This is a genomic window from Geminicoccus roseus DSM 18922 (assembly GCF_000427665.1).
Classification (GTDB): domain Bacteria; phylum Pseudomonadota; class Alphaproteobacteria; order Geminicoccales; family Geminicoccaceae; genus Geminicoccus; species Geminicoccus roseus.
Map to the genome: position 1 here is coordinate 1 of NZ_ATYL01000005.1, position 57,099 is coordinate 57,099.

Annotated in this window: 52 protein-coding genes and 3 pseudogenes; 35 read left to right on the plus strand and 20 right to left on the minus strand. The window is 61.7% G+C overall.

Features of this window, described 5'->3' with window-relative positions; translation table 11 throughout:
- The coding region (locus GEMRO_RS34545) for a hypothetical protein (RefSeq protein WP_035484511.1) at positions 1–330 on the plus strand (330 nt) is incomplete at its 5' end.
- An 18-nt stretch (positions 331–348) separates the two neighbouring features.
- Here the strand turns inward: GEMRO_RS34545 and GEMRO_RS0100935 are convergent.
- The 3 genes from GEMRO_RS0100935 to GEMRO_RS0100945 all read right to left on the minus strand — a co-directional run bounded on the left by GEMRO_RS0100935 (position 349) and on the right by GEMRO_RS0100945 (position 2,603).
- Positions 349–711 (minus strand): hypothetical protein, encoded by a 363-nt coding sequence (locus tag GEMRO_RS0100935; protein ID WP_157505388.1) that lies wholly within the window; start codon positions 709–711, stop codon positions 349–351.
- 262 nt (positions 712–973) lie between these two features.
- Positions 974–1,888: a hypothetical protein gene (locus GEMRO_RS0100940; protein ID WP_027132530.1), complete on the minus strand. Its 915-nt coding sequence runs from the start codon at positions 1,886–1,888 to the stop codon at positions 974–976.
- A gap of 487 nt (positions 1,889–2,375) precedes the next feature.
- The gene (locus GEMRO_RS0100945; protein WP_027132531.1) at positions 2,376–2,603 is read right to left on the minus strand and encodes a hypothetical protein; all 228 of its coding nucleotides are present in this window, start codon (positions 2,601–2,603) and stop codon (positions 2,376–2,378) included.
- Between the two features lie 395 nt (positions 2,604–2,998).
- Between GEMRO_RS0100945 and GEMRO_RS32215 the strand changes: the two genes are divergently transcribed.
- Complete coding sequence (locus GEMRO_RS32215; protein WP_157505389.1) at positions 2,999–3,379, plus strand: hypothetical protein; 381 nt, start codon at positions 2,999–3,001, stop codon at positions 3,377–3,379.
- 223 nt (positions 3,380–3,602) lie between these two features.
- Positions 3,603–3,968, plus strand: a complete 366-nt coding sequence (locus GEMRO_RS32220; RefSeq protein WP_027132532.1) for a PRC-barrel domain-containing protein — start codon at positions 3,603–3,605, stop codon at positions 3,966–3,968.
- A 255-nt stretch (positions 3,969–4,223) separates the two neighbouring features.
- On the opposite strand, the gene GEMRO_RS33175 is transcribed toward GEMRO_RS32220, so the two are convergent.
- Positions 4,224–4,975, minus strand: a protein-coding gene (locus GEMRO_RS33175; protein WP_240476564.1) for an IS5 family transposase whose coding sequence is annotated in 2 segments (ribosomal slippage) — positions 4,224–4,651 and positions 4,651–4,975 — 753 coding nt in all. Because the reading frame shifts where the segments join, the coding sequence is not laid out codon by codon here.
- A gap of 256 nt (positions 4,976–5,231) precedes the next feature.
- On the opposite strand from GEMRO_RS33175, the gene GEMRO_RS35585 reads away from it, so the two are divergent.
- Together GEMRO_RS35585 and GEMRO_RS26730 are read left to right on the plus strand one after the other, a co-directional pair.
- Positions 5,232–5,378, plus strand: a complete 147-nt coding sequence (locus GEMRO_RS35585; RefSeq protein WP_157505390.1) for a hypothetical protein — start codon at positions 5,232–5,234, stop codon at positions 5,376–5,378.
- Positions 5,379–5,710: 332 nt separating this feature from the next.
- Positions 5,711–6,521, plus strand: a pseudogene (locus GEMRO_RS26730) (IS5 family transposase); the annotation flags it as partial.
- Between the two features lie 116 nt (positions 6,522–6,637).
- Here GEMRO_RS26730 and GEMRO_RS26735 read toward each other — a convergent pair.
- The 3 genes from GEMRO_RS26735 to GEMRO_RS0100985 form a co-directional block, all read right to left on the minus strand.
- Complete coding sequence (locus tag GEMRO_RS26735; protein WP_205624867.1) at positions 6,638–6,949, minus strand: PAS domain-containing protein; 312 nt, start codon at positions 6,947–6,949, stop codon at positions 6,638–6,640.
- A complete protein-coding gene (locus GEMRO_RS35885) occupies positions 6,913–7,071 on the minus strand; it encodes a PAS domain-containing protein (protein WP_205624863.1) in 159 nt (52 codons plus the stop codon). Before GEMRO_RS35885 ends, GEMRO_RS26735 begins: the two co-directional genes overlap by 37 nt.
- A 374-nt stretch (positions 7,072–7,445) precedes the next feature.
- Positions 7,446–8,648: an IS256 family transposase gene (locus GEMRO_RS0100985; protein WP_027132535.1), complete on the minus strand. Its 1,203-nt coding sequence runs from the start codon at positions 8,646–8,648 to the stop codon at positions 7,446–7,448.
- Positions 8,649–9,135: 487 nt separating this feature from the next.
- Here GEMRO_RS0100985 and GEMRO_RS26740 point away from each other — a divergent pair, with 487 nt between their 5' ends.
- The 9 genes from GEMRO_RS26740 (at position 9,136) to GEMRO_RS35790 (ending at position 20,887) form a co-directional block, all read left to right on the plus strand.
- Positions 9,136–11,898, plus strand: coding sequence for a nitrate/nitrite transporter (locus tag GEMRO_RS26740; RefSeq protein ID WP_035484521.1), 2,763 nt, complete (start codon positions 9,136–9,138; stop codon positions 11,896–11,898).
- The gene (locus tag GEMRO_RS26745; RefSeq protein ID WP_051328545.1) at positions 11,895–15,680 is read left to right on the plus strand and encodes a nitrate reductase subunit alpha; all 3,786 of its coding nucleotides are present in this window, start codon (positions 11,895–11,897) and stop codon (positions 15,678–15,680) included. The genes GEMRO_RS26740 and GEMRO_RS26745 overlap by 4 nt, the downstream gene beginning before the upstream one ends.
- A complete protein-coding gene (gene narH / locus GEMRO_RS0101000) occupies positions 15,677–17,203 on the plus strand; it encodes a nitrate reductase subunit beta (RefSeq protein ID WP_027132536.1) in 1,527 nt (508 codons plus the stop codon). Before GEMRO_RS26745 ends, narH begins: the two co-directional genes overlap by 4 nt.
- A gap of 14 nt (positions 17,204–17,217) precedes the next feature.
- Positions 17,218–17,913, plus strand: a complete 696-nt coding sequence (narJ, locus tag GEMRO_RS0101005; protein WP_027132537.1) for a nitrate reductase molybdenum cofactor assembly chaperone — start codon at positions 17,218–17,220, stop codon at positions 17,911–17,913.
- 11 nt (positions 17,914–17,924) lie between these two features.
- A complete protein-coding gene (narI, locus tag GEMRO_RS0101010; protein ID WP_027132538.1) occupies positions 17,925–18,710 on the plus strand; it encodes a respiratory nitrate reductase subunit gamma in 786 nt (261 codons plus the stop codon).
- Positions 18,707–19,630 carry a peptidylprolyl isomerase gene (locus GEMRO_RS0101015; RefSeq protein ID WP_084506395.1) on the plus strand — a complete coding sequence of 308 codons (924 nt, stop codon included), beginning with the start codon at positions 18,707–18,709 and terminating at the stop codon, positions 19,628–19,630. The genes narI and GEMRO_RS0101015 overlap by 4 nt, the downstream gene beginning before the upstream one ends.
- A complete protein-coding gene (locus tag GEMRO_RS0101020) occupies positions 19,630–19,932 on the plus strand; it encodes a hypothetical protein (protein WP_027132540.1) in 303 nt (100 codons plus the stop codon). Before GEMRO_RS0101015 ends, GEMRO_RS0101020 begins: the two co-directional genes overlap by 1 nt.
- Before the next feature lie 39 nt (positions 19,933–19,971).
- The gene (locus GEMRO_RS33875; protein WP_157505392.1) at positions 19,972–20,196 is read left to right on the plus strand and encodes a hypothetical protein; all 225 of its coding nucleotides are present in this window, start codon (positions 19,972–19,974) and stop codon (positions 20,194–20,196) included.
- 466 nt (positions 20,197–20,662) lie between these two features.
- Positions 20,663–20,887 (plus strand): DUF1858 domain-containing protein, encoded by a 225-nt coding sequence (locus GEMRO_RS35790; protein ID WP_322100033.1) that lies wholly within the window; start codon positions 20,663–20,665, stop codon positions 20,885–20,887.
- Here the strand turns inward: GEMRO_RS35790 and GEMRO_RS0101035 are convergent.
- Together GEMRO_RS0101035 and GEMRO_RS0101040 are read right to left on the minus strand one after the other, a co-directional pair.
- A complete protein-coding gene (locus GEMRO_RS0101035) occupies positions 20,859–21,563 on the minus strand; it encodes a Crp/Fnr family transcriptional regulator (RefSeq protein ID WP_027132541.1) in 705 nt (234 codons plus the stop codon). The two genes, GEMRO_RS35790 and GEMRO_RS0101035, sit on opposite strands and share 29 nt — an antisense overlap.
- Before the next feature lie 271 nt (positions 21,564–21,834).
- A complete protein-coding gene (locus GEMRO_RS0101040) occupies positions 21,835–22,299 on the minus strand; it encodes an Rrf2 family transcriptional regulator (protein WP_240476561.1) in 465 nt (154 codons plus the stop codon).
- A gap of 438 nt (positions 22,300–22,737) precedes the next feature.
- On the opposite strand from GEMRO_RS0101040, the gene GEMRO_RS34805 reads away from it, so the two are divergent.
- From GEMRO_RS34805 to GEMRO_RS0101100, 12 genes are all read left to right on the plus strand, one after another.
- Positions 22,738–22,989, plus strand: coding sequence for a group III truncated hemoglobin (locus GEMRO_RS34805; RefSeq protein WP_205624864.1), 252 nt, complete (start codon positions 22,738–22,740; stop codon positions 22,987–22,989).
- 16 nt (positions 22,990–23,005) lie between these two features.
- Positions 23,006–23,335 (plus strand): ferredoxin FdxA, encoded by a 330-nt coding sequence (fdxA, locus tag GEMRO_RS0101050; RefSeq protein WP_027132543.1) that lies wholly within the window; start codon positions 23,006–23,008, stop codon positions 23,333–23,335.
- A gap of 90 nt (positions 23,336–23,425) precedes the next feature.
- Entirely contained in the window at positions 23,426–23,644 is a 219-nt protein-coding gene (locus GEMRO_RS33880) for a 5-formyltetrahydrofolate cyclo-ligase (RefSeq protein ID WP_169728291.1), read from the plus strand.
- Complete coding sequence (locus tag GEMRO_RS26760; protein WP_157505394.1) at positions 23,622–23,981, plus strand: hypothetical protein; 360 nt, start codon at positions 23,622–23,624, stop codon at positions 23,979–23,981. Before GEMRO_RS33880 ends, GEMRO_RS26760 begins: the two co-directional genes overlap by 23 nt.
- Before the next feature lie 335 nt (positions 23,982–24,316).
- Positions 24,317–24,457 (plus strand): hypothetical protein, encoded by a 141-nt coding sequence (locus GEMRO_RS33885; protein WP_157505395.1) that lies wholly within the window; start codon positions 24,317–24,319, stop codon positions 24,455–24,457.
- 249 nt (positions 24,458–24,706) lie between these two features.
- On the plus strand, positions 24,707–25,309 hold the full coding sequence (locus tag GEMRO_RS26765; RefSeq protein WP_035484514.1) for a restriction endonuclease subunit S domain-containing protein: 603 nt from the start codon (positions 24,707–24,709) through the stop codon (positions 25,307–25,309).
- Positions 25,306–26,823, plus strand: a complete 1,518-nt coding sequence (locus GEMRO_RS0101075; RefSeq protein WP_027132544.1) for a type I restriction-modification system subunit M — start codon at positions 25,306–25,308, stop codon at positions 26,821–26,823. Before GEMRO_RS26765 ends, GEMRO_RS0101075 begins: the two co-directional genes overlap by 4 nt.
- Entirely contained in the window at positions 26,816–27,838 is a 1,023-nt protein-coding gene (locus GEMRO_RS0101080; protein ID WP_027132545.1) for a virulence RhuM family protein, read from the plus strand. The genes GEMRO_RS0101075 and GEMRO_RS0101080 overlap by 8 nt, the downstream gene beginning before the upstream one ends.
- A complete protein-coding gene (locus GEMRO_RS0101085; RefSeq protein WP_084506399.1) occupies positions 27,835–29,040 on the plus strand; it encodes a restriction endonuclease subunit S in 1,206 nt (401 codons plus the stop codon). The genes GEMRO_RS0101080 and GEMRO_RS0101085 overlap by 4 nt, the downstream gene beginning before the upstream one ends.
- A gap of 11 nt (positions 29,041–29,051) precedes the next feature.
- Entirely contained in the window at positions 29,052–29,897 is an 846-nt protein-coding gene (locus GEMRO_RS0101090; RefSeq protein ID WP_027132547.1) for an HAD family hydrolase, read from the plus strand.
- Entirely contained in the window at positions 29,897–33,112 is a 3,216-nt protein-coding gene (locus GEMRO_RS0101095; RefSeq protein WP_027132548.1) for a type I restriction endonuclease subunit R, read from the plus strand. Before GEMRO_RS0101090 ends, GEMRO_RS0101095 begins: the two co-directional genes overlap by 1 nt.
- Positions 33,109–33,822, plus strand: a complete 714-nt coding sequence (locus GEMRO_RS0101100; protein ID WP_027132549.1) for a M48 family metallopeptidase — start codon at positions 33,109–33,111, stop codon at positions 33,820–33,822. Before GEMRO_RS0101095 ends, GEMRO_RS0101100 begins: the two co-directional genes overlap by 4 nt.
- Positions 33,823–33,957: 135 nt before the next feature.
- Here the strand turns inward: GEMRO_RS0101100 and GEMRO_RS35890 are convergent, their stop codons facing one another.
- On the minus strand, positions 33,958–34,299 hold the full coding sequence (locus GEMRO_RS35890) for a Tn3 family transposase (RefSeq protein ID WP_157505401.1): 342 nt from the start codon (positions 34,297–34,299) through the stop codon (positions 33,958–33,960).
- 91 nt (positions 34,300–34,390) lie between these two features.
- Between GEMRO_RS35890 and GEMRO_RS0101105 the strand changes: the two genes are divergently transcribed.
- The 5 genes from GEMRO_RS0101105 to GEMRO_RS33900 all read left to right on the plus strand — a co-directional run bounded on the left by GEMRO_RS0101105 (position 34,391) and on the right by GEMRO_RS33900 (position 38,691).
- The gene (locus GEMRO_RS0101105) at positions 34,391–35,365 is read left to right on the plus strand and encodes an IS481 family transposase (RefSeq protein WP_027132550.1); all 975 of its coding nucleotides are present in this window, start codon (positions 34,391–34,393) and stop codon (positions 35,363–35,365) included.
- Between the two features lie 67 nt (positions 35,366–35,432).
- Positions 35,433–36,409, plus strand: a protein-coding gene (locus GEMRO_RS26770; RefSeq protein ID WP_157505396.1) for an IS630 family transposase whose coding sequence is annotated in 2 segments (ribosomal slippage) — positions 35,433–35,771 and positions 35,774–36,409 — 975 coding nt in all. Because the reading frame shifts where the segments join, the coding sequence is not laid out codon by codon here.
- A 19-nt stretch (positions 36,410–36,428) separates the two neighbouring features.
- The gene (locus tag GEMRO_RS0101120; protein WP_157505397.1) at positions 36,429–37,385 is read left to right on the plus strand and encodes an IS5 family transposase; all 957 of its coding nucleotides are present in this window, start codon (positions 36,429–36,431) and stop codon (positions 37,383–37,385) included.
- 690 nt (positions 37,386–38,075) lie between these two features.
- Complete coding sequence (locus GEMRO_RS33895; protein WP_157505398.1) at positions 38,076–38,318, plus strand: hypothetical protein; 243 nt, start codon at positions 38,076–38,078, stop codon at positions 38,316–38,318.
- A 7-nt stretch (positions 38,319–38,325) separates the two neighbouring features.
- A complete protein-coding gene (locus GEMRO_RS33900; protein ID WP_157505399.1) occupies positions 38,326–38,691 on the plus strand; it encodes a hypothetical protein in 366 nt (121 codons plus the stop codon).
- Between the two features lie 1,506 nt (positions 38,692–40,197).
- Here GEMRO_RS33900 and GEMRO_RS0101135 read toward each other — a convergent pair.
- Positions 40,198–43,557 carry an AAA family ATPase gene (locus GEMRO_RS0101135; RefSeq protein ID WP_035484528.1) on the minus strand — a complete coding sequence of 1,120 codons (3,360 nt, stop codon included), beginning with the start codon at positions 43,555–43,557 and terminating at the stop codon, positions 40,198–40,200.
- A 19-nt stretch (positions 43,558–43,576) separates the two neighbouring features.
- Here GEMRO_RS0101135 and GEMRO_RS26775 point away from each other — a divergent pair, with 19 nt between their 5' ends.
- On the plus strand, positions 43,577–44,278 hold the full coding sequence (locus tag GEMRO_RS26775) for a transposase (RefSeq protein WP_084506400.1): 702 nt from the start codon (positions 43,577–43,579) through the stop codon (positions 44,276–44,278).
- Between the two features lie 493 nt (positions 44,279–44,771).
- On the opposite strand, the gene GEMRO_RS33905 is transcribed toward GEMRO_RS26775, so the two are convergent.
- A complete protein-coding gene (locus GEMRO_RS33905) occupies positions 44,772–45,467 on the minus strand; it encodes a hypothetical protein (RefSeq protein ID WP_157505400.1) in 696 nt (231 codons plus the stop codon).
- Positions 45,468–46,146: 679 nt separating this feature from the next.
- Between GEMRO_RS33905 and GEMRO_RS26785 the strand changes: the two are divergent.
- Positions 46,147–47,236: pseudogene (locus GEMRO_RS26785) on the plus strand (IS3 family transposase).
- A 1,524-nt stretch (positions 47,237–48,760) separates the two neighbouring features.
- Positions 48,761–49,192: a hypothetical protein gene (locus GEMRO_RS35040; RefSeq protein ID WP_240476562.1), complete on the plus strand. Its 432-nt coding sequence runs from the start codon at positions 48,761–48,763 to the stop codon at positions 49,190–49,192.
- Between the two features lie 303 nt (positions 49,193–49,495).
- On the opposite strand, the gene GEMRO_RS35590 is transcribed toward GEMRO_RS35040, so the two are convergent.
- Entirely contained in the window at positions 49,496–49,624 is a 129-nt protein-coding gene (locus GEMRO_RS35590) for a PIN domain-containing protein (protein WP_276202815.1), read from the minus strand.
- 180 nt (positions 49,625–49,804) lie between these two features.
- Positions 49,805–49,987 carry an AbrB/MazE/SpoVT family DNA-binding domain-containing protein gene (locus GEMRO_RS34810; protein WP_205624865.1) on the minus strand — a complete coding sequence of 61 codons (183 nt, stop codon included), beginning with the start codon at positions 49,985–49,987 and terminating at the stop codon, positions 49,805–49,807.
- Positions 49,988–50,314: 327 nt separating this feature from the next.
- Here GEMRO_RS34810 and GEMRO_RS0101185 point away from each other — a divergent pair, with 327 nt between their 5' ends.
- Positions 50,315–51,124 (plus strand): cyclase family protein, encoded by an 810-nt coding sequence (locus GEMRO_RS0101185; protein ID WP_027132556.1) that lies wholly within the window; start codon positions 50,315–50,317, stop codon positions 51,122–51,124.
- Positions 51,125–51,551: 427 nt separating this feature from the next.
- Here GEMRO_RS0101185 and GEMRO_RS33185 read toward each other — a convergent pair whose 3' ends face one another.
- The 6 genes and pseudogenes from GEMRO_RS33185 to GEMRO_RS0101215 form a co-directional block, all read right to left on the minus strand.
- A complete protein-coding gene (locus GEMRO_RS33185; protein ID WP_084506402.1) occupies positions 51,552–52,301 on the minus strand; it encodes a pentapeptide repeat-containing protein in 750 nt (249 codons plus the stop codon).
- Between the two features lie 368 nt (positions 52,302–52,669).
- A pseudogene (locus GEMRO_RS33190) lies at positions 52,670–52,861 on the minus strand (transposase); the annotation flags it as partial.
- An 84-nt stretch (positions 52,862–52,945) separates the two neighbouring features.
- On the minus strand, positions 52,946–53,188 hold the full coding sequence (locus GEMRO_RS0101195) for a plasmid partition protein ParG (protein ID WP_027132557.1): 243 nt from the start codon (positions 53,186–53,188) through the stop codon (positions 52,946–52,948).
- On the minus strand, positions 53,185–53,808 hold the full coding sequence (gene parA / locus GEMRO_RS0101200) for a ParA family partition ATPase (RefSeq protein ID WP_027132558.1): 624 nt from the start codon (positions 53,806–53,808) through the stop codon (positions 53,185–53,187). The genes GEMRO_RS0101195 and parA overlap by 4 nt, the downstream gene beginning before the upstream one ends.
- 793 nt (positions 53,809–54,601) lie before the next feature.
- Entirely contained in the window at positions 54,602–55,534 is a 933-nt protein-coding gene (locus tag GEMRO_RS0101210) for a replication protein RepA (protein WP_027132560.1), read from the minus strand.
- Positions 55,535–55,969: 435 nt separating this feature from the next.
- On the minus strand, positions 55,970–56,527 hold the full coding sequence (locus tag GEMRO_RS0101215) for a recombinase family protein (protein ID WP_027132561.1): 558 nt from the start codon (positions 56,525–56,527) through the stop codon (positions 55,970–55,972).
- Positions 56,528–57,099 lie beyond the last annotated feature (572 nt).

Genomic DNA, 57,099 nt, shown 5'->3' on the forward strand with positions numbered 1-57,099 from the left:
CTCGAGGCGGCGCTGGGGGGTGCTGCAACGATCGAGCTGCATGCCAAGGCGGATGTGCGCGAAGCGACGATCCGCCATGAACGTACGAGTTGGACAGGTCAGGGTGAGAACTTTCTGGACGCCCTGGAGGATGCGGTGCGGCAGGTGGCTCTATCGATGGGAAGCGCCTCGATACTCGATGGGCAGCAGGTGAGCGAGGAAGGCGCCAGCACGAGTGCCACCACATTGGCAGGGCAGATGCTCCCGAGGGGTGGCGGGATGCATCTTGGCGTCAGGCGTCCACCAACAGAGGTCGGCTATATCAGCGCCCGGATAGCTGACGAAACGTGATCAAGGAGTTGATCCCGATTATCGCCAAAAGGCCCTGGCTGCAGCCATCTCGTCCTCGGCAAAATTCTGCAGATGGAAGCGGTCATTCTCGTCAGGCGTGGCCTCGACGACGATCCGGGTTTCAGGTCGAAACCGCCACTCGGCGACGGCATCCCGGATCTTCCACTCGATGTCGGCCAGGAGATCGGCTTGCGCTGCGGCCAGGACATCACCCAGATCATTGATCCAGATCACCCGATACCTTGGCTGGCCGTTCGGCTTGTTGTTCATCGCATCATGCATCCAATCCTCTGCGCCGGGCTGTGAAGCGCAGTAAGCTATAAATCGATCGTCGTATAATCGACTGCAGGTGTTGCTGCTGACCAACGAAGAATTGGCCATCTCTTGTAACAATGCTCAAGAACATTGTTGCGTTGTCATCGGCTGATGCTGGTGGAGACTCTCAGAGCAGCTCGACGCAAGATGGTCCAATCCTATCCGGAACGGGTGTGGTGCGGCAGGCTGCGGTGCCTCCTCATCACGAAAGATCATCCAGCTTTATGGAACATGGACACAGTACAAAGGCGAACCCGTTCACGTAACTAGGATGTAGGGAACGAGTCCGGCGCTGGATCGACTTGCACTCAATCACGCAACGAAACCGTTAAAGCTTGCACTTGCTCATGTCAGCGCCCTGGCTGGCAAGGAACGCCTTGGTTTCCAGCCACCAGTCAGCGTTCCGATCCCAATCCAGACGCGCCTGGCTGTTGCCCAGCGTTCCCCAGATCACGGCTCCGTCCGCGCCAGCATCCTTGACCGCCTGCAACTGCATTCCAAACCCGCCCTTGGGCAGCAGTTCGACGTCGTAGCGGCCAGCAGCAGCATTCCAGGCCGTGCGGTACTGCATCCACAGGAACGGGAAAACGGGCTTCTTCGGCCAGTTGCTTCGCGCGGTGGCAACCGTTCCAGCCGCGTACCGCCTGAACATCGCTGCTTCGCCCCACGCATAGAGCTGCGGGAAAAGCACGTCCGATTGATCGCCTACCCGCTTCAGCGCAGCGACCGCTTCCTCGTATGGCTTCTTTGGCTGTCCCTGCGCGGATGGGCTCTGGTGGAACTCCGGGGGAGCCACTCGAAAATACCCAAGCTTTGCTGCGGAACGCCGGGCCTTGAGCTCGCCCTTCAGGAAATGGAGGAGATCGTAGTAGTCTGTTGCCTTGCTCTCCATCTCGGCACGCGAATCAGTCGGTAGCAAGGCCCAGCTGCCCTCGACATCCAGCACGACCATGTGATGGGTAGTACTCTGCGCCGCGGCGTCGACGAAAGGCGCCGCCTTGTTCTTCAGCCGCGCATAGTCAGGCACCGGACCAAGCTTTCCGCCAGAGAACAGGGTGCCATGATAGACGATCGGCATCGGCATCATGCCGCATTGGTCGAAGCCGGAGACAGTCTGGTTGAACTTCAGGGAATAGTAGAGCTTGAAGCTCTTGCTGGCAGCCTCAGCCGTGGGCGCAGCCGCCAGTATTCCGGCAAGGGTCGCGATCGCAATAAATAACGAGAGAAAACGGTGCTGTTTCATGGGATGCCTTCGTTCAACAGCAAAGCCCCGGCCAATGTGAACCATGCAGCTATCGCTGCAGGATGGTTGCCTAGGGAGTGATGCTTGCAAAGAACGGGATAGAACCAGACATCCAGTGCGTTATAATTGACCGCACATCTCAACTTGGAAGTGAGCAGCAGTAATATTTCGCGCCGACGATCTTGGGCGCGTGGCTACTAGTCGAAATTGAAGGCTGCGTCGAGCGACAACCTGGACATCTACGGCCAAAAAGCGAGGGGATGTGAGTGCCGCAGTGTTGCAACTAGTGGCCGTCTCGTGCGGAATCACTTCTGTGGAGCTGGCGCTATCGGAAGCCCCGCCTTACGCAGGCCGCCGGCCATGAGCTCGATTTGAGAATCCAGCAGGTTCCAGACGCGCTCAGGGTCGAGAAGCGTTCGCAGATATCAGGATTGAGGGCGAGCGCCACGTCAGTGCCTGGCAGGAATATTATGAAGATCAGGTGCGGCTACGAGTTGCCGCGGAGCTTCGCCATCTCGGCCTCGACGTAATCCAGCAACTCGGTCTGCTCGTCCTTCGGAGCATCAACCGTCACTGTCGTGCCGTACTTAAACTTCCGCTCAGAGATCATCTCGCCGGCAGCGCGCCTAGCCCCCTCAACTTGGTCTGCTTTGACACGGGCGATCCGTCCGGTGCCATTGGACCAATCGATCTGGTACTTTGCTTGTTTAGCCATACTTCTGATCCTCTTATCATGCCCACTCGTATGGAATCCCAAGCGTGGCAGGCTAGACTTGCCGTATTCCGGCAGGATGTTCAGAACCCTCGGCACATAGATCCAGCGCGATCCTATTGCCTCCCCATCTGCGCGCTTCCAACCTCGCTGATCTCGATCATCTTGTTCGCAGCCACACCTCACCCGGTTGCATAGAAAGCGCACTTCTACCCCATGTTTTCCGCATTTGGAGGGAAATGCGGTGGTGATGATAGAGCCCAACAGATTCGACCTTTTGTCGGTTCCAGATCCACGAGCAGTTCTGCGCCAGACTGGACAATCAGCAGTAGTGACAAGTCGTCTTAAGCATCCTACGCATCAAGACCTTAGGATCAGGGAAATTGAAAGGATCATCCATGCGTAGCCTCGTTATCGTCGCGGGTTTGTGGCTCACCGCCAGTGCCGGAGCGAGCGCTGCCGAGGTACCGGAACTGACAGGCACTTGGAGTGGGTCGGGACCTGCAGTGAGCGAGGGTGAAGGCTGGGAAACGGAGCGCTCCACCAACATGTCGATCGACGAGCAGCATGGGCGCGTCTTCCGGGGCGTGGTGAAGTACGAGGGTGGAGAAGAGGATTTTGTCGGGATCATTCAGGCCGACGGCAAGGGTATCCTGATCTCGAACGAAGACGGGCACGTTACCGGGATGTTGACTGCCGCCGACGAGATGGAGGTCTGCTACGTTGAGGGTGGCGATGATGCGATCGCTACCTGCTCAACGATGAAACGGGCGCAATAGCCCTCCTGTCCGTCAAGTCGGACGATCCCCGACGTCGTTGATTATGACGCTGCTGTTGGGTCGGCTTCGCGAGCAACGATACCAGCCAAGCCAGTCGCGGAGGACCGCTCAGATATCGTTGGCGATGCCAAATCAGGCAGAACCCAAAGCCTCATCACGAGGGCACCTCTCGAGCGCTGCAATGTTAGCTCTCACGACAGCAACTGCAGGACGAGACGGGCACATGATGCGGCAGTGGATTCTCGGGGCAGCCTTCGTGAGCATGGCCGGCGTGGCACAGGCGCAGACCACCCCGGCGCTTGTCGAAGCCGACGACGCGACCACCGTGGAGGCGTTCAACCTTACGGTCGACCAGGTGGAGGATCTTGATCTGATCGGCGCCGATGGCGAGCGCATCGGCGAGGTCGACGATGTTCTGATGACCCCGGAGGGGGAGATCACCGCAGTCTCTGCCGATGTGGGCGGGTTTCTTGGCTTGGGCGAGAAGGACGTCATGATCGAGATCGATCAACTGACGCCTGGCGAGAACGGTCTGGTGACCAACCTCACAAAGGAACAGCTTGAGCAACTGCCGGACTGGGACGACTGACGAGCGGACCAACGTCAAGTTCGTTGCAATCATCGCAGATGCAGAAATCCTCAGGAAGCTATCGAGTAGTCTGCTGGAGATAGCTGACATCCAGGTGACCGAGACTGGCCGATCCACTCAATTAGCCAGGTGTTCGGTGTCGATAGCAGGAGCGGGTCGCCTAGAAAGGCGGCCCGCTCCATTTCGGCTCAACGTCCACAGGCCGCCATCGTTTGACCCTATGGTCCACCCCCTGGGCCTAGGGCCGATCGACAATCATTGCATCCAGATCATGGCGGCGGCCAGCTGAACGAAGCCGATGAAGTGGAGGGTGCGTCGGTCATGGCGGGTGGCGAGGCGGCGGAAGTGCTTGAGCTTGCCAAAGCACCGCTCGATGCGGTTGCGCAGCTTGTAAGCGCTGGCGTCGTGCGGGATGGCGATCTTGCGGGTGCGGTTGGCAGGGATCACCGCTTGGGCACCCATGTCGGCGATGAGCACGCGTAAGGCATTGCTGTCGTAGGCCTTGTCGGCAAGCACGGCGGCGCCGGTCTGGCCGCCGAGCAGGGCGGGTGCCTGCGTGACATCGCCGATCTGGCCGGCAGTAACGATGAAGCGGAGCGGCCGGCCCAGAGCATCGGCGAGCATGTGAACCTTGCTCGTCAGTCCTCCTCTGGAACGCCCCAGCGCCTGGTTCTTGGCCCCCTTTTTCCAGTTGCCGCCTGCTGGTGCATGCGGACGATCGTGCTGTCGAGCATCAGGTACTGGTTGTCGCGATCGGTAGTCAGCGCCTGGAACACCTGCTCCCACACGCCGGCATGGCACCATCGGCTGAACCGTCGGTGCACCGTCTTCCACTTGCCATAGCGCTCGGGCAGGTCCCGCCAATGCGCGCCCGAGCGCAGCACCCACAGGCAGCCGTTCACAAACAACCGGTTGTCCGAACCCGTCCGACCCGGATCACCCGTCTTGCCCGGCAACATGGGCGCGATCCGCACCCACTGTGCCTCGCTCAGCTCGTAGCGCTTCACAGCCATCCAAAGGCTCCCAACCCAGCTTAGGACCCGGTGAAGCAGCATGCAGCATACCCGAAAACTCTGAATGTCGATCGGCCCTAGAGCGCGGCCTCGAACTGGCAGGTCTGGCCTGGGCACTGGCCTTTCTCATCTTCGCCCTGGGCTACGGGCGGATGCTGTTTGCGCGGTCGTCCAGATAGCGGCGGCTTGATCCTCACCCGCTTCGGTGGAGACCTCTAATACGCTCCTTGGGCGCGAGGAAGGTGATCTGATGGCGAAGAAGAGGTGGGAGTTCAAGCGGGCGGCTATCACGCTGATGGAGAACTGGCAGCCGCAAATGCAGTTTGCGGATGAGCTTGGCAGCAAACACCAAGCTGGGACCAGCGCGCTCTTCGAGTTCATCACCGAGTATTACTAGGGACACAGCCAGCTGGTCTTCGCCAACTAGCCCTTCTCAGCCTGGGACAGTGTCTTTTCAAGCTGGCCATGACCGTGGCGGCGATCGGCCGGCTCGTCCACCACGCCACCATCCTCGAGCTCAACGTCGAGAGATACCGCCGCCGTGCCGCTACCGGACCAGGGCAGGCCTCATCACCGACGACAGCCGTAACAACACCGGGAATCACAATGCCCAAAACCCAACGACAATCATCTCCCCGGCTGACCGTTTTAAGAGCGCGTCCCGAAAGGGGTTGAGTGGCCGGGATGGCGTAGTTCCGAGAGGTTGCTGAGGCCTTTTTGGAGCCGCTCATGTGGACCCCGACCATCCATCGGCAGCATAGCCGCGACGGATTGCGTCACGAAACCGATCTGACCGATCCCGAATGGGCTCTGATCCTTGCCCCTCATGCCCGAGCCGAACCAGCGTGGGCGACCCCGGGCGTGGTCGCTCCGCGAGATCATGAACGCGATTTTCCACGTGCTGCGGGGCGGGGTCGCATGGCGGCTTCTTCCAGACGACCTGCCGCCACGAACAACCGTTTACCGCTGGTTCGCCTCGTGGCGCGACACCGGCTTGTTCGAGACCGTGAACCACTTGCTCGTCATGGACGACCGGGAGCGCGTCGGACGTGAAGCATCGCCCAGTGCCGTCGTGATCGATAGCCGGTTGGTCAGGACGACCGAGAGCGGCGGCCCACGGGGTTACAATGCGGGCAAGAAGGTGCAGGGCCGCAAGCGGCAGGTCATGGTGGACACGGACGGGCGCAGTCTCATTCTGGAGGCCCAACCCGCCGACGTTCAGGATCGCGACAGCGCGCCTCTCGTGCTGCGCCTGTCCCGCCGGTCGTTCCTGTTCATCACGAAGGCGTTCGCGGATATGGGCTTTGCCGGAAGCGGGCCCGCGACGGCGACCTGCATCACCATCGAGATCGTCAAGAAGCCCGCCGATCAGGTCGGCTTCGCGGTTCACCCGCGCAGGTGGGTGGTGGAGAGGTTCTTCGCCTGGATCAGTCGCAACCGGCGGCTGTGGAAGGACCCTGAGGCCAAGCTCGCCTCGGCCAAAGCCTTCCTCTACGCCGCCTCCATTATGCTCCTCACCCGCCGATTGGCTCGGACCTCACGAATTCCGGGCCGGGCTCTTAGGACAACGATCTTCAGTCTCGGCTCGTCGAACCGCCGGAGCCGGGCCTTTGACAAGAGCGGCCTTGAGCAGTCGGCAGTATAGGGGAGGCATTTTTAGCTTGCTCGTTCCATGGCCGTAGCCAACTGCTGCTTGAGCCGCTTGATTTCCTCAAAGCGTGCAGCGATGTCGCGCATCACGGCTGCCATGCCGATGACCCGCCCCCGGCCATCCATGAACGGCACGATGGTGAATCCGAGGGATATGCGCTGCCGGTCCTTGCGGATGCCTGGAACGGATAGAAGGTCGCCCTGGCTATAGTGGCTCTTCCCTGTTCTCACGACCTCGTGGAAGCCCTGCCAGTGGCAAGCGCGCAGCCGCTCGGGAATAATCAGGTCCAGCGACTGTCCAAGGGCCCCCTCCCCCAATGCCCGAAGATGCGCTCAGCTCCAGGGTTCCACAGACGGATGACCCCCTGATCATCCGTGGCCACCATCGCATCGGCCGATGCCGCCAGAATGCCGTCAGCCACGATCCGCGCAAAATCCATTCCACTCTCCGCTTACCGATGCCCGAAGGTTCACCCGATGCCGATAGATTCTGGGCCGGTATGCGGCCCACTCTGATTACTGGGCCAAAGCCGATCCATATGCGCCATAGAAGCACCCTAAGCAGGATACGTGGCTAGAGCTTGTTAGCTCCTGATTGCTTCCTCCCTATCTGTTGGACGTGCAGCAGATGGGGGAGCTGATGAGGGGCGTTCTGACGGATGGGCAAGTGGGCGACACTGGAGCCGTGAATCGAGGCCTACCGTCCGCACCACCAGACGCAGCATTACAACCTGCGACGCACGATCGAGGGGATCATCTGGGGTCACGTCCGTCAACATGGTGGAAATTCGGTGGGCGTTGAGGTGGTCATCGCCTAGGCGGCCAGGGGTGGAAGTTTCAAGGTTCCAAGCTCGGGTGTGAGCAGCTCGGCCATCGCCTCGAGCTGCATGTAGCGGTGCTGGAGCTGCCACTCGTCGTTGGCTTCCAGCAGCACGGCTCCGATCAGCCGCAGGATCGAGGTCTCGTTGGGAAAGATGCCGACCACGTCGGCCCGGCGTTTGACCTCCTTGTTCAGGCGCTCCAGCGGGTTCGTGGAATGAAGCTTGGCCCGGTGCTGGACCGGGAATGCCAGGTAGGCCAGGACGTCGTGCTCGCTCGCGTCCATCAGGTCCGCGAGCTTGGGCCAGCGGGGGCGGAGCTGATCGGCGAGCTGGCGCCAGGCCTGCCGGGCCGCCTCCTGGTCCGGCTGCAGGAAGGCTTGGCGCAGCGCGGCGGCAACCATCGTCTGCTGGCCCTTCGGCACGTGCGCCAAGGCATTCCTTAGCCAGTGCACGCGACACCTTTGCCAGGTGGCACCAAGGACCTTGGCGATGGCGTGCTTGAGCCCTTCGTGCGCGTCCGAGACCACCAGCTTGACCCCACGCAGGCCGCGCTTGACCAGCCCTTTGAGAAAGCCCGACCAAAACGTCTCTGCCTCGGACGGGCCCAGGCCCAAGCCAACGATCTCGCGGCGGCCCTCGGCGTTCACCGCCACCGCGATTATCGCCGCGACCGAGACGATGCGGCCGCCCTCCCTGACCTTCAGGTAGGTCGCATCGAGCCACAAGTAGGGCCAATCGCCCTCCAGCGGTCGCTCGAGGAAGGCGTTCACCCGCTCGTCGATGTCCTTGCACAGCTTGGAGACCGTGCTCTTCGAGATGCCGCTCAGGCCCATGGCCTGCGCCAGCTCGTCGACCCGCCGGGTGGACACGCCTCCGATCCAGGCCTCCTGGATGACCGCCACCAGTGCCTTCTCGCTGACCTTGCGCGGCTCGAGGAAGGGCGGAAAGTAGCTGCCCTGGCGGAGCTTGGGCACGCGCAGCTGGAGCGTGCCCAGCCGGGTGTCGAGTGCGCGGTCGCGAAACCCGTTGCGGTAGTTGAGCCGCTCCGGCGAGCGCTCGTGCCGCCCGGCGCCGATCAGCCCTTCCACGTCCGCCTCCATCAACAGCTGCAGCACCGCCTCGGCCACGGCGCGCAGGAAGTCGCCATCGCCGGCCTTCTGCATCAGCTCGGCCAGTGGCAGTCTGTCCTCGGTCATCGGTCCTCCGTTCAGGTGAAGCGTCGCAACTCCACCCTACCCGGCTGGTCCGATGACCACCTCAGAAGCTCAGCAAATTTCCACCACGAGCGCGGACGCTACCTCATCTGGCGCTGTCTCACTCTTGAGGAGGAGGCAAGCTCGCGTTTCGGATACTGTATACTGCCAAATCTTTGGCCTCACAGATGAACGAGTATCATCCGCCTTCGCCGGCTGGGCTGGAGCTTCTTCTCGCTGGCATGAGAGCCGAGGGAGCCAGGGCAGACTTTCTGTCATTTGTTTGATCTAAATCAAAGACCGACCCCTGGCTTTGCGCCACCACCGCGAGTGCCGGAAGGTTTGCGGCCTGGAAAGCCAGCGGTGCTGCTCGGCCGATACGATGATCGGATCCTGCCGCTGGTGAGACGAGGGGAGGACAATGTACGGTGGCCGGTATGATGGGTGACGATGCCGCGCGATCCGGCTGCAGCCTCGCTGGGTTATGAACATGACCACCATCAAACCGGCCGAGGGCGCGTCGGGTGCGCTTTGGACAAGCACCGGGGCCTTCACCGCCTGTTTCGCGGTCTGGACGATCTTCTCGATCATCGGTCTGGGCATCAAGAATGAACTCGACCTCTCGGAGACCCAGTTCGGGCTGCTGGTAGGAACACCGATTCTGAGCGGCGCCCTGTCGCGGGTCTTCCTCGGCATCTGGGCTGATCAGTACGGCGGCCGACGGATCTTCGCGCTCGTCATGGTCCTGGCCGCCATCGCGACCTTCTTGACTTCCTGGGCCGACAGCTATCTCCTGCTGCTGCTGGCGGCCTTGGGCGTCGGCATCGCCGGCGGCTCGTTCGCGGTCGGTGTCACTTACGTCGCGGCGTTCTATCCACCGGGCCAGCAAGGCACCGCGCTTGGCCTGTTCGGCTCCGGCAATGTCGGCGCCGCGGTCACCAAGTTCCTCGCCCCCTTCGTGATGGTGGCGATGGGGTGGCAGGCGGTCGCCCAGATCTGGGCCGCGGCCTTGCTCGTGATCGGCGTCGCCTTCTTTTTCCTCACGCCAGAGGATCCCGCATTCCGCGCGCGCCGCGAGAGTGGCATTGCGGCGGCGTCGATGCAGGACCAGCTCGCCGTGCTGCGCAACCTCCAGGTCTGGCGCTTCTCGCTCTACTATTTCTTCGTTTTCGGCGGGTTCGTCGCCCTCGCCCTGTGGCTGCCGCGCTACCTGATTGGCGTCTACGGGCTCGGAATCGAGGCCGCGGGCGTGCTTGCAGCATTCTACTCAGTGCCGGCAAGCCTGTTCCGCATCTATGGAGGCCGCCTCTCGGATCGCTTCGGTGCGCGCTCGGTGCTCTACTGGACGTTCGGCGTCTCGGTGCTGTGTACCTTCATGCTGTCCTATCCGCCGACCGACTACGTGATCCACGGTATCCACGGGCCGATCGCGTTCTCAACCTCGATGGGCCTGGTGCCGTTCGTGGTGACGATCTTCGTCCTGGGCTTCTTCATGAGCCTGGGCAAGGCGGCGGTCTACAAGCACATCCCGGTCTACTACCCCCGTCACGTCGGTGCCGTGGGTGGGCTGGTCGGCATGATCGGCGGGCTGGGCGGCTTCATCCTGCCGCTGCTGTTCGGCGTGCTCAACGACCTGACAGGCGTCTGGACCAGCTGTTTCGTCCTGCTCCTGCTGCTGGTCACCGTGTCGCTGCTCTGGATGCATTTCGCGATCCGGCAGATGGAGGCCTCCGCCCTGCACGGGGAGCGGCCCGCTTCCTGGCCGGAACTCCCGGAGATGGAGCCGATCCACGACTCGGCGCTCCACGCCCCAGGGCCGACGCCGGTCGGCACTCCGGTAGTACAGCCACGCACGCTCGCCGACTGGCGGCCGGAGGATCCGGAATTCTGGGTGACCACCGGCAGGCCGATCGCGCGGCGGAACCTGTGGATCTCGACCTACTGCCTGCTGCTCGCGTTCGCGGTGTGGATGGTGTGGAGCGTGGTGGTGGCTAAGCTGCCGGCGATCGGCTTCGACTTCACGCCTGACCAACTCTTCTGGCTGGCAGCGCTGCCGGGATTGTCCGGAGCCACGCTGCGAATCTTCTACGCCTTTCTGGTCCCGATCTTCGGCGGCCGGCTCTGGACCACCGTCTCGACGGCGTCGCTCCTGATCCCCGCCTTCGGGATAGGCTATGTGGTGCAAGATCCCAACTCGCCGTACCTTATCTTCCTCGTGCTGGCGCTGCTCTGCGGCCTGGGCGGCGGCAACTTCGCTTCGTCCATGGCCAACATCAGCTTTTTCTTTCCCAAGTCCGAGAAGGGTAATGCGCTCGCGATCAACGCCGGCCTCGGCAACGTCGGCGTCAGCCTGATGCAGTTGATCGTCCCGATCGTCATCACGATGAACCTGACAGGCGGGCCGGGCCAGACCGCTGGGCCGGACGGCGCGATGCTATGGATGCAGAACGCCGGGTTCGTCTGGGTGCCGCTGGTCATCATCGGCACGTTCACAGCCTGGTTCGGCATGAACGACATCCTGAGCGCGCGGTCCTCGTTCGCCGACCAGGTATCCATCTTCCGGCGCATCCACACTTGGCTGATGTGCTGGCTTTACACGGGCACGTTCGGCACCTTCATCGGCATGTCGGCAGGCTTCCCGCTGCTGGCGGGCCTGGTGTTTCCCGAGGTAAACGCCCTACCCTTCGCCTTCGTCGGTCCGCTGGTGGGGGCGTTGTCGCGGGCCGGTACCGGCTGGATCGCCGACCGGCTGGGCGGCGCCCGAGTGACGTTCTGGGTGTTCGTGGCAATGATCGCGGCGGCCTTGGGAATGATCTGGTTCCTGGAGATGCGCAGCTTCTGGGGCTTCTTCCTGATGGTGCTGCTGCTGTTCTTCGTGAGCGGCGTCGGCAATGCCTCGACCTTCCAGATGGTTCCCGGGATCATGCGTCGGGAGATGGACCGCACCGCACCCAACCTTACCGAGCGCGAGCGCATCGCCAAAGCCGAGCGCGAGTCGGCGGCAGTCATCGGCTTCACCTCCGCCATCGCCGCATACGGCGCTTTCTATATTCCCAAGGCGTACGGGACCTCAATCTCGATGACCGGAGGGGCCGCCGCCGCGCTGTGGGGCTTCCTGATCTTCTACGTCGTCTGCGCCGTGATGACTTGGCTGGTCTACAGCGGTCCGCGCGGCACTCTGCGGAGCCTGCAACGGCCTCCGCTCCAACAAGCTGGCAAGCTCGCCCATGCAAGCGGAGGAAGCTCCCGATGAGCCATTTCCTGGATCGTCTCACCTATTTCAGGCGAGTGCGGGACAAGTTCGCGGATGGTCACGGGATCACCACCAACGAGAGCCGCGAGTGGGAGGACGCCTATCGCAAGCGTTGGGCGGCGGACAAGATCGTGCGCTCCACCCATGGCGTAAACTGCACCGGGTCCTGCTCCTGGAAAATCTACGTCAAGGGCGGCATCGTCACCTGGGAGACCCAGCAGACCGATTATCCCCGCACCCGCCCGGACCTTCCCAATCATGAGCCGCGCGGCTGCCCGCGCGGTGCCAGCTACAGCTGGTATCTCTATTCAGGTACCCGCATCAAATACCCGCTCGTCCGCGCCCGTCTCCTGGGTGCCTGGCGCGATGCCCGGCGCAACCTTTCGCCGGTCGCGGCATGGCGCTCGATCGTCCAGGACCAGCACAAGCGGGCGAGCTGGGTGACTCGCCGCGGCCGCGGCGGGTTTGCCCGCGCCGGCTGGGACGAGGTCGCCGAGCTGATCGCCGCCGCGAATGCCTACACCATCAAGGAATATGGCCCGGACCGGATCGCCGGCTTCTCGCCGATCCCGGCCATGTCGATGATCTCCTATGCCGCAGGCAGCCGCTACCTCTCGCTGATCGGCGGCACGCTGCTCAGCTTCTACGATTGGTACTGCGACCTGCCGCCCTCCTCGCCGCAGACCTGGGGCGAGCAGACCGATGTGCCGGAGAGTGCGGACTGGTACAACGCCGGTTTCCTGCTCGTCTGGGGATCGAACATCCCGCAGACCCGCTCGCCGGACGCGCATTTCTACACCGAGGCGCGCTACAAGGGCACCAAGAGCGTGGTCATCACGCCCGACTTCAGCGAGGCGTCCAAGTTCGCCGACCTGTGGCTGCATCCCAAGCAGGGCACCGACGCGGCACTGGCATTGGCGCTGGGGCACGTCGTCCTGCGCGAGTACCACGTTGACCGGACCGTTCCCTACTTCGCGGACTATGTCCGCCGCTTCAGCGACTTTCCCCTGCTGGTGAAGCTCGTGGAGCGGGACGGCCGGCTGGTGCCCGACCGGCTCTTGCGCGCTGCCGACTTCGAGGCTGCGCTGGGCGAGGCCAACCAGACCGACTGGAAGCCGGTCGCCATCGACGAGATCAGCGGGGAGGTCGTGTGTCCGGTGGGCTCGGCGGGCTTCCGCTGGGGCGACCCGGGCAAGTGGAACCTTGAGGAGAAGGACGGCAAAGGGCGGGAGGTCCGCCTGCGGGTCGGCCTTGAGGGCGACCACGACGAGGTCGTGCCGGTCGCCTTCCCCTATTTCGGCACGGTCGCACCCGAGGCCTTCGTCGCCACGGGCCATGACGAAGTACTGGTGCGCAACGTTCCGGCCAAGGCGATGACGCTCGTTGGCGGCCCGAGCTATGTCGCCTCGGTCTACGACCTCTTCCTCGCCAACTACGGGATCGACCGCGGGTTCGGCGGCGGCAATGTCGCAAAGAGCTACAATGAAGACGTGCCCTTCACCCCTGCCTGGGCGGAGAAGGTCTGCGGCGTCCCGCGCCAGGCGATCATCCAGGTCGCGCGCGAGTTCGCGACCAACGCGGAGATGACCGACGGCCGCTCCATGGTGATCCTGGGTGCCGGGCTCAACCACTGGTACCACATGGACATGAGCTACCGCGGCATCATCGCCCTGCTGGTGATGTGCGGCTGCGTGGGCAAGTCGGGCGGCGGCTGGGCCCACTATGTGGGGCAGGAAAAGCTCCGGCCGCAGACCGGCTGGCTGCCGCTCGCGTTCGCCGCCGACTGGGTGCGCCCGCCACGCCAGATGAACGGCACCTCGTTCTTCTACGCGCACAGCGACCAGTGGCGCTACGAGACGCTCAAGATCTCCGACATCATCTCGCCGACGGCCCCTCCGGGCGACTGGTCGGGTGCCATGATCGACTACAACGTCAAGGCGGAGCGGATGGGATGGCTTCCCTCGGCGCCGCAGCTCGACGTCAACCCGATCGAGCTCGGCAGCAGGCTCGTCACGAGCGGCGAGGATCCCGCGGCGGTCCTGCCGGCGAGGCTGCAGTCGGGCAAGGTGAAGCTTGCATGCCACGACCCGGACAATCCGAGGAACTGGCCGCGCAACATGTTCTTCTGGCGCTCCAACGTCCTAGGTGCGAGCGGCAAGGGGCACGAATACTTCCTCAAGCATCTCGTGGGCTCGCTGCACGGCGTCGTCGGCACGGACGACGTGCGTGCCGGCATCCAGAAGCCGCAGGAGGTCGTCTGGCACGAGGAGGCGCCGGCGGGAAAGCTCGACCTGATGGTCAACATCGATTTCCGCATGTCGACCACCAGCCTCTACTCGGACATCGTGCTGCCGACAGCGACCTGGTACGAGAAGCACGACCTCAACACCTCGGACATGCACCCGTTCATCCATCCGCTGACTGCGGCGGTGGATCCGGTCTGGGAGTGCAAGAGCGACTGGAACATCTTCCGCGCGATCGCGAAGAAGTTCTCCGAGGTGGCGCCCGAGGTGCTGGGGGTCGAGCACGACGTGGTCCTGTCGCCGATCCAGCACGATACCAAGGCCGAACTGGCCCAGCCCTACGAGCCGCTCGACTGGGCGAAGGGCGAGTGCGATCCGGTGCCCGGCAAGACGATGCCGGGCGTCACGGTGGTCCAGCGCGACTACCCTGCGACCTACGCCCGCTTCACCTCGCTGGGGCCGGCGCTTGAGAAGCTCGGCAACGGCGCCAAGGGGCTGAACTGGGACACCAAGCACGAGGTCGATCTGCTCGGCCGGCTCAACGGGCTCGTTCCCGAGGGCCCGACCGCCGGGCGCCCCAAGGTCGACACCGACATCGATGCCTGCGAAACAATCCTGATGCTGGCGCCGGAGACCAACGGGGAGGTCGCGGTCAAGGCGTGGGCCTCGCTGTCCAAAGCGACCGGGCGCGATCACGCCCACCTCGCCGAAGGCAAGGAAGAGGAGAAGATCCGCTTTCGCGACGTGGTGTCCCAGCCGCGCAAGATCATCTCCTCGCCGATCTGGTCCGGGCTGGAGAGCGAGCACGTCTGCTACAATGCCGGCTACACCAACGTCCACGAGCTGATCCCCTGGCGGACGCTGACCGGCCGGCAGCAGCTCTACCTGGACCATCACTGGATGCGGGCGTTCGGCGAGGGGTTTGTGACCTGGCGACCGCCGATCGACACGCGGACGGTCCGGCAGGTGCTGGGCAAGCTCCCGAACGGCAATCCCGAGATCCAGCTCAACATCCTGACGCCGCACCAGAAGTGGGGGATCCACTCCACCTATACCGAGAACCTGATCATGCTCAGCCTTAACCGGGGCGGGCCGACGGTGTGGATCAGCGAGGTCGACGCCAAGGCCGCCGGCATTGAGGACAACGACTGGATCGAGGCGTTCAACGTGAACGGCGCGCTCACGGCGCGCGCCATCGTCTCGCAGCGCGTGATGCCGGGCTCCGCCATCATGTACCATGCCCAGGAGAAGATGGTGAACACGGTGGGCTCGGAGATCACCGGGCAGCGCGGCGGCATCCACAACAGCGTCACGCGGATCAACATGAAGCCGACCCACATGATCGGCGGCTATGTCCAGTTCGCCTACGGCTTCAACTACTACGGCACCGTCGGCGCCAACCGCGACGAGTTCGTGATCGTGCGCAAGATGAGTGCAGTGAACTGGTTCGATAAGGCGGTGGACGACCATGCCAGCGGCCAGGCGACCGCGGACTGGGGGCAAGGGAACCAGGCCGCGACGGCGGAGGTGAGCCGATGAAGGTCCGCGCCCAGATCTCCATGGTGCTCAATCTCGACAAGTGCATCGGCTGCCATACCTGCTCGATCACCTGCAAGAACGTCTGGACCAATCGCGAAGGCGTCGAATACGCCTGGTTCAACAACGTCGAGTCCAAGCCGGGTGTCGGCTACCCCAAGGACTGGGAGAACCAGAACCGCTGGAAGGGCGGCTGGGTAAGGAAGAAGAACGGCAGGATCGAGCCACGCATCGGCTCGAAGTGGCGGATACTTTCCAAGATCTTCGCTAATCCGGACCTGCCGGAGATCGACGATTTCTACGAGCCCTACACCTTTGAGTACGAATGGCTGCAGAAGGCGCCCGAGCTCATGGCGCAGCCTTCCGCCAAGCCACGATCGCTCGTTACCGGTGAGGTGATGACGAAGATCGAGTGGAGCGGCAACTGGGAGGACGACCTTGGCGGTGAGTTCGTCAAGCGTTCCCGCGACTACAACTTCGAGGGTATCGAGAAGGAGATCTACGGCCAGTTCGAGCAGACTTTCCTGATGTACCTGCCGAGGCTTTGCGAGCACTGCCTCAATCCGTCCTGCCTGGCCTCCTGCCCCTCGGGCGCCATCTACAAGCGGGCGGAGGACGGTATCGTCCTGATCGACCAGGAGAAGTGCCGCGGCTGGCGGATGTGCGTTTCGGGCTGCCCGTACAAGAAGATCTATTACAACTGGTCGACCGGTAAGTCCGAGAAGTGCATCTTCTGCTACCCGCGGATCGAGACGGGACAGCCGACGGTCTGCTCGGAGACCTGCGTCGGCCGCATCCGCTACCTGGGCGTCGTGCTCTATGACGCCGACCGCATCCATGCAGCCGCGTCCGTGGAGAATCCCAAGGACCTTTACCCGGCACAGCTCGGGGTATTCCTCGATCCCTACGATCCGACCGTGCAGGAGCAGGCACGCCGCGACGGCGTGCCGGAGGCATGGATCGAGGCGGCCACCCGCTCGCCGGTCTACAAGATGGCCATGGAATGGAAAGTCGCCTTTCCGCTCCATCCCGAGTACCGCACCCTGCCCATGGTCTGGTACGTGCCGCCGCTCTCGCCGATCCAGTCGGCGGCCGAGGCCGGCAAGATGTCGGTCAACCACGGCATGCCGGACGTGCGCTCGCTGCGGATCCCGATGCGCTACCTCGCCAACCTGCTCACGGCGGGCGACGAGGAACCGGTCGCGCGGGCGCTCGAACGGATGCTGGCGATGCGGGCCTACATGCGGGCGAAGAGCGTGGAGGGCCGGATCGACGGGAGCATCGCCGAGCAGGTGGGCCTCACCGCTGTGACGATCGAAGAGATGTACCGCTACATGGCGCTCGCGGCCTACGAGGACCGCTACGTCATCCCGACTAACCATCGCGAGACCAGCGAGGACGCCTATCTCCTGCGCGGCTCGACCGGGTTCGGCTTCAAGGAGCCGACCGACGGATCGACGAAGCTCAACCTGTTCGGCGGCTCCAAGCGGACGCCGCGCAAGCCATACATGGACATTCCGACATGACGGAACATACCGACATGAGGATGACGTTGCGCGCGATGTCCCTGCTGCTGGGCTATCCCTCGGCCGAGCTGCAGGCCCATGTCGGCGAGCTCCGGGCGGCGCTCCGTGCCGAAGGCGCACTGCCGCCCGAGGCGCTGCGGCGGCTGGAGCCACTGCTCCGGTCGTTCGAGACCGAGGATCTGCTCGATCTCCAGGCCGCCTATAGCGAGCTGTTCGACCGCTCCCGGGCGCTGTCGCTTCACCTGTTCGAGCATGTCCACGGCGACAGCCGCGAACGTGGCCAGGCAATGATCGATCTGGGCCAGCAATATGTCGATCGCGGCTTCGTCATGGAGGTGGCGGAACTGCCCGACTTCCTCCCGATGTTCCTGGAGTTCCTCTCGTGCTCGCCGCCGAGGGAAGCGCGCGAATGGCTGGGCGAACCGGCGCACGTGCTCGCCGTGCTGGACCAGCGGCTCTCCGAAAGGGACTCGCCCTATGCGGCGGTCTTCCACGCGCTCCTGGCGCTCGCCAGTGCCATGCCCGACCGTGCTGCGGTGGAGGAACTGGAGCAGCGCACCGCCCCCAAGGCGGAGAAGTCGATCGATGAGGAGTGGGAAGATGCCCCGGTGAATTTCGGTGCGCCGGTCCCGGACCATGGTGGGCCGACCGGGGTGGTTGCGAAGATCAGGGCGGCACGCCGTGCCGTCCAGGCAGTGATCAAGAGCTGACGGAGGACGTGATGCGCGAGTTCACGAACTATCTGCTGTTCGGCTGGTATCCGTACCTGGCGGTCATCGTCCTCGTCGTCGGAAGCATCCTGCGCTTCGACAAGGGCCAGTACTCCTGGCGCTCTCAATCGTCGCAGTTCCTGCGCCGTAGGCAGATGATCCTGGGGTCCAATCTGTTCCACCTGGGGATTCTGGTCTTGTTGTTTGGCCATTTCGTCGGACTCCTGACGCCCATCGGCGTCTTCGACTTCTTCGGTGTCGCCCATGGCTTCAAGCAGCTGACCGCCTTGGTGGTGGGTGGGATCGCGGGCATCGCCGCGTTTGTCGGCTGCAGCCTGCTCCTGCATCGCCGCCTGTTCGACGCGCGGGTGCGGCGCAGCTCTTCCATCGGCGACATCGCCGTCCTCGTGCTGCTCTGGCTGCAGCTCGTCCTCGGCCTGGCGACCACGTTCTGGACGATCGACCACCTCGACGGCAGCGAAATGGTCCTGTTCATGGGATGGGCGCAAGGCATGCTGACCTTCGATCCCGGCTCGGCCAACCTGATCGTCGATGCTTACCTCGTGTACAAGCTGCACATCCTCTTGGGCCTCACCTTGTTCCTGATCACTCCGTTCACTCGTCTGGTCCACATCTGGAGCGCCCCGATCTGGTTTCTGTTCCGGCCGGGCTACCAGATCGTGCGCTCGCGCCTGAAGGTGGGAGGCAGCACGACGCCGACCCACGGGCCTGCGGGCCTGGCGCCGAGCTTCGGGGGTGATGCCGTGGTGCGCGGCCAGAGCGAGAGCGGCCAATGAGCAGGCAGACCATCCTCGACCGCCACCCCTCCCCGGCCACGCCAACGCCGGTCATGCCGAGTGCGTGTGCAACCGGCGGCTGCGGTGGTGCGCCTGCCGATGCGCGGCTGCGGCCGGCACCACCCAGCTTCGGTGCCGTAGCCGTCAACGGCGTGGAGATAGAGCCGGAGGCGATCGCACTGGAGATCCAGCACCATCCGTCTCCCGACGGCGAGGCGGCCTGGCGCCAGGCCGCCCGGGCGCTCGTGGTGCGCGAGCTCTTCCTCCAGGAGGCCCGGCGCCTCGGCATCGAGCCCGATCCGGAGGAGGACGATGCCGGCCGCAGCGAAACCCTCGACGATGCCGTGATCCGGGCGCTCCTGGAGCGGCAGATCGAACCGAATCTTGTAGGGGCGGAGGAATGCCGGCGCTATTACGAGGGGCACGTCCACCGCTTCCGTACCCCGGAGCTTTTCGAGGCATCGCACATCCTGATCGAGCCGGATGGCGACGATGCGGCTGCCTGGGCGGCGGCCGAAGCGGAAGCCCGCGCGATCGCGGCCGAGGTCGGTGACGATCCCGGAGCGTTCGCCGAGGCGGCCCGCGCGTTCTCCAAATGCCCCTCGGCCCATCAGGAAGGCTCTCTTGGCCAGGTGCGGCGCGGCGAGCTGGTCGCGGTCGTACAGGAGGCGCTGGAGGCGCTCCCCGAAGGTACGGCTGGCCGTGAGCCGGCCCGGTCTAGGTTCGGCTGGCACGTCCTGCGGCTACAGCGCCGCATCGCCGGGCACACGCTGCCGTTCGAAATGGTCAAGGACAGGATCGCCGACATGCTGGAGGCTCGCGCCTGGGCGACGTCGGCGGCCCTATATACGGCGGAGCTGGCAGGGTCGGCAGAGATCGAGGGCGTGGTGATAGATCCTGCCACGGGCGGGGCCGCCTGATGCCGACGCTGGGAGACATCCTGGGATCGGCACGGCGATCCGCGGCCGGGTTCGAGAAATGGGTCGCGGCGGGTGATCCGGAGCTCGCCGAGGGTGCGCGGCTGGCGGCTGCCCGCTCGAACACCTCCCTGGCCGTTTTCGTCCGGTTCGCAGTGGCGGATTTCAGCCGCTTTGCGGACGAGGAGGATTGGGCGCAGCTCACCCAGATCATGCGTGACGATCCGGATCCGGGAAGCGCATGCCTCGTTGCGATGGTGCGCTGGCGGCTGGCTGCCAAAGGCTGCGCCGACCACTCCGCCTGATCGCGTGAGCCGTCCGATAATGCGGGTGAGGAGCAGACGATGACCACCAAGCCTTCAGGCAGAGCAGCAGATAAAGCCGACGGTGCGCCGTTGAACCCGGCTCTCAAGGAAGCCAAGGACAGCACGTACGGAGCGGATCAGCAGGGAACTGATCCGATGGACACCGTGTCCGTCCAAAAGGACGAAGGCACCGCATGGCCGATGATCTGGGCAGTGACGGTGATCGCCTGCGTGATCATCACGATCCTTCTGCTCGTCTTCTGACGGGTCGCGTCACGCCGCGTCATTGGTCACGCCCGGAGGGGCAATGGGCGGCCGAACGCGGGCAGCTGATACAGGGCGGCGCTCCCGGGACGGGTGGAAAGGGAAGGCCGCCGAACAGGATCCACTACAGCTGACAGCGGGACCAACGTGAGGCGGAACTTGCTGGAATGACGGACAGGGCAGAGCCATGGCTGAGATAAAGATGGCAGGAGAACGGTGCACAGCCGGCCACTTCATTATGCCTTGGCACGGCCGCCGCGATCGGAACTCGGACAGCCGCAGCAGGATCCGACCTCTTGGAAGGACCTCTAGCGGTGTAGGCTCAAATGAGCCGGATGCCTTTGGAGGCCCTGTCCTCACGATCGCTGCGCCCCATCAACCCTGTAGCTGATCGAGGGTCAAGGTAGGCGTCCACACGGGAGGGATCGACATGATCGCTACCGCCGATACCATCGTGGATGAACTCATGTCCACCCACCGCGAGGTGATCCCAGTCTTCATCCGGTTCCGGATGCATTGCATTGGTTGCCCGATCGGCCACTTCCACACGGTTGCGGAAGCCTGTGCTCTCCACGGCAGAGACCTTACCAATTTTCTGCAGGCAGTTAACGCCTCCACCTGCCAGCCGCGCCATTCCTTTCCAGAACCGGCCTCGGATGATCCTACTCGGGCAACTGCTCCGCGAGCATGAGGAGTTGGTGCGGGTCGCGCAGCACGACCCGCTTTCGCCCGCTCGCCACCAGCCCGCGCGCCTCCCAACGGGACATCACCCGGCTGACGGTATGCAACGTGGTGCCGGTCATCTCGGCGATGTCCTGGCGCGTCAGCGGGAAATTGATCAGCACTCCTTCTTCCGTCCTCGTTCCGGCCTGTTTGGCTAATCGCAGCAGCGCGTGCGCGACACGCCGCTCAACTTCCTCGGTCGCCAGCTCCCGAAGCCGCGCGTCAGCCTCCTGCAGCCGCTGCCCGATCAAGGATAGCGCGTTGGCAGCGAGCACCGGACTTTGGGCGAGGAATTTCTCCCATTGGCAGGTAGGCCAAGCTAGCGCCACGCTATCCACGATAGCCGACGCGGTGCCTGGATAGGAGGTGCGCTGCATGACCTTGGCCAAACCGAAGATCTCGCCCGGGTTTACGTGGCGCACGATCATCTGCTGTCCATCCGAGGTAGTATGCATCACCCTCAGCCGGCCGTGGAGCAGGACGAAGAACTCAGTGGCGGCAGCGCCTTGCTCAAAAGCTGCCACGCCCTTTGGCAGTTGCCGCACTGTCGCAACCGCCAGTACGGCCTCAAGATCATTCGCCCCCACCGACCTAAAGATCGACAGATCGCGGATGAGCGATGGGTCCAGGTTAGGGAAATGCATCGTGCATGTTCATGCTGCCGCAGCGGCGTGTACGTTGAAAAGCCGGCTGTTCAAGCCAATGTCTCGAAGAGTACTGTTAGCATAGAGCGATGCATTTGCTGGCTGCGGCAATGAAACAAGTTAATTTTACTCGTCGACTACGTTATGAGCGGCTTGATGCCGGGTTCGGCAAAGAACCAACCGATATAGCCGCCTCTGTAGAACGTCAACCAGTTTGGCCGGTTGGCAACAATCATGTCGATCGGTTTGTCGTCGTGATCTGCTTTCGATCTTAAGTGCGCAGCAGGGCCCCCAGCTCCGCCCGCTGCTGCACGAGGTCAGCTAAGCTGTAGCGGTCGAGCACGGCCAGGAAAGCCTGGCGAGCCTCGTAAAGTGCACCACGCAGTCCGCAAGCCGGCACGATCGGGCAGGGGGCGTGCAGTGGTTCAAAGCACGGTGCGAGCGCCATGTCCGGCTCAACGCGCCGCACGACATCGCCTAAACTGATTTCCTGAGCCGGTCTGCCAAGCCGCAATCCACCGCCCTTACCACGCGCGGTGACGACGTAGCCGGCCAGCCCGAGCTGGTGAGAGACCTTGTTCAGGTGCGTTTTTGAGATGCCATAGGCGTTGGCGACCTCCGCGATGGTCGCGAGATCGTCTCCCTTCACGGAGAGGTACATCAGCATGCGCAGTGCATAGTCGGCGTAGATAGTCAGGCGCACAACGGTTCCGCTCCCGGCCGCAGTCTCGGCCATGCGGAAAGATATACAGACAATCTTGCTTTTGCCCGAGCAAGGTATAACATTCATCTCGAATATATGTTTACCGTGCCGGCTTTCGAGAGGCGAGAGGTGGCGGCAAACACAGTGCTTTAGGTGTTCCTGCCGCCGGAGTCCGGCACGGGATGCATCAAACGAAAACGAGGAGGACGGTCAGGTCATGCATGATAGGTTTGTCAACCAATGTACTGGCCTGGAACCAGCCATACGCTCTGACCACGGAGACGCTGTGGCCCCCCCTCAAGGCGGGACGACCGCAAGCGCCAACCCCATCACGGAGGAGGGCATCCGGCTGCTGCTGGGCCTGTTCTACGATCAAGTTCGCCGCGACCCCCAGCTCGGTCCTGCGCCGTTGGCACATCGGACGCCGACTGGGCACCACACCTCGCGCGCATCTCGGACTTCTGGTCTTCGGTGATGCTGGGCAGCGGCCGCTACCACGGCAACCCCTTCTCGACCCACCTGCGCCTTCCGGACTTGGAACCGATCATGTTCGGTCGCTGGCTTGCGCTCTTCGGCGCGGCCTGCACCGAGGTGTTCGATCCAGAGGTGGCCGGTCTCTTACAGAAGCGTGCGGAGCGCATCTCGCGCAGCCTGCGCACAGGCCTGTTCGACCGACTACCCGCACCACATGAAGCTGCGTCTGCAAAGGCGGCACAATGCTGATTGCCCTGAGGTTCGCATGCCCTACGTCGTCACAGAGAACTGCATCAAGTGTAAGTACATGGACTGTGTCGAAGTCTGTCCGGTGGATTGCTTCTATGTGGGCCAGAACATGCTCGTCATCCATCCGGATGAGTGCATCGATTGTGGTGTTTGTGAGCCAGAGTGCCCGGCGGAGGCGATTGTCCCGGACAGTGACGCCCGCGCGATCGCCTGGATTGAACGCAATCGCATCTTCGCGGCACAGTGGCCCAACGTTACCCATAAGGACGAGCCGCCGCCGGATGCCGACGAGTGGAAGGACAAGCCGGGCAAAGAGGCCTTGTTCTCGCCTGAACCAGGTGCGTGATCGCGAGGGCCTGGAAGCAGGGCAACCGTATCGAGCGCGACATCTGGAACATCCCAGTGGCCGCTGACGGCGAGGACGTCATCCTACCTCGTGCTGGCGACGCTCGTCAGATTCAACAATGCCTGCTGCCGATTGAGCTATGGAGGCGGCCACACCGGTCGCATCCTTGCGAAACTGAGCATCAAGCCGCTTGTGATCAACGTAGGCTACCGCGGTCAGCAGATTCCGACCATTCATCCGCAGCCGCTCGCCATCCCGATGGACCTGATGGCGACGGAGGGCGGCGTTGCTCTCCACCGGAGCGGTTGATCAGGAACCGCCAGATCTCGGCTTCGGCACGCACTCGTCAACCGCGCTCCGGCGTCATCAGCGTGCAGCAACAAAGGAATGGAAGGAGATCGAAATGCGCCGGATGATGGGTTTCCCGTTAGGGTGTGTGGGCTTCATCGCTTCTGTAATGTTCATCGTCTGGATCATGGGTGCCTTCGAGGGGAGCAACCTCGGCACCCATGGTTGGATCGCCTTCACGCTGGGGGTTGTCATTACGTGCGCGCTCGGGATCGGCCTGATGGCGCTCGTGTTCTATAGCGACCGGAGCGGACAGGATGATCGCGCCGGAGGCGGCGGGGACAATCGGAATCGCTGAGGCTGCCAGGAGATCTCACGCGCAGATCATCATTGTGCGGGTGTGCCACATAAACGTCTCCGAACAGCCGTTGCCGGAGGCTAAACAGCACCGTCTGCCAGACGGCCCCGAAGCCTCCATCCGTTTGCCTGGAATAAGTGATTCAAGCCAAACACTATGTTGTTCGAGACATGGGCGGCTTTAGAGCCGCTTCTTCCTCCGTCATCCCGGGACCGTACACCTAGGGCGGTCACAGGAGGGAGTGGGTGTCCAGGCTGGATTACCAATTTACTTGTCCACAAATGTCATAATATCCCTACCAGATATTGGTTATCAGCTGGTGGAGCGACGCCGGCGTGCACGACATGGGCTATGTCTCGCTCGAAAGCCTGCTGGGCCAGGTCGAGGTCAGCGGCCGCGGCGGCACCGTGCTCCAGCCAGCCCTCACCCGGCTGGAAGGCGACAAGTGCTTCCGAGGGATGCGCCGATTCTGCTGATCACCAATGGCGGCTGCGACCTGCTCACCTGCCGGCGCGAGCACGCTTTCCTGATGCTAAAAGGTACCCGCCTGCCTTCCTGACCGCGGCGCTAGACTTCCACTTCAACGCGAAGTCCGAGCCTGTAGCGACAACCTCCAGCCCCCAATGAGGAACGAAGTGCTGTAGGAAGCACTACAGCGAACTTTTAGCTTGATTGACCTGAACATATGACTTAAGCGCTGTAGGAAGACATACAGCGAGAATGCCGTGCGGCTTACCGAAACTTGCTTGATCCAGACAGGGTATACCGCCCGAAGCAGGCTTGAGCCTGCCCGGTACGGTGGTGTGCCGGTCATCCAGCTGCGGGATATTTCGGCTGATGGCGCTATCGAGCCCGATCGCCTGACGCGGGTCGATCTCGCAGACCTTCCCGATCGTTACTTCGTCCGTGCCGGGGACGTGCTCTTTCGCTCACGTGGTGATCGATGCACCGCATCCGCACTCAACGAACGCTTTGACGAGCCGGCGCTTGCGGTCCTGCCCTTGATCATCTTGCGCCCGAAGCCGGATGTCGTGATCCCGGAGTACCTAGCCTGGGTGATCAATCAGCCGGCGGCGCAGCGGCATTTCAACGATGCGGCACGCGGCACCAGCATGCGGATGGTGCCCAAGTCGAGCCTCGACGACCTTCAAATCGACATTCCCAACATCGAAACGCAACGCAGGATCGTCGCAATCGATGTCCTGGCGGAGCGCGAACGGGCGCTGTCAGTCCTTGTGGCTGATAAACGAAGACAACTGGCCAGCCTGATCCTTGGCGAAAGTCTCAAGATGAGTTGCCATAACATTAAGCGAAAAGGCAAAACATGAGCGACAAACTTACGCAACAGCATATCAATCAGACTGCCTGGGCCGCATGCGATACATTCCGAGGTGTAGTCGATGCGGGTCAATACAAGGACTACATCCTGGTGATGTTGTTCCTGAAGTACATTTCCGACCTCTGGAACGATCATGTCGAAACCTACCGCAAGCAGTTTGGCGGCGATGAGGCCCGTATCCGTCGAAGGCTAGAGCGGGAACGATTTGTCCTGCCCGAGGATGCCAGCTTCTATGACCTCTACGGGAAGCGGAACGAGGCGAATATCGGGGAGCAGATCAATATCGCGCTCGAGAAGATCGAGGATGCGAACCGCGCCAAGCTTGAAGGTGTTTTTCGCAACATCGACTTCAATTCGGAAGCCAATCTTGGTCGGGTCAAGGACCGCAATCGCCGTCTCAAGAACCTGCTCGAGGACTTCGCCAAGCCCGCCCTCGATCTGCGCCCGTCGCGGGTAACCGAGGACATCATCGGCGAGTGCTACATCTACCTGATCTCTCGTTTCGCATCCGACGCCGGCAAGAAGGCCGGGGAGTTCTACACGCCTGCCGCCGTATCACGGCTGCTCGCCAAGCTGGCAGCACCCAAGCCCGGCGATACCATCTGCGATCCCGCCTGCGGCTCCGGCTCACTGCTGATCCGTGCGGCCGAGGAGGTCGGTTCCGAGAACTTCGCCCTGTATGGGCAGGAAGTGAACGGTGCGACCTGGGCGCTCGCACGCATGAACATGTTTCTGCATTCCAAGGACGCCGCCCGCATCGAGTGGTGCGACACCCTCAACAGCCCCATGCTGATCGAGGGCGACCACCTGATGACATTCGATGTGGTGGTGGCGAATCCGCCCTTCAGCCTCGACAAGTGGGGCGCGGAACACGCGGCTAGCGACCAGTACAAGCGTTACTGGCGCGGCATCCCGCCGAAGTCGAAGGGCGACTACGCCTTCATCACCCACATGATCGAGATCGCCAGGCGGCAGAGCGGACGGGTCGCCGTCATCGTTCCGCACGGCGTGCTGTTCCGTGGCGGCGCCGAGGGCAGGATCCGCCAGGCGCTGATCGAGGAAAACCTCCTCGATGCCGTGATCGGCCTGCCCGCGAACCTCTTCACCACGACGGGCATTCCGGTCGCGATCCTGGTCTTCGACCGCTCACGCGAGCAGGGCGGCGCCAACGAGGCACGTCGGGACGTGCTGTTCATCGATGCGAGCAAGGAGTTCACGCCGGGCAAGACCCAGAACGTGATGGACGAGGCGCACATCGCCAAGGTGCTCGGGACCTACCGGAGCCGGGCCGAGACCGACAGGTGCTCGCATCGCGCCAGCCCGGCGGAGATCGCCGAAAACGACTTCAACCTGAACATCCCTCGCTACGTCGATACCTTTGAACCGGAGGAGGAGATCGACGTCGCCGCTTTGCAAAAGCAGATCAACCAGCTCGAGACCGAGCTTGCCGACGTGCGCGGTCGCATGGCGACCTACCTGAAGGAGCTGGGTGTCGATGTCTGATGGCGAGCTGATCCTCTATACGACCGAGGATGGCGCTGCCGAGATCCAGCTGCGGGCCGTCGGCGGGACCGTCTGGCTTACTCAGGCGCAAATGGCCGACTTGTTCCAGACCACGCCACAGGCCATCACCCAGCTGATCGGTACGATCTACGACGAGAGCGAGCTGGACGAAGGGGCAACTTGTAACGAACTCTTACAAGTTCGCACCGAGGGTGCCCGGCAGGTCCAGCGCAGGCTGAAGCACTATAACCTCGATATGATCCTGGCCGTCGGCTACCGGGTCCGGTCGCCGCGCGGAGTGCAGTTCCGCCGCTGGGCCAGCTCGGCGCTGAAGGAGTACCTGGTCAAAGGCTTCGTCATGAACGACGCCCGCCTCAAGGACCCGCGCTTCGATTATTTCGACGAGCTGCTCGAACGTATCCGCGATATCCGGGCGTCCGAGGCCAGGTTCTATCAGAAGGTGCGCGACATCCTGGCGCTGAGCGAGGACTACGATCCAACATCTCGCGCGGCGGCAGAGTTCTACGCAAAGATCCAGAACAAGATGCTCTATGCTGTAACCGGCCACACGGCAGGTGAGTTGATCCGCGCCCGCGCTAACCCGGATGCGCCCAACATGGGGCTGACCGCCTGGAAAGGTGCAGTGGTGCGCAAGGGCGATGTCGGCACGGCCAAGAACTATCTCGGCGAGGCCGAGATCAAAGAACTGAACCTGATCGTGACCATGTTCCTCGACACAGCGGACCTGCGCGCCCGCCGCCGGCAGACGATGCGGCTGGCGGAATGGGACGGCGTGCTCAACAGCTTCCTGACCAGCAACGAGCTGCCGCTGTTGCGGAATGCCGGCACCGTTTCGGCCAAACAGGCCGAAACGATCGCCTATGCCCGCTATGCCGACTTCGACAGCAAGCGGCGCGAGGCCGAGCGGGTGACGGCGGCTGAGGGAGGAGATCTGGCGGAACTGCAACGTATCGCCGAAGCCTCAACGAAACTGAAGAAGGGAGAAAAACAATGACTCTCCCGAAGACGTGGAAGCTGGGCACCCTTAATGATGTGATTTCATGTATACGCGGTGGCTTCAGCGTGAAATGCGAGGACCGACAAGCCTCTCCCTCTGAAATGGGGGTGCTCAAAACAGGGGCAGTCCTGAATGGACGCTTTAATCCATTCCAAAACAAATATGTTCCGCCCTCCGAACATAGATTTTTACGAACGCCAGTAACTGGAGGAACAATTGTTTTTTGCCGTAAAAATTCAGAAGATATTATTGGAGCGACGGCACTAGTAGAGCGCGACGTGCCAAATATCTTTCTTTCTGATCTCCTGTGGGAGATCTGTACTGCAGTAAATATAGATCAATACTGGTTGATCAGTAATCTACAAAGCTACCGCATTCGCAAGCTGATTCAAGTCGAGGCGACGGGTACCCAAAGCACTATGAAGAACATCTCGCAGGATCGGCTGCTTGGTGTTCAAATTAGGATCCCTCCCCTCCCCGAACAGCACAAGATCGCCGAAATCCTGCGGACATGGGACGAGGCCATTGTGAAGCTGGAGGCGCTGCGGGCGGCCAAGGAGCGGCGCTATGAGGCAATTGCCCAAAGGCTTTTCGATCCCTGCCATCCTACCTTTCATGATCGCCCGAGCACGTGGCGGGAGTTCGAACTGGGCGACGTCTTTCGTGAACGCAACCAGCTGGGTGAGGAAGGTGACCGCCTGCTGAGCATCACTATGAATGGCGGTGTAATCAATCGCGACGATGTAGGGCGAAAAGACACCTCAACGGAAGACAAGTCCAATTACAAGCTCATCCTGCCCGGTGACATTGGCTACAACACGATGCGAATGTGGCAGGGCGTCTCTGGTCTGTCGGCTCTTCGCGGCATCATCAGCCCCGCATACACGGTCGTAACGCCTGCCGCGAACTGGGTCTTAGGCCGGTATGCCGCACACCTCTTCAAGTCGCGCCGAATGGTGTTCGGTTTCGAACGCTATTCACAAGGCCTGACGAGTGACACGTGGAATCTCAAGTTCCCCGCCTTCTCCAAGATCAGGGTCTTCCTGCCGCCCGTCGAAGATCAAGAAAAGCAGGCGAACCTCTTGGATGTCAGCATGGCCGAGATCACCGTGCTCGGAAAGCAAATCGAAACCCTTACCCGCCAAAAGCACGGCCTGATGCAGAGGCTGCTCACCGGCGAGTGGCGTGTCGCTGTCTGAAGGAGAAGCGTATGGCCAAAAAGCATATCGAGATGGCGATCGCCTACGACTTCGACGGCACGTTGGCGGACGGCAATATGCAGGAGCATCAGTTCCTGCCCGACATCGGCATGAAGCCTGCGGCATTCTGGGCGGAGGTGAAGCGTCTGACCAGAGAGCATCAGGCCGATGAGGTGCTCGTCTACATGAACCTGATGCTGCGCAAGGCTGCAGCGGCGGGCGTTCCAGTGCGACGGGACGATTTCAAGGCACGAGGTAGGGCCATCCAACTGTTCGAAGGGGTTGAGGATTGGTTCGACCGCATCACCAGCTATGGCAAAGCACAAGGTGTGCGCGTCGAGCACTACCTCGTTTCGTCGGGTAACGCCGAGATCTTCGCCGGTACACCAATTGCTTCCAAGTTTGCCCAGGTCTATGCATCGAAGTTCATGTTCGATCATAATGGTGTCGCCGCTTGGCCGGCGCTCGCCGTCAACTACACGACCAAGACGCAGTATCTTTTTCGCATCAACAAGGGCGCTTTCGACCTGAGCGATAACAGCAAGATCAACCAGTTCGTTGAAAAGCGTGATAGACTCGTTCCCTTCGAGAACATGGTGTTCATCGGCGACGGCTCGACCGACATCCCGTGCTTCCGCTTGATCAAGGAACAAGGCGGGCTTTCCGTCGCTGTGTTCAAGCCGCACACAAAAGGTGCCCGTGGCAAGGCCGAAAAATACATCAAGGATGGCAGAGTCCACTGCGTAGCCCCAGCTAGTTACACGGACGGCAGCGAGCTTGATCGGATCATCAAGGCCAATATCGTCGCCGTCGCCGCACGGTCTGCGCTCTCCGGTCTTCTCTCGGAGGCTGCATAATGACGTTCGATGCCGCCGAGAAACATCAATCTCAGATCCCCGCAATCCAGCTTCTCGTCGCCCTCGGCTTCAAGCCACTGAGCCAAGCCGAGGCGGTGAACCTGCGTGGTGGCCGCCTGCGTAATGTCGTGCTCGACGACGTGCTGGCCGACCATCTCCTGCGGATCAACAGCTTCACCCATCGCGGGCGCGACTATGCCTTCGACCTTGCGGATGCGCATGAGGCGATCCGGCGGCTGAAGCCTACACCTGATCGGCAAAAAGGCCTGCGCGGCACCAACCAGGACATCTATGACACGCTCATCCTCGGCACGACGATTACCAAGACCATTCAGGGAGATTCGAAGTCTTATTCCTTCCGCTTCGTCGACTGGGGGACGCCGTCAAACAACGTCTTCCATGTCACCACCGAACTATCCGTCGAGCGGACGGCCAGCATCCAGACCAGGCGCTGCGATATCGTGGCCTATGTGAACGGCATCCCCTTCCTGGTGATCGAGAACAAACGGCCGACCGAAAGCCTGAAGAAGGCGGGCAGTCAGCTGATCGGCTATCAAAACGAAGACAACATCCCCCAGCTGTTCCACTTCGCGCAGCTCTTGATGGTGATGAACCGGCAAGAGGCGCGCTATGCCACGGTCGGTACGCCGGGGCAGTTCTGGCAGACTTGGCGGGACGAGCAGGACCGGGACGAGGACATTGCCCGGCTGGCCAATCGTCCTCTGACCGCTGCCGAGGCGGACGCGATCTTTTCAGGCGATTTCGCAGGTGCCCGGGCTCATTTCGAGACAATGGCCGCCGAAGGCCCTCGTGCGGTCACGGCGCAGGACCGGGCGATTCATGCACTGTGCCGACCTGAACGCCTGCTGGACCTGGTCCACCGCTTCACGGTGTTCGACAACGGCATCCGCAAGGTCGCCCGCCACCAGCAGTTCTTCGGCATCCGCAAGGCGGTGGAACGCGTCCGGCAGTTCAACCTGGACGGTCCGCGCAAGGGCGGCGTGATCTGGCACACGCAAGGGTCGGGCAAGTCCCTCACGATGGTCATGCTCGGTCGCTCGCTTGCGCTCGACCAGGAGATTTCGAACCCGCGCATCGTGATCGTCACCGACCGCGACGATCTCGACAAGCAGATCAAGGATACGTTCAGGTCCTGTGACCTGGAGCCCATCCGGGCGACGAGCGGCGCCCACCTGATCGAGCTGATCCGCAATAGGGTGCCGCTCGTCACCACCATCATCAACAAGTTCGATACCGCGGCCAGGGGCACGGCGGATGTGGACGATGACGCCAACATCTTCGTTCTGGTCGACGAGAGCCATCGGTCGCAGACCGGCCGCCATGGTGGGAACAGCCAGTTCGCCATCAAGATGCGCCGCTTGCTGCCCAAGGCCTGCTATCTCGGCTTCACCGGCACGCCGCTGCTGAAGAAGGAGAAGAACACGCTTTCCACCTTCGGCGGGCTGATCCACAAATATGCCATCAACGAAGCGGTAGCGGATGGGGCTGTCGTGCCGCTTCTCTACGAGGGACGCCTCGTCGAGCAGCAGGTCAATGGCGATGTGATCGATCGCTGGTTCGACAAGATCAGCGAAGGTCTGACGCCGAGCCAGAAAGCCGACCTGAAGCGCAAGTTCTCGCGCACGGGCGCCCTGTCGAAGACTGGCCAGGCTATCCGCGCCAAGGCTTTCGACATCTCGGAGCACTTTCGCCAGCACTGGCAGGGTACGGGCTTCAAGGCGCAGCTCGTTGCACCCTCCAAGGCAGCTGCCGTCCGCTTCAAGGAAGTGCTGGACGAGATCGGGCACGTCACCAGCGAGATCGTCATCTCGCTACCTGACGACAATGAGGGCAACGAGGAGGTCGACAAGGAGTCGAAGGATCTCGTGCGTGGCTTCTGGGCGCGCATGATGGCCCGCTACAAGACAGAGGACGAGTACAACCGTCAGATCATCGACGCATTCAAAGGATCCGGCGACCCGGAGATCCTGATCGTCGTGTCGAAGTTGCTGACGGGGTTTGATGCACCGCGGAACACGGTCCTCTATGTCTGCAAGCCATTACGCGAGCACAATCTCCTGCAGGCGATCGCGCGCGTGAACCGGCTCTATGAAGAGGACGGCATCGAGAAACATTTCGGCTTTATCATCGACTATGAGGGCCTGCTGGGCGAGCTTGACTCGGCTCTTACGACCTACAGCGCCTTTGAAGATTTCGACGATACCGATCTGACCGGCACCGTTCACGACGTGCGCGAGGAAATCCGCAGGCTACCCCAACTGCATGGCCAGCTCTGGGATCTGTTCAAGCCGGTCAAGAACAAGAAGGACATGGAGCAGTTCGAGCAGTTCCTGGCCGACGAAGCCATCCGGCAGGACTTCTATGAACGGCTCAGGATCTTCAGCCGGTGCCTGCACATATCCTTGTCCTCCGACAAGCTTCTCGACGTATTCGACGAGGCTAAGGTCGACACCCTGAAGCGCGACTGGAAGCAATTCTCGGAACTGAAGCGCTCGGTCCAGCTGCGCTACCAGGAAACGGTCGACGTCAAGGAGTTCGAGCCGAAGATCCAGAAGCTTCTCGATGATCACGTGGTCGCCATGCCGGCCGAGATCATCATCGGCATCGTCAACATCAACGACCAGGACTCACTCCAGGCAGTCGTTGAGGAGGCCAGCGTTTCGGAAGCCTCGAAGGCGGACCGGATCGCGAGCGCCACTCGTCGAGCCATCACGGAGAGGATGGACGAAGACCCTACCTTCTATCGCCGCTTTTCTGAACTGCTGGAGGAGACGATCTCCGAGTATCGTGCCAAGCGCCTGTCGGAGCGGGAATACCTGAACATCGTGGTCGACTTGGCCAACAAGGTCGCACGTAAAGATCATGGTCGTGACATCCCTGATCCCATAAAGGGCAATGAAGATGGTCAAGCCTTCTTCGGCATACTCGACGGCGTGCTCTTGAGATCTGATGGCGAGCCTAACAGCAAGAATGATACTGCCATCATTGCGATCGATATCATCGATATCATCAAGAGCCACCACATTGTCGATGTATGGTCCAATGACATTGCCCAGAACAACATGCGAAACGCCATCGACGACTATTTCTTTGACGTCCTGCGAGACGAGAAGGGCCTCGAGCTGCCGGTCGAGACGATGGATGATCTTGAGAGCAAGATCATGGATCTTGCCCGCGCACGGTTCCCCGGATGATCGAGCACCATAGCGTTCAGTACGGCGAGCACACCATCGATTTCATGGTTGTGCGCCGTGAGCGGACAACGCTTGAGATCGCGGTGGAGCCTGACGCTACGGTTGTCGTCGCTGCGCCGCAAGACGCTCCACTTGCCGTGATCGAGCAGAGAGTACGCAAACGCGCTGCATGGGTGCGGCGCCAACAGCGCTTCTTTGCTCAGTATCTTCCTCGAACACCCGAGCGGAAGTATGTCGCCGGCGAAACCCATCTGTATCTCGGCCGACAGTACCGGCTGAAGGTGGTGCCTCATGTGCAGGCTATGGTGAAGCTCGTCCGTGGCTTCATTGTCGTGCAAAGCCACAAACCCAGCAGGATCGATGTCACGCGCGAGCTCGTGGAGCAGTGGTATCGCCAACGCGCTCAGTTGAAGTTCGTCGAGCGCTTGGAGATCAATCTACTCCGGTTTTCTGAACCCCAGAAATATCGTCCTCAGGGGCTGATCATCCGACAGCTGCAACAGCGATGGGGGTCAATGTCGTCAGCAGGCAGGTTGCTGCTCAACCGACGGCTCATCGGGGCGCCCATCGATGCAATCGACTACGTCATTACCCATGAACTCTGCCACATCGCCGAGCCACATCACGGTCCACAGTTTTTTGAGCTTCTGGATCGAGTGCTACCTGACTGGCAGAAACGAAAGAAACGTCTAGAACGAATCATGGCTTAGCTCCTAATCATTCTTCCCATCTGTGGCATGAGCAGCAGGCACGATGGCCAATGACGGGCGCACGGAGTGATACGAAGTGGGAGGTGCTGGAGCCTTGGATCGAGGTGTGTGCTGCCCGCGCCACAAGACGCAGCATCATCGTTTGCGTCGGGCCACCCTGGTGACGAGGTGCTGGTCGGCCAGGTTCAGGATACATGACACGAAGCGAAAGCCGAGGAGATGGTACAAGGCGAAGACTTGGCCACTCACGCCGCCGTCGCTTGTGGTGGCCCACGATGCCGAGGTTCGCGTGGTGGTAGAGCAGTTTGTCGACGACGTGCGCTGCCTCGCCGGCAGCAGCTTGTCATGGGAGGGTACGAAGCGATCTGAGACGGCGGTGGAGACGGAGACGTCAAGATCCTCGCTAGGGCATGCGTTGATGGCGCCGACTGCCTCGCTCGGCCCGCCGACGTGGAAGTGCTGCCGTCGGAGTTCGATACCATACCAGCGCCGCTCGGGCGGCTGCCCAGGCTAGGTGTTCGGTCTCGGAGTGTCGTGGTGCACTGTCGCGTGAGGGGGAGGACGCGCTATGGCACCAAGTCTTCATGGTTCAGCCAGAACGACGCCGCGAGTTCGAGCCGAACTCCAAGCGTCGCAAGAGACGACCCGCAGCCTCGCCACGCGCTACGGGCTGAATCCCAAAACCGTTGCCAAGTGGCGCCATCGGACCACGACCGCCGATCAGCAGATGGGACCATCCCGGCCGCGCAGCTCCGTCCTGACCGAGGCCGAGGAGGCAATCATTATAGAGTTCCGGCGGCGTACCCTTCTGCCGCTCGATGACGTGCTGGGCTGCTTGCGGGAGACGATCCCCAAGCTCTCGCGCAGCGCCCTGCACCGATGCCTCGTGCGCCACGGCATCTCCCGCTTGCCCCAAGGCGAGGAGAAGGCCTCGCAGCGCAAGCGCTTTACCGAGACCAGGATCGGCTACGTCCACATCGACGTCTGCGAGCTGCGCTTGGCCCAGGGCAAGCTCTTCATGTTCCTGGCAATCGACCGCGTCTCGAAGTTCGCCCACGTCGCCTTCCTGGATGCCAATACCAAAGCGAACGGCGCCGCCTTCCTAAACGAGGTGGTCGAGGTCTTCCCTTATCGGATCCATACCGTCCTGACCGACAACGGCATGGCCTTTGCCGATCTGCCCAAGAACCGTGGCCGCTATCCCGAGATCGAGGCTCTCTTCGGCGGTCACATCTTCGACCGCGTCTGCAGCAAGCACGGAATTACCCACAAGCTCACCAGGCCCTATCACCCTTGGACGAATGGCCAAGCCGAGCGGATGAACCGGACGGTCAAGGACGCCACCATCAAAGCCTTCCACTACCCAGACCTCACGGCACTCCAGGCCCACGTCTTGGCCTTCGTCACCGCCTATAACTTCGCCAAGCACCTCAAGGCACTGCGATGGCGGACACCCTTCCAGGTGATCTGCGATGCTTGGACGACTGAGCCCTCCATCTTCAAGATCAACCCGCACCACCTCATTTCGGGACCGCACACCTAGAGCATTTTCGGTTTGCGCGAGTGCTGGTTTGGCTGGAGCTTCTACTATCTGAGTGGAGGCGGCAGCGATGGCGGCACCCTTTTCCCAGGATCTGCGTTTGCGGCTGGTGCAGGCGATTGAGGCCGGCAGTTCAGCCCGACAGGCGGCGGCCCGCTTTAAGGTGAGCCCGACGGCGGTGCATCGGCTGATGCGGCGGGTGCGGGCAACCGGGAGCACCCAGCCGGCCAGTATCGGCGGCTACCGCAAGCCGTTGCTGGCCGGGCATGAGGACCTGCTGCGGGAACTGGTGGCCGGGCACAAGGGTATCACCCTGGCCCAGATCCAGGCCGAGTTGGTCCGCCGCGGCATTGAGGCGGGCTCCCTTACGACGATCTGGTCGACCCTGCGCCGGCTGGGGCTGTCGCACAAAAAAAGACGCTGAGGGCGGCCGAGCAGGCTCGGCCGGACGTGGCCAGGCATCGCCACCGCTGGCGGATCTGGCAGCGCTATCTCGACCCCGCCAGCTTCGTGTTCCTGGACGAGACCAGTGCTGGCACCAACATGGTCAGCCGCTACGGCTGGTGGCCGAAGGGCCGGCGCCTGGTTGATGCCGCCCCGCATGGCCACTGGAAGATCACCACCTTCCTCGCCGGCCTGCGCGCCAGCGGCATCGTCGCCCCGCTCGTCCTGGACGGGGCCATGACCGGCTCGACCTTTCGAGCTTATGTCGAGCAACTACTCGTACCTGCTCTCACACCTGGCGATGTGGTGGTGATGGACAATCTCGCCGCGCACAAGGTGGCAGGCATTCGAGAAGCCGTCGCCGCTGCCGGCGCCAGCCTCCTCTACCTGCCGCCCTATACGCCCGACCTCAACCCGATCGAGCAGGTCTTCGCCAAGCTCAAGACGCTCCTGCGTCAGGCCACCGCCCGAAGCCGCGAAACCCTCTGGAGCACTATCGGACACCTGCTCACCACCTTCAGCACCACCGAATGCGCCAACTACCTCAGGAGACTGCCGCGAAACCCTGGCCTTGGCGGTGCTGCTGTGATTCGATCCTGGTGAGGCGGGATGGGAGCGGCCGATGGTGCGCAAGGCGGTGGGTCAGGTGAGCCTAGTCGAGGCGCTGCTGCCCGCGGCCTTTGGCAGCAACCAGCGCCTGGAGCGGATCAGGGCACAGGTCGACTGGCAGCCGATCGAAGTGTTGTTGCAGCCCATGCGTCGCGCACCGACCGGACGACCTGCCTATCCGCCACTGGTGCAGCTCAAGGCCCTGCTCCTCCAACAGTGGTACCGCCTGTCTGATCGTGATCTCGAAGAAGCCCTGGCCGATCGGCTGAGCTTCCGGCGGTTCTGTGGCCTGGGTCTGGAGGATGCGGTGCCGGACGCAACCACCTTGTCGCGCTTTCGGATCGACCTGGCCGAGGCAGGTCTGGCGGAGATGGTCTTCGACGCCTTGAACCGGCAGTTGGAACAGCGTGGCCTCTTCATCAAGGCGGGCACCATGATCGATGCGACCTTGGTGGAAGCCGACGTGAAGCGGCCGCCCATGCGCGAGGGTGAGGTGTCGGAGCGGGACCCTGCCGCCGGCTTCACCCGCCGAGGACAACGCAGCTTCTTTGGCTATAAGGCGCACCTAGCGGTGGATCAGGGGAGCGACCTGATCCGCAAGGCGATCCTGACCAGCGCCGACATCGGCGAGAGCACTGCCGCCGATGCCCTTATCTGCGGCGACGAGGCGGCGGTGCTGGCCGACAAGGCCTACGAGTCGATGACGCGGCGAGACGCCCTGGCCGCCATCGGCATCGTCGACCGGATCATGCACCGCCGGCAGGCAGGCAAGCGTCAGCCTGACTGGCACAAGTGGATGAACGTCGCGATCACGCCGCTGCGCGGGCAGATCGAGAAGCTCTTCGGCACCATGAAGCGGCGCTACCTGTATCGCCGGGTGCGCTACCGCGGCCTGGAGCGCAATCGCTGCCAGCTCTGGCTGCTTTGTGCCGCCATGAACCTGAGAAGAGCGAATCAGATCACCGCCTGATCGACATCCAGAGATCCCAAACAGGCCGATCTTACCTGGCCGACAATGGGTCGAGCAGGCGTCATCCGCCGCAGGCACCGCCAATCCGCCATGTCTTGTCGTCAGACCACGGACCTAGGGCTTTCGCGCCAGTCTCCTCAGGAATGCCGGCTATGTAGCCAACTAAACCGCAAATGCTCTAGGCAACATTAAGGCCTGATCAATCATCCTTTTTGTTCTGGGTTGGATCGCATTCTTCCAGATCCTCATCCTCTACTATCAAGCCTCCAGATTGGAATGGCTATCTCGATCCTGACCAGCAGTCGATTGCGGTAGCCGTGTCTTATCAAGCTGGAATGGACCAGCATGGCGGCGGCTCGTTCAATTCGATGCGGTGGATAGCAGACATGCTCTTCATCATGTGCAGACCATATCGAGAAATATCTGAGGATCATTCGAATTATTGGTGATGCACGGTTACCGTAATTCAAATGCATGCAAAGTCAAATGTCATTATTAAATATGACTCTTTACGTGTTAACTTAACTACAAGTATTATTAATATCAGCAAGTACTGACTCCACACTACTACGATTCGAGTCGAACTCTTAAATGGAAATTTTTTATGCCATTATATGGTCTGGACTGTCTAGATCTAATCTTCTACAGCTTGTCATCTCCAAAACCGATGGCAGTGACGGGGTTAGGGTGATGAGCAAGCCAGAGAAGACATTGCTACAACATGCAGAAGATGACTTGAATGAAGCAAAAATGTATATGAATAAGAAACTACGGATGCACCCAAGAACTAAACAGCTTCAGGATAAAGCAACGGCTAATATGTGCTTTGAAATCGAAATTGAGCGCATAGCAGAAATCAAGAAGCAAATGGCAATCAAGAGAATGTCAACTTCTGCGTTCTTTGATGATCTCCTGCGCAAAAGCGGAATCTGATATAAGAATGTCTGCATTGGGTTCTTTTTCGACATTTGGCTGTAAGGAAGCTTTAGCCGAGCGCTATCTGTTACATGGCGATGACGTGCAGAATGCTGGTTCTTCTGCGGCGGCAGCCAATCGTACAGTCTCTTATGTGGGCGATCTCAGGAGGCATCAGATGATACAGGAAGATAGAAATCAGCCGATCATGCGGTGGCAGCTAGATCATGCGATCACGATGCTTAAAAAAGAGCTGGAGATCGACAAGATCAATGAACAAACAGAGCGCGTTAAATCGCAAACAAAACTGCTGCAGATGGTCTTTGGCGGACTGCTAGCCTTCATCCTGCTCACCAGCTGGATCTTGTTTCTGGTTGATCTAAGCAAATGATCTGGAACGGACCGCTCGCCTATCAGGCTTGGATGGCTCGATCAACGAGAGACGATCAACGGGACCGTAATCGAGCTATCTTGCCTGGATACCGACAATAGGCGCAAAAGCATGAAAGAAAGATCCCTCTGGAATGAGCCGCTTGCACGCAAAGAGACCAAGCAAGAAGAGGATATACCCTCAGATCAGACCTCCATGAGGACGGTCTGATCATTTAGCGAGATCTAACTATCTGAAATAGCGTAATTCTTTCTAAAAACTGGTGATCAATCTAATCCATTCGGATTGGAAAACTTCTCATATCAAAGATCAATAACTGCTAGCAATTATAACGATCTGATAAGAGTTTTCGGCATTGTGATACGCATTTGATCATTATCTGATCAGCCGCGTCATCACCTGGATATTGGGGAACTACGAACTTCTCCAGGAGGAAAGAGCCGTCCTTCTCTTAACGAGCATGGAGGCTTTTTTTCTATGGGAGGCATGCTTTGGCTGCGGCAAAGCCCGCAACAACAACAATGGTGTTCGTTTCAAGCCACTCATTGCCGCCGCGCCACCGTCTGTGCCTCACTCATTGAGCAGATCCAGGCTCTCACGTTGACGGTGTCGATCCTGGTGCGGCCGTGGAAGCGATTGTTCCGGGACACGCGATAGATCCGTCGCCCCTCGCGCTGCCGTTGCCCTCGATGGCGCAGGTATCTGACGCGTCCTTGGCTCCGATGTTCCGATCTGCCTCCCGAGAAGCCCATAGCTCTTTACCTGGCGGACAAACCCAGATCCCGAGCCTTTCCCGGCTCGCTACCCACCCCTTATCGATCAGGCGCATCGAGAGGCAGGAAGGGGACGAACATTCTGTATGTCCTGGCCAGGCCGAGAGATCAGCCTTATCTGCATCTGCAGCAGAGCAACGAGTAAGGATGCGACCATCATGGTGCCGTTTCCCAAATAGAGGTCACGGCGAAGAGGGGCCTGGGTCACTGGATTGAGATCATCCGGGATGCGGAACCTCTTCGACGAGGGCCTGCAGCTGTTCTCGGAGAGACAGATGCTTGAAGTTCGGGTCGATGCTCTCGTTTGCAACTTGAACATCCCTCAGTCGCTCCAGGAACATGGCAGGCGCACTCTCTTCTGCATGACGATCGCCGCAGCATGATGTTTGCAGAGCCATAGAGCCGCGTGGGCACGCTTCATCATCATGCCGATGCGAAATACTATCATTTGTCGAATCGCTGCCTACGGGGCTGCTAGGCGCCTTGAAAGCAATCTCGATTAGCGGGCAGACAGAGGCTAGGCCCAGAAGCGGCTTGGCACTCGCCTTCGGGGAGCCCGGTTTGGCAGTCGTGAGCTTCTGCTTCTGGCGAATGGTCTTGTGATCGCGTTCAAACAAGGCCTTGCCGACAGCCCGTAGAGTTGGGCTCTGCTAGCCCGGATAATTCATGAGAGTGAGTCCTGCGCGATCTGATCGGCAGAGCAGCGGCCCATGTCGTGCCGCTCACGATGAAATCATTGCAGCTCGTCGAGGAGCGTCCGCGCGTCCTGCAGATCGCGGGTGTCGAGCCCTTCGGTGAAGCAGGCGTGGAGGGGCGCCAGCAGCTCCCGCGCCTGCGCCGGCTTGCCTTGCTCGCCCCATAGCCGCGCGAGGCTGATGGCCGCCCGTAGCTCCCAAGACCTCGCTCCTTGCGACCGGGCCACGTCGAGCGCCCTTCGCAAGCCCGCCTCCGCCTGATCGGCATCGGGTGTCGGCCGCGTGAGCCAGCACAGGCCCTGCAGGCGGTGCAGCTCCACCTCCCACCACCGCGAGCCGGTCCGCTCGACCAGATCGGCGGCCTCTGCGAGGCGAGTCATCGCCTCATCCCCGCGGCCAGCAGTCAGGAGCGCGTCCGCCATGCACGCGAGCATGAACGGCTCCCACGGGACCGCCTGCCGGGCCGCGAGGCCCTCCCGGATCCGTGCCATGCCCACCTCCCCGTCGCCGGCCGTCGCCCGCGCCCAGCCGTCGCAGCACTTCGCAATCGAGGCGAAGTACGGCAGGCGCTGCTCTTCCGAGAGCTCGATGACGGTGCCGGCGTGCGTCCGCGTGCTCGCGGGGTCGCGCAGCATCAGGTGCAGGAGCGCCGCCGTCGTGTGGTGGTAGATCACGCTGTAGCCGTGGCCGAGCCGTTCCGCGTGCTCGCCGCTCCTCCGGAGGTGGCGGCGCGCCGTGTCCGGGTAGCCGAGGATCCAGCAGATCCACTCCAGGAAGCCCAGTGCCGCCACCAACGGGTCGAACGCGTACCGCTGGAGCAGGGTGCGGTCCTGCTCCGGCCGGTAGAGCTCGACGGTCCGCTCCAGCTCGCGGCGGGCCGAGGCGAACTCGCCGGCCAGCAGCAGCGCCGTCCCCATGGTGCGGTGTGCGAGTATCTGGCAGGGCCGGTCGCCACCCAGGTCCGCTCGCCGGAGCGCCTCCTCCGCGTGCATGCGCGCCTGTTGCAGGTCCCCACGGTTGACGTGCACCAGCGAGAGGCCGTTCAGGGCGTGGGAGACCTCGACAGGGTTGTCCAGCTCCGTGGCCAGGTGCAGGCTCCGCCTTAAGGTGTCCTCGAGCTCCGCGGCAGCGTGCCCCTTCGTGGCCCGCAACGCACTCACCAGCAGGCCCCGAATCCGCAGCTCCATCTCGAGCCTGGTCCGGGGGTCGCCGACGCGGGCGACGGTGAGGAGCCCGTTTGCCAGGCTGTTCGCCGCCTCGACGTAGGCCGACCGGTCGCTCGCCCGCACGCCCGCCTGGAGCCAGTAGTCCGTGGCGGCCTCGTACCGCTCGGCGAGGGTGAGATGGTGGGCGAGGACCTCCGGCTCCGACCCGAGGGAGCGACGCTCCTGCAACGCCGCCGCGATGCGGCCGTGTAGCCTCGCCCGACTGCTCTTCAGCAAGCTCTCGTACGCCGCGTCACGGAGGAGGGCGTGCTTGAAGGCGTAGCTGGCCTCGGGCGGCGTGCCCCGGACGAACAGCAGCTCGCCGGCGACGAGCTGGTCGAGAGCCCGTCCCAGTTCCGGCGGGGGCAGGGTCGAAACGGCGGCCAGGAGCGCGTAGCCGAACTCTCGCCCGATCGCGGCGGCGGTCTGCGCCACCTCCTTGACCGGGGCCATGCGATCCAGCCGCGCCATGAGCGAGTCTTGCAGCGTCGCTGGGACCTCGAGGGCCGACGACGGTCCTGCCGGCGCAGGCCCGTCACCGACGTCATCGAGAAGCCCCGCTTCGAGGACGGTCTTGGTCAGCTCCTCGACGAACAGCGGCACCCCTTCCGACTTGGCCAGGATCCGCCCGAGCACCTCGTCCGGCAGCCTCCATCCCCTCGCCACCCGCTCAGCGATCGCTAACACCTGCCGCGTCCCCAGCCTGCCCAGCGTCAGCAGCGTCGCATGCGGGTGGCCCTCCCAAGGCGGCGCGAGCTCGGGCCGGAAGGTGACGACGAGCAGCGCCCGCAGCCGCTGCACCCGCCCGACCACCATGTCGAACAGCTCGCGGGATGTCGGGTCGAGCCAGTGCGCGTCCTCCAAGACGATCAGAACCGGGCGGCGCGCCGCGAGGCCGTCGAGCTGCGCGAGCAAGGCCCCGAACGTCTCGCTCTTGCGTTGTTGCGGGCTCGGCTCGCGGGTCGAGTAGCGCCCGAGGTCCGGCAGCCCGAGCAGCTCGGTGAGGATCGGGGCCGAGGCCGCCACCTCCGGTGCGGCCTCGCGGAGCAGGGCCTCCAACCTGTCCAGGTTGGCCGCTGGCGGGTCCTCCCGCTCGATCCCCGCCGCGCGCTCAAGCTGCTCGGCGACCGGCCAGAGCGCGCTGTTCGGGTGGTGCGGGGAGGCCTGGTAGCGCAGGACGGTGTGCGGCTCGTCCCGGAGCCGGTGGCGCAGCGCCGAGACCAGGCGGGACTTGCCGATGCCCGGCTCGCCACAGAGCATGACGACTTGGCCTTCCCCCTCCCTGGCCCGCTCCCACCGATCGAGCAGGAGGGCGAGCTCGTGGTCGCGGCCGACGAGCGGGGCCCGGTCCGTGCCACGAAGAGCCTCGAAGCGGTCTTCGACCCGGTCCTCGCCGAGGACGCGGAAGGCCTCCACCTCGCCCCCGAAGCCCTTGAGCGGCCCAACCGCGAGCGGCTCCAGCGCGAAGAGGCCGCCGAGCAGGCGCCGCGTCGTCCCGGCCACGAGCACCCGACCCGGCCCGGCCACCCCTTGCAGCCGTGCGGCGAGGTTCGGGGTCTCGCCGACCACGGCCTGCTCTCGCGCGGCCCCCTCGCCGATCAAGTCGCCGACGACGACCAGCCCGGTCGCGATCCCGACCCGGCAGGCCAGGAGCGCACCCGCACGGGGGCCGAGCTGGCCGACGGCCCCTACGACGGCGAGCGCCGCTAGGACCGCGCGCTCGGCCTCGTCCTCGTGCGCCCGGGGCCAGCCGAAGTAGGCGAGCACGCCGTCGCCCATGAACTTGGCGACGTGCCCCTCGAAACGGGCGACCGCGCCCGCGACGGCGTCCTGGTAGGCACGGATGATGTCGCGCATCTCCTCGGGATCGAGGCGGCGGCTGAGCTCGGTCGAGCCGACCAGGTCGACGAACATCACCGTGAGCTGTCGTCGCTCGGCTTGCGATTCCGTCGAGGTCGGCAGCGTCGAGGGCGCCGGAGGTGCCACCGATGGTTCTAGGCTGACCGGCGGACCGAGGGCGGCGATCGCGGCCAGGAGCCGCTTGCGGTGCCCGAGCGAGCTGACGCCGAGCTCGCGCAGGTCGTCCGCGGTTAGGGTCGGCAGCAGGTCGGCGCCCACGTCGTTGTCGCGGAACGCCGGTTCGTACTGGCCTAGACCAAGGCCGCGTAGCCAAGCCCCGACATCCACCGTCATCCCCCGGGCGCTCGCCTCCATGGCAGCAGTCTATCCCAGGCCGCGCCGGGCCGACACGACCGATCGCCCGGCGGTGGCCTTGACGGAGGGTGCATTGGTCCTGTCCGCTTCGTCACCGATCGCCGGCAAAGGCGTACAAATTGCCTTCGACGGCGGCCGCCTTACCTCCGACGCGGGCGTGCTCGTGCTGGCGGACATCGAGCGCCGGCTCGGGATCGCTGAGCGTCTGGCCCGCTGCCTGACCGACCCGCGCTCCCCGGAACGGGTGCGCCACACGCTCCTCGACATGATCCGCTTCCGGGTGCTGCTGATCGCGGCCGGCTCCCCGGACGCCAACGACTGCGATGCGCTACGTCGTGATCCAGCGTTCAAGATGGCGCTGGGCCGACCGCCCGAGAGCGGGGCGGATCTATGCTCCCAACCGACCATGTGCCGGCTGGAGAACCAGCCGACGATCACGGCCCTCAAGCGCATGATGGCCGCCATGGTCGAGCTGTTCTGCGACAGCTTCGAGCAGGTGCCGCGCCGGATCGTGCTCGACATCGACCACACCGAGGACCGGGCCCACGGCCGCCAGCAGCTCGCGCTCTTCCACGCCCACTACGGCGGGTACTGCTTCCTGCCGATCCACGTCTACGAGGCAATCACCGGCAAGACCCCGGACGGGGCCGAGGTCACCCTCGTGCTACGGCACGTGATCCGGGCCGCGAGACCGCCCTGAGCCCCGAGGCGGTGTGCCCCGACGGAGCGGATTCCTCGCAACCGGCCAGCCCCGATGATCGCGCCGCCGGCGCCACGGCTCCGCACGTCTATCGCCGTCCCGCTCCGGCCGCGTTATTCACCCCGGTGAATAATTGAGGCTAGATCATCGGCTCACCCACCCACTGTAAAGCGAGACCGCTGCTCATCGCGTGCTGGTGGTATTTTTCAGTATCTTTGTTGAAGTAATTGAGCAATCCTCGGAGAACAGTCAGAGTTCATCAATTCATTTAGATATTTTACATCCGTCGGTGCAATCTTTCTCGATCGGTCCTTTGTCATCACCCGCCGCGACGCCTGTGATGTCGCTCACCCTCCCTATCCGCAGCCTGGAATAGCTCCAGTCAACAAGACAAAGAGGGCAAAAGGATAGTCTTGAGCGTTTTGCTATATCGCCTCAACAGGTAGATTCAGCTTCGAAGGCCAGTTACAGCAAAATACAGACCTGCAGCAATCTATACCGTCCATTTTATATTATTGATCCTTGATGAATTTACTAAGTTCATTATGTTCTTTACTTTTGATCTTGCTCTACTGCAGGTTCTTTTAGCTTTTGTTGAGCCATATCTGTGGCGCAGGAAATACAATGAAAAATGATCTGCTTGCTCCAGATTGTTTACGATGTCCATAATATCGGTGATCTCATTCGCTGGAGTTACCTCCGCGATTTCGCAAAGCCGCTCTATTGTTACGGGAGAACATTGCTGAAATCCTGCGACAGCATCGATCGAGCAGCCTCGTGCGCAGAGCATCAAGGCGACTGCCTGATCGAACGGCTTGAAATTCATGTTGGACAACTCGGCCAAGTCATCTCCCGGGCTGTTGCTGCTAGGCACGCTCTTGCTTGGCGCCTCAGAGCGCGGCTCAGTATGAACATGTTGCCCGACGCGATCGACAGGCGCTTTAAGAGGAACTGCTGTTGCTTCTCTTTCTAAGGCGAAAAATGGCTTCTTAGGCTGTTGGTTAACAGATTCTGATCTGATCCCAACATGGAGGCCCCGCTCACTGATGCAATCTTCCTCAGTATTCATTTGCATTCTAGATGGAATAGAATGCGTCATCCAGCGCATAGGCGACAAATCATTTGGATATTTTCTGTCCACCTCGATTTCTCTAGGGTTATAAGCGACTTTTTTCTGTTTGAAATGCATATCCAAGCACCCCTTAATTAGACATTGCCATAAGATCAGCCATCACTGATCTCTGCATAGACACTCCGTATAATGATAAAATATCTATGTCAATATGAGTTAGCTTTGTATTTATCATTTCAACTATACAAATAGGATTTTGTCTTTATAGACAAGTTCATCAACTATAGTGCAAGATATTCACTTGAGGTGAATGATGGTCTTTGATGTGCAATCGTGGATAGGCAATTCTTATCTCGCCCCAGCGAACGCCCAATTGGCAAGCTCATAGATTTATATTCATGATAAGGTAATTTGTCTTATGATGAATATAATAGATATGGGATGCATAGAATGTAAAAATCTCAATCGGAACGGTCAGATTGATTATATTTAAAGTCGCTGCCGGATCCCCTTCTTCCATCGATTAGGCATGTTCTCGCTGGAGAGCATCGTGCCTGCCTGACCTTTATCCTCCCGGCCTCAGTGACGCCGGATGGACGGCGTCGGAGCCGTTTCTTCCAATACCACTGTGCGTCTGCAGGCGGCCGACGCAGCTCCGTCGAGCTAGGGCGGAGACCATCTTCTGCCTGATCCGATCTGGATGGGCGTGGCGATGCTGCCGCATCGCTTCCTGCCTCGGGCGTGCACCCCTAAAGCTCCCGATGTGAAATGAGCGTCCGTCATGAAGGGACGGACGATGCGCAAGAGCCGGTTCAGCGAGGAGCGGATCATTGGGATCCTGCGGAAGCAGGAGGCTGGAGCGTCGACGGCTGAGATGTGTCGCAAGCACGGGATCGGCGGCACCACGTTCTACAAGTGGAAGGCACGCTTCGATGGGCTCGAGGTCTCGAAAGCCAAGCGGCTCAGGGCGCTGGAGGACGAGAAGGGGAAGCTGAAGCGGCTTCTGGCGACGTCATGCTCGACAATGCCGCGTTCAAGGATCTCATACGAAAACTGATACTGCCTGCAGCGCGGTGGGAGGCGGCGCTGCGGCTGATCGCCGAGTGCGGCTTCTCGCAGCGGCGTGCCTGTGGGCTGGTGATGGTCAATTCGAAGACAGTGCGGCGGAGGGTGGCGCCCGATGCGCCAAAGCTGCGCCAGCGACTACACGAGCTCGTCGGCGAGCGGCGCCGCCTTGGGGTGCTGCTCGAACGGGAGGGCATGTGCTTGAACCACAAGAAGCTCTACCGGCTCTACCGCGAGGAGGGCTTGGCCCATCCGCTGGCACCCGAGAGCCCACGACCGCGCTTTAGGCACTTAATGATCGCTGGTCTTTAAACTTTTCCTCGGACCGCCTAGAGCAAGGCCGCCGCTTCCGCATCCTGGTGATCGTCGACGATCTCAGCCGCGAGTGTCTGGCTGCAATCGTGATACCTTGAGTCTTGGGGCGCGGCTGGCCCGCGAACTCGACGTCCTGATCACCTGGCGCGGTTCGCCACGGCTGATCGTGAGCGACAACGGGCCGGAGATGACCTCCCAGGCCTAGTTTACACTGGGCCAACCAAAGCGCCGTGGCTTTGCACTACATCGCACTTGGTAAGCCGCAGCAGAACGCCTTCGCCGAAAGCGTCATCGGCCGGATGCATGACGAGTTCCTGAACGAGCAGGTGTTCGACAGTCTCGGCCATGCCCGCCGGCTGCTTGCGGCATGGCAGTACGACTACAACCACGTTCAACCCCACTCGACCCATGGCGGCCTGCCGCCGCCGGCCATGGGCAAGCGGCTGCGCAACCCCGACCAGCTCCGCCGCTTGCCTGCTCCCCTCGCAGCCACCGAGCCGCCATAACGGCTGTGGTCTCTCACAAAGAGCGAGGGGCCCCCAGGGGAGCAGGTCACATCAGGCCGGATCCTCCTGACCTACATTTTCGCTATCGGCGTGAATTACATTGTCGGTGCACAAGGGATGGTTGAAGATGCCCACATCGACCGTGCGTCGTCTGGAGTTGGTTTGGATGGATGGTCCGGATGTCAGCCCGTTCGCGCGATGGCTGGTGAAAGTGCGCAGAGGAGCGTGTAGGGGTCCCTCTTCATCGCCAGCGTCAGGCGTAGCGGTGGTCTAGGCGGCCGTGAGCTGTATCATGCTGGGGGGCGTCGCGTAAATCACCGGCGGCTTTGCCGAAAGTCACTGAGGGTTAGAAACTTTCCACTGAATAGTCAGCTGGTGTTTCTTGCTGTATGATTACAATATTAGCTTTGAGGTCAGCAAAACATATAATACATCAATAGAGTTGCTTGCCCTTAGCAAGAAGAAAATCGATCATTTGAATGATCCATATTTCAACAAATTCTCCATAATAGGATTACATTCTGTAAGAAGCATATAGTTATGACTCATAAGAACAAAATCTTTGATTTTGTTCTTTTCAATGGGCTCTCTTGAACTGAGGACATAGCTAGGCCAGCCCTACTGGATTTTCTCCAGAAGAGCTGGCTGCCAGTCCTGGCGCGATCGGTCTCTCCGTCACGTCGGACGCATCTCTTAGCCTCGTACAGCCGAGATACTCACTCGCTACTTCTCGACGGAAATACGACCCGCCGGCGACCCATGGGCTTCGAGCTTTCGCAGTGCCCTTCAGGTGGATGATCGCTGCCCCACAGTCCTGATTCCCTTTTCCGCGCTGCTGTCTTCGACCGACCACGGAAAGGTGCCGAGTGCGGCAAACGCACTCAACTATCGGGATCTAAGCATTCGATCGGCATTGTTCAAGTACCAACCTATCGACTTTTGATGAACGTCTTGCTGCTATCGTACCCTGGCGAAACCATGGGTGTCTCGCAAAGACAGGCTCAAGAGGATCGAGACGAAGAATGCCATATCCCGGTCGACGACTTCGATCTGAGAGTATTCCTGCCAGCGACGACTCCGGCCGATCGAAAAGGCACATCGCGTACCCGGCCATTGGCAGATCGAACCGGTGACGAGTAGTCTTCCAGCGGGACCTGCGTTTGGTCTGTTGACAAAATGGAAATTTTACGTATAACTAGCGTTAGCGAAATCTGAACCCTTCTTACTCTTAAGAAAGAGAAGAAAGAACCATTTCAAACCACCAAATCTAGTGTATTAAGCGATCTGCTGGAGATCGTTTCTTACCTCTACGGAAGAAATTTTTCGGCTCGATGAATCAAGTCAGAAGGTTGGCGGCTCGCTCTGCTCGCCGGATGCCTCGCCTTCGCTTCGCTCAGGCGAGGCACCTTGGAAAATCCATCTGCCGGCTGTGATTTCTCCTGGGAAGCTGGCTGCTGACAACATCGACTCCAGCCTTCGGTTCTTCCAGGTCCTTGTCGGTGGCGATCTCCAAGATGTCTCCGGGTGCTGGCTCATCTGGATCTCGTAGCGACGCCACCTTTGACCGCGGAGAACGGCGATGTGAGCGCCGCTGTCGCGTGGGAGGCCCCCATCTGGCGCGTCAATACAACACGCCTCAGCATACGAGCCAGCAAGCCATGGCTTTACGTTGAATGGCCTTTCCAGAGCCCTGGAGGCTCCTGGAAGTATGATTCATCACGAAGCACGGAAAACACCCATGCAGAAGAATCGGCGCTCTACGTCGATTTCAGCCGCCCTAGCGGCGATATCGCAAGAATGGCGCTCGACCTGAAGCTTGCCGCCGAACTCACTTACGAGATCCAGAACGACCGGATGATCTTCACCAAGCCGACCAAGCAGCCGGTCGACGATCCGTTCGTCACCTTCGCCGAATGGGACAGTGAGGCAGGCCGAAAGGCTTATGCCGCGTTTTGAGCAGGGCGATGTGGTCCCTATCCCCTTCCCTTATCTGGTCCGCAATCGCCGCCAGCACCGGCCAGCCTTAGTCATCTCGGCTGGCAGGATCGGCCAGGGCGCGGCCCTGCTGGAGGTGGTCATGATCACCAGGGTGGCTTCAGCGGATCAGTTCGACGGTGACGCCGGCTGCCTCGGCGATCTCCGGCCAACGCCGGTCTGCGGTAGCGCCACGGCTCCTTCCCGCTTCGCCAGGGCCAGGAAGTAGCGATCACCCAGCGACAGGCCCCGCACCAGCGTGAGCGGCCGCAGCATACCGGCCTCCTAGGACAAGGCGGCATCGACCGGCATCACCTGGATCGGCAGAGGGCGCAACAGGGCCTCGATCTCAGCGCGTGTCGCGCCGAGCTTGGCGTAGTGGCTGACGATCTCCGCCAGGTTCACCGCCGTCATGAGAGTGCCATCAAGGGCGGCCTTCCCTCGCCGTCCCCGGCTCATCCAAGAGCAGGGCAAGCAGTGCGGAGGCATCGAGCACTACCGCCATTACTCGGCCTCCGCCTCCTGCGCCCGCTCCACCAGAAAGGCATCGACCGAGGTGCCGGTCTTGCCGGCCGTCAGCTTGGGGCTGAGAGCCTAGGCGCGTGCCACCACCTGGTCGAGGGTTCGCAGCACGATCGCATCCCCGATGTCCTCGACCAGGACCTCGCCACCCTGTGCCAGGCCGTGCCGCTTGCGCAGCTCAGCCTGCAGGCTGCCGTTGTCGGAGCGGGATCGTCCATTCCCTTCGTCGGCTGCGCCGGTCGAAGGTGGTCGCAAATACCCCCTTCCGCCATAACCTCGGATACCGACGCAGCATCGGAACCGGTTCAGTCTCCAGTTGCCCGCTCAACTGGCATAACACTCTGGACGGTTCCATCCGGCTGGATGCGAAGATTGATACGCACCGCCTGGTTCTGCAAAGGAGTGGCTTCCTCAGGCTCCCCCAGACGACGGTTACCCTGTCCCGGCTGATGGCGCCGGGCGCGCGCGCGAGCGGCTGATAGACAACGGACGGCGCCGTTTCTTGTGCACTCGCTTGACCGGCGCTGACGACAGTTCTAGCCCACAAGGTGGCTTTCGGCCGCCGCTAAGGAGGAAGAGTCGATGTGCGTCCCGGGTTGTCTCCAGCATGTCCAGTCCGGCCTCAACCGCCGCGGCTTTATCGGTGCCGGTGCGCTTGCCGCCGGCACGATGCTTGCGGCCCCGGTCGCGACCGCGCAGACCCGCAGCTTCGGCAGTGTGGTCGATCTGACCCACACGATCTCGCCCGAGTTCCCGACCTATTTCGGCAAGTCCGGCATCGAGATGAAGGACCTCTACACCCTCGCCAAGGACACGCTGAACTTGAAGATCTGGACGCTCAACGAGCATGTCGGCACGCACATCGATTCGCCGTTCCACTTTTCGGAGAACGGCTGGACGGTCGACCTGATCCCGGCCGCCAACCTGGTCTGCCCGCTCTGCGTCGTCGACATCGCCGCCCGCGCACAGGACGACGCGGACACGCAGGTCACCCCCGACGACATCAAGGCCTGGGAGGCCGCGCACGGGCCGATCCCGGCCGGCGCCTGCATCGCTATGCGTAGCGGCTGGGACGCGTACGTCACCGGCGACAAGTTCCGCAACGCCGACTCCGAGGGCGCGATGCACTTCCCCGGCTTCCATCCCGACACCGTTGCGATGCTGATAGATGGCCGCCAAGTGGTCGGCATCGGCGTCGACACGCTGTCTCTAGACTACGGCAAGTCCAAGGACTTCGCAGTACACCGTAGCTGGCTGCCGACCAACCGCTGGGGCATCGAGTGCATGGCGGGGATGGGGGCCCTGCCGGCATCCGGTGCCACGCTCCTGGTGGGAGCAGCCAAGGTGAAGGGTGCGACCGGCGGCCCGGCCCGGCTCTACGCCTTGGTCTGAGCGGATGATCGAGCCTCTCACGATCCAGGTTTAGAGCATTCATGTTTGCACGAGTGCGAGTTTCGCTGGAGCTTCCACTGTCTGAGTGGAGGCGGCAGGGATGGCGGGACCCTTGTCTCAGGATCTGCGTCGGCGGCTGGTACAGGCGATTCAAGCCGGCAGTTCGGCCCGTCAGGCAGCGGCCCACTTTGCGGTGAGCCCGACGGCGGTGCATCGGCTGATGCGGCGGGTGCGGGCAACCGGGAGTACGATGCCGGCCAAAATCGAGGGCCATCAAGCGCCTTCACCCCATGTCCCCGCCCCGATCGGTCATAACACCGCTACCCCACCAGGGCGGGAAATGGCGGGGAAGTCATGGAATCCGGCGTCGGCAATCGCCGGTGCCGGGGCACCTGGCAGGACTTTGCCGAGGCATCGATCGACTTGGTCATGGCCGGCTGCGAGTACATTGGGTCGCGTTGCGGTTGGGCCGGGTTTCGCTCATCCAATCCGCGTCCAGCGCTTCGCACTGCTTCGCCTCGGGACCGCCGCTGCACTCAGTCTTATCGCGTGGAGGATCCTGACCAGTCTCGTCACTTGGAGGCTTCCAACTGCTCGGGCGATGTAGGTTTTTGGGTAGCAGGGTGCCCAAGTCGCCACAGGCAACATCAAGTTGCTCTTGGGCTATTTTGGCGTTTATCAGATCCGCACCGCTCAGAAGAGCATCATCAAGAAGTGCGCCCCTCAGGTCAGCGTTTCTAAGATCAACCTGCCATAGATTCGAGCATCGCAGGTCGGCATTGTTCAGCTTCGCTCCATTTAGACCATCCTTCTCCTCGGCGTTTGCATGCAGGTCTGCCCGAAACAGGTTGCTGCCCTCTAGAGAGGCCCTCTTCAGCTTTGCATGGGCCAGCAGGGCATCGGGCAGGTCCACGCAGCGCAGGAACACACCAGCACTACCATCGGGATCATCGGGATTGGGGTCGGGCCTGGACAGGTCGATGCCGACCAGCGGCGTGCGCAGCTTGCGCTCGACGTCGACCAGGAACTCATCCGGTGAGCGTCGGTCGGTGAGCTGCCACAGGCGCAGGTGCGCCTTGTGCCGGCACGACCCGCACGCGACCGTCAGGAGGTGCCAGCCCCGCAGATCCCGGAGGCGGATCAGATAGCGTGGCCCTAAGTTCGTGTTTTGTTCCATGCGAATGCGATAGCGCCAAGCAGCTTCGAAGAGAAGGATGACTGTATCGCCACTGGCCTCATCCTCGACCAGCGCCGCCGGTGCGGTTTCGGTGGCAGCGGCTGCTGGATCGTTGACTGATCTTAGTCTTGATTGGGTCTACCCTAGAAAGACGATCAGCCGAGACGCCCTTTTTGCCTCAGATGGGTGTTTTCGACGGTACAAGGCACTCGCCTACACAGCTTTGACCGCAGGGAGACGCAAGATCTGCCCAGGCCGCCCTCAGCGATCAGCTCGGCGGTGAAGCCGGCCGTATCCTTCCATGGCAGGTAGTGCTGATCACCATAGACACCGATGAGCTGAGCCCTCCCCCCCTAGCCTAGAGGCTGTTATGGACCTGCGACCAGTTGAGCAGCCTGCTTGAGCATGATGCAGGTGAAGGCCACGAGGTGGAGGTCAGCGAGGGTTGAGGCATAGCGCTCGTAGTCCTTCACCAGCCGTCGAAAGTGGGTGGCCTAGGCAAAGGAGCGCTCGATCACCCAGCGCCGCGGCAGCAGCACGCTGATGCCTGTCTTCCCTTCACGCCTTCACCAGGGTCGTAATGCCATCAACACAGACACAGAATACTCCCTATGAAGTTTTCTGTGTTTGCGCGTTTCTGTGATTCAGCTTTTCAGCATGTCCTCCACCGCCCGCCGAATCTCGTCGACCATCTTGGTGCCACGCATCGCGCATTGCGCCTTCAAGCGGGCGTGGACATCTGCCGGCAGGTCGATCGTCAATCGCTTCATCGTCGGCCTTTCTATCGCCGCAGATGCCGGCTCCCCTCCCCTGCTAGCAACCCAGCTATCCGCGCTAGGTGGCAGCGAGGCGGACGGCCGCGGTCCGAACGCGATCTTCTTGGTCATAGCGCCCGCAACTCCTTCACCAATGCCCGGACCTCACGCGAGGCGGTGCCATGAGGCTCTGTCTCAAGGACCGTCAGCCCCTGCCCTGCCGACTCTGCGAATGCCACCCGCTGGCACAGGGAGGCAGCCAGCACCGGGATGCCATAGTTTCTCAGCGCCTCGGTGACATCCCTGCCAATCGCCGTGTTCACGATTCTACGATTCACCGCAAAAACAGATTTCAAGCTTTCTTTAAAAACAGATGCTTCGCGCAACAGCTTCAGGATTTCCTCAGCCGCCCATACATCGTAGGGCGAGGGCTGCACCGGCACGACCACCAGGTCCGCTGCCAGGAGCGCAGATCGGGCTAGTTCATTGACCCGAGGCGGACCATCGATCACGACCGTATCGTAGTCGACGGCGATGGTCGGCAGATCCTTGTGCAAGCTGGCCTTGGGGATGCCGACCACCGGGAACAGCGGTTTCGCTTGTCGGGTCGCCGACCAGTCCAATGCGCTCCCCTGTGGGTCCGCGTCCACCAGCAGCACACGCTCGCCATCAAGGGCGAACGCCGCGGCCAGGTGAAGCGCGAGGGTCGTTTTCCCGACCCCGCCTTTTTGGTTCAGAACGGCAATGATCACTCACCCCGCCTTTCTGTGTATCTGTTTTTCCTGTTTCACGTGCTTCTGTCTTTGCAGCTTTACGCTTCAGCGTGAAGCCGTATTGACAGAAATACGGTTGGCCACGCAATGTATGGCAGGCTGCGGATCGACCGGTAGTGCATGAGTGTGGTTGTGCCGCTGCAGCCGCTGACGGGCCTAAGTGACGAGGCCACCTGACATCACCATCTCAGCCGGCGCCCATAACCCAAAGACAATGACGGCCTGGTGGAGGGAAGGGGCGGAGCTGCGAAGCTGGGCGGGAACATCCATGATGGGAATTCGCATCACCCACTGACGCTCAGGCCGGATACAATCCACGGCGATATCTGGCTCACGCATCACCCCCTCCGTTGGGTGAAGCGGCGTTGCACGGACACCGTGGGTGTATCGCTAGCAGAGTTGTGCGGGCGACGAGTTCAATCAGATGTTCGATCCGGGCGCGGCCTTCGGCTCATGCCAAGCCATGGCGATCCAGCCAAACTGGTCTCTACCGTTGCGGTAGCGGGATGGTCTGAAATGGATGGTCACACACATGGCGGGGCAGATCCGGCCAAGGGGGGATATGCAGCATCCGCGGACGCAAAAGCATAAATAAAGAAATCTGTATTCTTGTTGCCTTGCGATAGCGAGGGTACCGCCTCATTGTCGGCGTGCCGTGAGGCTGCAGGCGAGTAGAATCGCGCCGTAGGTCCGGCGAACCCACTGGGTGCGCGTCCGCCTCGCATTCAGGGCGCGATCGTCGGTCGGTACCATTGGCGAGGGTTCTTCGAAGTCAGCCGCGTGCTGCGATCATCCGATTGCTCATCGGGATGGGCGGCGTCGAAGGATGCAGGATGAGGCCGACCTGGTCGACGATTTCAACCTTCGCCTCGGGATAGACGGCGAGCGCTAGCTTCAGGGCGGGCAGGAAGTCACGCCGGAAGAACCTGACCTCCTTGTAGCCATCCCCAAACTGGCGATGCAGGCTCTGCCAGCCGATCTCTACAGGATGGCGTAGCACGTGCAGCCGGTAGGCTAGCCAGATATAGAGATCGATCGACATCGAGCGGTTGGAGATCTCGCGGATCGCGGCCTCGCGCAGCGGCAGAGGATGCTCGATCAGGGACTGGTAGAACCCTTCATCTAGGCGCACCCGGTCCTGCCACAACGGCACCTGACGGGAACTGTCTGGATCCAGCGGCATGATCGCATCACGCACGAACGCACCATTGGTGACCAATTCGGTAGTCAGGGTTCTCCGGAAGAAGGTCAGCCGGCAGCGGCTGATGCGCCGCGACTGTTCCCGGACGATCTGATAGGTCTTGCCACCTACCGGGATGCCCATCGCCGTCAGCCAAGCGTTCATGGAGCTGCCGAGCTCGACATCGCGGCAGCGAGTGCGGACCGCCTGGGTCTGGAGGTAAAGCAGGATCATCCGGGCGATGGACCCGTAGGGGATGCCGATTGGGCGGCGCTCGCTATCCAGACCACTCTCGACCAGCAGCTTAACCTGGCCGCCATCGCGCTCCCACACGCTTTCCTGGACTTTCTTGTGCGGAAGCGCCGCCATGGCGAAGCCAGCGTGAGCGATTCCCACCTGGGCCTGGTCGTCGCATAGAACGCCATAGGCGGCATCGACGCAGAGACGGGCATTCTTGTCTGCGCCCGCTGACCTACGTGCTTCGTCGATACCCTTGCTGGTGATCAGCTGGTGGATCTTTCCCATGACCATGGGTGGAGCCGAAACCGGCTGTACCGTCAAGATTGGACTCTTCTCACGCCCAGTTACCCACAGTTTGGACTCTTCTCACGCTTACTATTAGGAGATTATTTGAATTTTCTATTATTAGGATGCGTGAGTAGAGTCCAGAGGATAACTGCCAAGATCGTGAGTAGAGTCCAAGCGCAGCGTGACTAGAGTCCAAGGGATAAGTCTCGCAGGAGCCCAAGCGTGAGTAGAGTCCAAAGATTCTATCCACAGCTGGCTGTGGCGCTGCCGCCACGGCTTGGCAGAGGTTCGATCAGGCGCGAGCTGCGGACCTCAGCTCGCTCAGGCCTTCGGCCATGCGTGCTTGGAACTGGAGCGCAGACAGCCTCATCCGTCGACGCAGGAGCCCGGCAGGCAAACTGGTCTGATGCTGCGGCTCACCTCGAGCAGCACCTACTCCTTTGAGCCCGGCGCCAGGACCCGATAGACGCTGGCCCGCCCGATCTTGAGCCTGCGGGCGATCGCGGAGGCGCCGAGTTGCTCCTCTTCCTTCAGGCGCCTGACCTCCGCCACATCGATGCTGGGCTTCCTGCCCTGGTAGACCCCACGTGCCTTGGCCGCCCTGATCCCCTCCAGCTGCCGCTCTCTGCGCAAGTTGGTCTCGAACTCGGCGAACACCCCCAGCATGTCCAAGAACGCCTTGCCCGCCGCGGTGCCGGTGTCGATCGGTTGCTCGGTCGCCTTCAGGCTGACGCCCTTGGCTTTCAGCTCGTGCACGATGTCCTGCAGGTCCTTCATCGAGCGGGCCAGGCGATCGATCCGGGTGACCACTAGCGTGTCGCCTGGCTGAACGAAGTCGAGCAGCACCTGCAGCTCGGTGCGACCGTCGCGGCGGCTGCCGCTGGCCTTCTCCGCGCGGATCACGCTGCAGCCGGCAGCCTTCAGCGCAGTCTTTTGCAGGGTGAGGTCCTGGTCGAGCGTGCTGACCCGGGCATAGCCGTAAACAGGCATGGGGGAGGGGTCTCTTGTCTCGCTGGCTTCTAGACCCGTTCCATCTACTGTCTCGGATGATCAAGAACAACCCATGTGGGACAGGGGAGGGTGTCTCGGCTGATCGTCTTGCTAGGGTAGACCCTTGAGAGACATGCGTATGGGCACTGGTCAAGGGATGGGCCGGTGCCACGCCCGAAGACCTTGCCGAGAACGAGATCAGGCCGACCAGCCTCGTCCTGCGCTGGCCCATACTGACGCCGACGTCTACGCGTCCTGACTTGTAAGGGTCCGGCTTGACGGTGCAGGCCGTAAGCCCGATCGCGGCATCAACCTGCAGCTTGCTGCGCATCTAGGACACGCTAGGCACCAGGCTACCATCAACCTGACCGGCGCCAATGCCTGTTCCCTCCCATCATCGATCCAAGAAGTTCTTCGCGTCCTGTAGAAAGGAACTTCACGATTATGTGATAATGAAGAGTATAATCACGTTCTTTTGATTAGAGGCCACGGATCACGCTTTAGTGATCAAGATCAATAGGGATGTGATAGCAGACTAAAGGAGGTTTTTCTTGTCGTAGTCCGATATCCGT

Excerpts from the sequence above, each read along its gene's own strand:
- GEMRO_RS26775 (WP_084506400.1), top strand. The coding sequence starts at position 43,577 with ATGGCAGCAGTCTATCCCAGGCCGCGCCGGGCCGACACGACCGATCGC.
- GEMRO_RS0101020 (WP_027132540.1), top strand. The coding sequence starts at position 19,630 with ATGCCGACGCTGGGAGACATCCTGGGATCGGCACGGCGATCCGCGGCC.
- GEMRO_RS0100935 (WP_157505388.1), bottom strand. The coding sequence starts at position 711 with ATGGCCAATTCTTCGTTGGTCAGCAGCAACACCTGCAGTCGATTATAC.
- GEMRO_RS0101215 (WP_027132561.1), bottom strand. The coding sequence starts at position 56,527 with ATGCCTGTTTACGGCTATGCCCGGGTCAGCACGCTCGACCAGGACCTC.
- GEMRO_RS26740 (WP_035484521.1), top strand. The coding sequence starts at position 9,136 with ATGACCACCATCAAACCGGCCGAGGGCGCGTCGGGTGCGCTTTGGACA.
- GEMRO_RS0101185 (WP_027132556.1), top strand. The coding sequence starts at position 50,315 with ATGTGCGTCCCGGGTTGTCTCCAGCATGTCCAGTCCGGCCTCAACCGC.
- GEMRO_RS32215 (WP_157505389.1), top strand. The coding sequence starts at position 2,999 with ATGCGTAGCCTCGTTATCGTCGCGGGTTTGTGGCTCACCGCCAGTGCC.
- GEMRO_RS0101135 (WP_035484528.1), bottom strand. The coding sequence starts at position 43,557 with ATGACGGTGGATGTCGGGGCTTGGCTACGCGGCCTTGGTCTAGGCCAG.
- narI (WP_027132538.1), top strand. The coding sequence starts at position 17,925 with ATGCGCGAGTTCACGAACTATCTGCTGTTCGGCTGGTATCCGTACCTG.
- GEMRO_RS0101120 (WP_157505397.1), top strand. The coding sequence starts at position 36,429 with ATGGTGCGCAAGGCGGTGGGTCAGGTGAGCCTAGTCGAGGCGCTGCTG.
- GEMRO_RS0101095 (WP_027132548.1), top strand. The coding sequence starts at position 29,897 with ATGACGTTCGATGCCGCCGAGAAACATCAATCTCAGATCCCCGCAATC.
- GEMRO_RS33185 (WP_084506402.1), bottom strand. The coding sequence starts at position 52,301 with ATGGAACAAAACACGAACTTAGGGCCACGCTATCTGATCCGCCTCCGG.
- narH (WP_027132536.1), top strand. The coding sequence starts at position 15,677 with ATGAAGGTCCGCGCCCAGATCTCCATGGTGCTCAATCTCGACAAGTGC.
- GEMRO_RS33900 (WP_157505399.1), top strand. The coding sequence starts at position 38,326 with ATGTCTGCATTGGGTTCTTTTTCGACATTTGGCTGTAAGGAAGCTTTA.
- GEMRO_RS0101085 (WP_084506399.1), top strand. The coding sequence starts at position 27,835 with ATGACTCTCCCGAAGACGTGGAAGCTGGGCACCCTTAATGATGTGATT.
- GEMRO_RS0101090 (WP_027132547.1), top strand. The coding sequence starts at position 29,052 with ATGGCCAAAAAGCATATCGAGATGGCGATCGCCTACGACTTCGACGGC.
- GEMRO_RS0101210 (WP_027132560.1), bottom strand. The coding sequence starts at position 55,534 with ATGGGAAAGATCCACCAGCTGATCACCAGCAAGGGTATCGACGAAGCA.
- GEMRO_RS35885 (WP_205624863.1), bottom strand. The coding sequence starts at position 7,071 with ATGGATTTTGCGCGGATCGTGGCTGACGGCATTCTGGCGGCATCGGCC.
- GEMRO_RS35790 (WP_322100033.1), top strand. The coding sequence starts at position 20,663 with ATGTCCACCCACCGCGAGGTGATCCCAGTCTTCATCCGGTTCCGGATG.
- GEMRO_RS0100945 (WP_027132531.1), bottom strand. The coding sequence starts at position 2,603 with ATGGCTAAACAAGCAAAGTACCAGATCGATTGGTCCAATGGCACCGGA.
- GEMRO_RS0101100 (WP_027132549.1), top strand. The coding sequence starts at position 33,109 with ATGATCGAGCACCATAGCGTTCAGTACGGCGAGCACACCATCGATTTC.
- GEMRO_RS26745 (WP_051328545.1), top strand. The coding sequence starts at position 11,895 with ATGAGCCATTTCCTGGATCGTCTCACCTATTTCAGGCGAGTGCGGGAC.
- GEMRO_RS33875 (WP_157505392.1), top strand. The coding sequence starts at position 19,972 with ATGACCACCAAGCCTTCAGGCAGAGCAGCAGATAAAGCCGACGGTGCG.
- GEMRO_RS0100985 (WP_027132535.1), bottom strand. The coding sequence starts at position 8,648 with ATGACCGAGGACAGACTGCCACTGGCCGAGCTGATGCAGAAGGCCGGC.
- fdxA (WP_027132543.1), top strand. The coding sequence starts at position 23,006 with ATGCCCTACGTCGTCACAGAGAACTGCATCAAGTGTAAGTACATGGAC.
- GEMRO_RS0101195 (WP_027132557.1), bottom strand. The coding sequence starts at position 53,188 with ATGACCAAGAAGATCGCGTTCGGACCGCGGCCGTCCGCCTCGCTGCCA.
- GEMRO_RS35590 (WP_276202815.1), bottom strand. The coding sequence starts at position 49,624 with ATGACGGCGGTGAACCTGGCGGAGATCGTCAGCCACTACGCCAAGCTC.
- GEMRO_RS0101105 (WP_027132550.1), top strand. The coding sequence starts at position 34,391 with ATGGCACCAAGTCTTCATGGTTCAGCCAGAACGACGCCGCGAGTTCGA.
- GEMRO_RS0101080 (WP_027132545.1), top strand. The coding sequence starts at position 26,816 with ATGTCTGATGGCGAGCTGATCCTCTATACGACCGAGGATGGCGCTGCC.
- GEMRO_RS35585 (WP_157505390.1), top strand. The coding sequence starts at position 5,232 with ATGGCGAAGAAGAGGTGGGAGTTCAAGCGGGCGGCTATCACGCTGATG.
- GEMRO_RS0101040 (WP_240476561.1), bottom strand. The coding sequence starts at position 22,299 with ATGGCCGAGACTGCGGCCGGGAGCGGAACCGTTGTGCGCCTGACTATC.
- GEMRO_RS0101035 (WP_027132541.1), bottom strand. The coding sequence starts at position 21,563 with ATGCATTTCCCTAACCTGGACCCATCGCTCATCCGCGATCTGTCGATC.
- GEMRO_RS0100940 (WP_027132530.1), bottom strand. The coding sequence starts at position 1,888 with ATGAAACAGCACCGTTTTCTCTCGTTATTTATTGCGATCGCGACCCTT.
- GEMRO_RS0101075 (WP_027132544.1), top strand. The coding sequence starts at position 25,306 with ATGAGCGACAAACTTACGCAACAGCATATCAATCAGACTGCCTGGGCC.
- narJ (WP_027132537.1), top strand. The coding sequence starts at position 17,218 with ATGAGGATGACGTTGCGCGCGATGTCCCTGCTGCTGGGCTATCCCTCG.
- GEMRO_RS33895 (WP_157505398.1), top strand. The coding sequence starts at position 38,076 with ATGAGCAAGCCAGAGAAGACATTGCTACAACATGCAGAAGATGACTTG.
- GEMRO_RS0101015 (WP_084506395.1), top strand. The coding sequence starts at position 18,707 with ATGAGCAGGCAGACCATCCTCGACCGCCACCCCTCCCCGGCCACGCCA.
- GEMRO_RS32220 (WP_027132532.1), top strand. The coding sequence starts at position 3,603 with ATGATGCGGCAGTGGATTCTCGGGGCAGCCTTCGTGAGCATGGCCGGC.
- GEMRO_RS33905 (WP_157505400.1), bottom strand. The coding sequence starts at position 45,467 with ATGCATTTCAAACAGAAAAAAGTCGCTTATAACCCTAGAGAAATCGAG.